Origin of the sequence: Methylobacter tundripaludum SV96, from assembly GCF_000190755.2 — a bacterium.
Classification (GTDB): Bacteria; Pseudomonadota; Gammaproteobacteria; order Methylococcales; family Methylomonadaceae; genus Methylobacter_A; species Methylobacter_A tundripaludum.
The window spans coordinates 1,376,504-1,434,174 of record NZ_JH109153.1 but is presented as its reverse complement, the minus strand read 5'-3'; the positions used below and the strand labels follow the sequence as shown (position 1 = coordinate 1,434,174).

Below are 57,671 nucleotides of genomic sequence, written 5' to 3'. Positions count from 1 at the left end.
TCGCTACCGGCAAAAGGCGACAAACCAATTTTCACGAAATCTTGATTGCCAATGAATACGTTGAACACGTCGCTACGGCGCATTTCGAGTTGACTGGAAAAATCTACTTCCTGCCAGTGGTGTCGTAGCCGCAATGCTCTTTTGTCCCCAAGCGTATTGTCGAGCTTAAAGCGGTTTTTTTCGGGTATTGCTCTGGCAATCGGATGCTCTTTTATACGCGTCAAAATATAGCGCGAACCATTTAAGGACTGTTCGATAAAGCCATTAAGCAAATGCCAATTAGGCTGATTCCAAAATCGTCCATCCAGAAAATGCAAATATCCGTAAGCAATCAAGCGATCATCGACTGTAATTTTGGTTTTGGTTTTGGCCAAAAATACTGCAATGTCCGGGTGATCTGGCGAGAGATACTGTTGCAACTTTTCCCGGCTACATTTGTTTATGGTTGTAGCTAAGTGATGCCGATCCTTATTTACAAAGCGGTCATACAATTCGCACCATTGTGCTAATAAATCTTTATCGAAATCGCCGTACATAAACAATCCGCATCTTCATCTAGGTTGAGTTGATTTTAAAGCATTCTTACACAGCGGGCCCTTGTTTCATACGCGGATATGGGAAATAGGAAAACAAGAATCACTCGGGACGCAGGATCAAACAAGCAGCTTTGCTTTCATTGCTAGCGCTAATCTGACATCTAGAAAATTCGCAATAAAGCCATAAAGGTCATAACAATAAAGACCGATACAGATTTTTTACTTATATTCGCGCTAGGAGACTGTCGGATTTAGCAGTGCAAAAAGTGTTAAAATAACCCTATCGAAACACCAAATCAAAAAACAAAAATGGCTACCCAATTCATCCTGATTGATCGCGATACCCCCTACATTCTGCCCCCGTGTGTTCAGGATTATTTGCCTGAAGATCATATGGCCCGTTTTGTTGTCGAGATTGTCGATCAACTGGATTTACGGACGCTATCAGCCGTCTATGCGGGCAAAGGAAAGCGCCCCTATCATCCGGCGATGCTGTTGGCGTTGCTGTTCTACGGTTACGCGACCGGCGTATTTTCCAGTCGCAAACTGGAGAAAGCCACTCATGACTCGATGGCCTTTAAATACATCTGCGCCAACGAAAACCCAGATCACGACACCATCAACAGCTTTCGCAAGCGCTTTGGCAAAGAGATCGAAAGCCTATTTGTCGAGATATTGGTACTTGCACAAACCTTGGGGCTGCTTAAGCTGGGTACGGTGAGCCTGGACGGCACCAAGATTAAAGCCAATGCCAGCAAGCATAAAGCCTTGAGCTGGGATTACGCCAATCAACTGGAAGCCCAGTTCAAACAGGAAGTTGAAACCTTGATGAAACTGGCTGAAGCCGCCGACAATTCCCCGCTTCCAGAAGACATGGATGTACCCAAGGAACTCAAACGCCGCCAAGACCGTTTAGCAGTGATTGCCAAAGCCAAACAGGAAATCCAGGGCCCCGTGCCAAGGCGCGTTACGCGCAAGAAAAGGGCCGAGTATGAACGAAAAGCAGGCTAAGCGTGAACAACACCTGAGTAGAAACCGGCAAAGAAAAGTGGGCGGACAAACGCCCCCCAAGCGCCTACCGATGCGCCTCAAGGTAAAGATCAAGTCAGCCTGACCGATGAAGAGTCCCGCATCATGCCGACCCCTAATGGTTTTGAACAAGCCTATAACGCCCAAGCCAGTGTTGATATTGCCACCCACCTGATCGTTGCTCATCACATCACCCAACACACCAACGACAAACAAGAAATCGAACCGGCCTTAGCCAAACTGGAACAGCTCCCGGAATGCTTGGGGAGTGTTGACAACCTGTTGGCCGACACCGGCTACTTCAGCCAAGCCAATGTAAAGGCGTGTGCTGATGCAAAGATAAAACCGTACATCGCCCAAAAGCGGCAAAGCCATAACCAAGCCCTTGACGCCCGGTTTCAGCATCAGCCGGAAATAGGCGAAAGCACCTTACCGCCGGTTGAGGCCATGACCCATCGCTTAACAACCAAAGCGGGCAAAGCACTCTACGGCAAGCGAAAATCTACTGTCGAAACCGTGTTTGGCATCATTAAACACGTCCAGGGATTCAGGCAATTCCAGCTTCGAGGCCTGGAATCCGTCCAAAGTGAATGGAATTTAGTCTGTATAGGCTGGAATTTAAAAAGAATGCATGTATTAAGAGGGTGAGAGAGGAAAAAGAGCATTGAGCTGCCCATAAAACAGAACTATGGGCATTAAAAATCCCAATAAACCACTTTTTTAAATTTTAATCGTGATTAAGTGGGGAGGCTCGCTCTATTAATCCGACAGCCTCCTAGTAACCGCCAACTCTCGTTTTGATCGCTATTTGCGGGGCAGCGAGGAAATCCTGACCGCCAATGAAACACAAGGCTATGAGTTGTTCAAGGAACATTGCGCGTCATGCCACTTTGGTCCTGCTTTAGGCGGTCTGTCCTTTGAAAAAATGGGCCGTGCGCAAAATTACTTCGAGCAGCGCGGTGGCGCATTAACCGAAGCTGATAATGGCCGCTTTAATGTTACCAAACTGGAAAAAGACCGCCATCAGTTCAAGGTACCTACATTGCGCAATGTCGAACTTACCTATCCCTATTTTCATGATGGCTCGGTCGCCACACTCGAAGACGCCGTTAAAATCATGGCTCGCGTTCAACGTGACAAGAATTTGAGCAAAGATGAAATTGATAAAATCGTAGCTTTCCTGAAAACACTGACGGGGGAATATCAGGGTAAATCGGTTAGCCTACTGCAAGAAAAGGATTTTCAGTAAGCTCAAGTTGAATTCAAGATCAATGGGGTACGGGCTGCCGAAAAATTTAGCCTAATGCAGAGAACGCCTAAACTAGATGCACTTTTATCCTAAAGCAGCCCCTATTGTTACGACAATCAGAGACGTTCTGACTTTGCCAAAGTACCCCAGTGAGCCTGTAAATAATCCTGGCGAGCATCGAAAATTCGTTTTAATTTGTCATGAATAACCATTGCATGTAATAGATCCCCCAGCCAACTCCAGCGCATGCTGTAAAACACAATGTCCTCCAACATAATTTTTTCGTCCTGTTGGGTAAAGCTGACTTCATGATTCCAAAAATGAAATGGGCCAACACATTGTTGATAAATGAAGCGTTTAGGCTTTTCGCAGTGACTGATTTCCGATAGCCATGCCATTGAAATACCAAATACCGCTTTCATGCGATAGCTAATCATTAAACCAGCATAAAGATCATCCGGCACTGGCGATGTGATATCGACGTGGAAAAAACTTGGCGTAATCTGATTCAAATTATGCGGTGATGAAAAAAATTGCCAAGCTTGTTCTATGCTCATCTTGAGTTCTTGCCGTCTGTAAAGACGATAAATTTTCATGATTCTTCTATCTCACTAAAAGGGTTAGCACTATTTCATGCCAATTTACCGCAAAATAAAAATTCTGTGGCATACTGAAAATTAAAAAATGTTGAACATCCCATTAAAACGTCACCTATTCAAAACTTCAGGGAGTCCGGTTGATGAACAACCCAATAGCACGCCTTACCAGTTTACTATGGACTGGTCTTACCGTAATGGGCATTAGAAGTAGCGAAGAACCAAGCTATCGGGTATTGTCTGAGGATGGCGATATTCAAATCCGTCTATACCAGCCGATGCTGATTGCTGAAACTGCGATTGAAGCTGGCTATAGCCAAGCAGGTAAAATAGGCTTTAATCGCTTGGCTCGATATATTTTTGGCGGGAACGTTCAGAACAAAGAGATGTCCATGACGACGCCTGTTTTTCGAGAGTCTATAGGACAACTCGAAACCAAGAATGAAGCAACCCAACATGCGCCAAACATTAACAAGTGGCTAATGTCATTTGTAATGCCGCCTAGCTTTGATCTGACGACATTGCCGGAACCCTCCGATCCGCTTGTCATTATCGAATCAATTACCGCCAAAAAAGTGGCGACCTTGAGATATGCGGGCAGCCTAAACCAAGAACGTATGACCGAATATAGCCAAATTCTATCAGCTTGGCTTGATGAACGACACATCAAGCCGTTATCAAGTCCACGGTCAGCAGCTTACGATCCACCCTGGACCATTCCAAGCTTAAGGCGCAACGAAATCCATATTGACATTGAATAATGACACATTTACTAGTGGTGGCCCACGGTAGTCGCCAGGATTCATCGAATGCCGAGATTCGGGAGTTAGTCGCTAGATTGCGTAAGAACTGTACTCTATTTGCCAGTATTGATTATGCCTTCTTGGAAATTGCTAAACCGTCTATCAAAGATGCTTTAAGGCAACAAATCGCGAATGGAGCCCTTGATATAGTGGTGTTGCCCTATTTCCTTTCTGCAGGGAGGCATGTGGTTACCGATATTCCCGAGCAAATCAGGCAAGTTAGCGTTGATGCTCCAAGCATCAAGATCAAAATCGCACCTTACTTGGGCGCATCAGAGAAAATTGACGATTTATTGATACATCTGGTGTTTTCCTCCTACTATTGAATGGTAAACATTTTTAAAATCAATTTATATGAGCGAATCTAAACATATCATTATTGTCGGTGCCGGGCCTGGTGGCTTATGTGCCGGAATGTTACTGAGCAATCGTGGCTTTAAAGTGTCGATTTACGATAAAAATCCGGAAGTCGGCGGCCGCAATCGAGCGATACATTTGGACGGTTTTTGTTTTGACACCGGCCCGACGTTTTTGCTAATGAAAGGCGTACTGGATGAGATGTTTGAGCTGTGTGGGCGGCGCAGTGAGGATTACCTTGAGTTTATACCGCTGAATCCGATGTATGATCTGGTTTACGATGACCAGACCTTGTCGGTTTTCTCGGATCGGGAACACATGCGCGCAGAATTGGAGCGGGTATTTGCCGAAGGCGCTGATGGATACGAACGATTTATGGACAATGAGCGCAGCCGCTTTAATCGTCTCTATCCCTGCATAACCCGAGATTACTCATCGCTATTAGCGTTTTTTTCGCTGGATTTACTTAGAGCCCTACCGTGGCTGGCGTTTCCGAAAAGTATTTTCAAAAATTTGGGTCAATATTTTGATCAGGAAAAAATGCGCCTGGCATTTTGCTTTCAATCCAAATATCTGGGTATGTCACCCTGGGATTGTCCTGCCTTATTTACGATGTTGCCCTATCTGGAACATGACTACGGCATTTTTCATGTACGCGGTGGCTTGAACCGCATCTCGGCAGCAATGGCCAACGTGATTCAGGAAGCAGGCGGGGAAATACATCTGAATGTAGAAATCCAGTCGTTAGTGATTGATCAGGGCTTCGTCAAAGGCGTCAAACTGCAGAGTGGCGAAGAAGTGCTTGGCGATGAAGTGATAGTTAATGCTGATTTTGCCCATGCGATGACTCACTTGGTCGCACCGGGTATCTTGCGAAAATACGAGCGTAGTCAATTGGATAAACGCGAATATTCTTGCTCGACTTTCATGATGTATTTGGGACTGAATCAGGTTTACGACCTGCCGCACCACACTATTGTCTTCGCCAAGGATTACCGAACCAATATAGGCAATATTTTCAGTAAAAAACTACTGTCCGAAGACTTTTCGTTTTATGTGCAAAACGCCACGGTCAGCGATGCCAGTTTGGCGCCTGCAGGTAAATCGGCGCTCTATGTACTGGTGCCTATGCCAAATAATGACAGCGGTATCGATTGGCAGGCACATTGCCAAAATGTTCGAGGACAGGTGCTGGATACGCTAGGTGCTCGCTTGGGTCTGAGCGATATCCGCGAGCATATCGAATGTGAAAAAATCATTACGCCGCAAACCTGGGAAACTGAAGAAAATGTCTATAAGGGTGCCACCTTTAGTCTGTCGCATAAATTCAGCCAAATGCTGTACTGGCGGCCACATAATCGCTTTGAAGAACTGGAGAACTGCTATCTGGTCGGCGGCGGCACCCATCCGGGCAGCGGCTTGCCGACCATCTATGAATCAGCGCGCATTTCCTCAAGGCTGATTTGCAAAAAGCACAAGGTGGTGTTCAACGATATCAAGCACAGCAACTGGCTGAAAAAGGCTAAAGCCTGACATGTCTATTATCCAGGCAAGTTCACCTGTCGATGGCAGAGTGCTGGGCGATTTTGAGGTCAGCGAGGCGCAAGCCATAGCCGAGAAAATGGTCGCCGGGCGCTTGGCGGGAGGCAGCTGGGGCAGGATGCCGATCAAAGTCCGCGCTAGCACCTTGTTGCCGTTCAGTCAGCTATTAATGGATAACCTGGACAGCATTTGCGAGCTAATAGGACTTTGCACAGGCAAAGTGCGTAGCGAAGCGCTGCTGGGGGAAATCTACCCTTTACTGGATCTGTTAAATTACTACCAAAAACACGCCGGGGAAATTTTGCGTTACCAGGGCGTACCCACTTCACCCTTTGCTTTTCCTGGCGCAACCGCAGGCATAGAGCGTCGCTCTTTTGGCGTGGTCGCAGTGATTTCGCCTTGGAACTATCCCTTTCAACTTTCCGTTGGGCCGATATTGACAGCGTTGTTTGCCGGCAACGCGGTGATTTTTAAAGTATCTGAATTATGCTTGCCGGTTGGCCAACTGATTGTTGATCTGTTTGGCAAACTGGATTTACCCAGCGGCTTGGTGCAGTGCATTGTCGGCGATGCAGAGACCGGCGAACAGCTGATCGACGCGGCACCCGATCTGGTATTTTTTACCGGTGGTCTGCATACCGGTCGTGCGGTGATGCAACGCGCCGCTCGCCATCCCGTTCCGGTGATACTGGAATTGGGTGGCAAAGATCCCATGCTGATATTTGCCGATGCTCAGCTGGATAGAGCCTGTTCGGCTGCACTCTATGGTGCCTTTTGCAATAGTGGTCAGGTGTGTGTGTCGGTGGAACGTTTATATGTACAGAAAAATATTTTCGATCAATTTTTGGCTATGCTACAAACCGGCGCTGCTCAACTCAAGGTTGGCGCTGATCCGCATGGCGACCTGGGCGCGATGACCTCTGCCGCGCAGATAGACGTTGTACAGGCACATTATCAGGACGCTATCAACAAAGGCGCCCAAGCGTCAGGGCCATTGGAAAAACAAGGCCATTTTCTCAAGCCTGTGGTGTTATGGAACGTGCATCATGGCATGCGAGTCATGCGCGAAGAAAGCTTTGGCCCGTTGTTGCCAGTGATGGCCTTTACCGATGAGTCAGAGGCCTTGCGGCTGGCTAACGATAGTGAGTTCGGGCTTAATGCCAGCATTTGGAGCAGCGATATTGGGTTGGCAAAACGGGTCGCCTCACACTTAAATGTGGGCAATTGGGCTATCAATGACGTAATCAAAAATATAGGTCATCCCGGACTGCCCTTCGGCGGTGTCAAACAGAGTGGTTTTGGCCGCTATCACGGTGCCGAGGGTTTGCGTAACTTTACTTACCCGGTTTCCGGCCTAAGCAATCGCAGCCGCTTGCCAAAAGAACCTAACTGGTTTCCTTACAATGAACAAGGCTATCAAAACTTCAAAGGGTATATGGATTTTGTTTACAGTACCGGCTCATTCATACAACGCTTCAAGCGTAACCGACAAGCTCTCGAGGCTTTTCGTGAATACTCAACTTTCGATTTAGCGCAACGCTGGCAAAATCTGAAATTAATGCTTACTTGGAAACGGGGTTATTGATGACTGCTAACAATAAAAACACGCGCATCCTAGTGATCGGCGCCGGACTGGGCGGCTTATCGGCAGCTATTTCACTGGCTTCCGAAGGCTTTAGCGTCCAGTTGCTGGAAAAAAACGACAAGGTGGGCGGCAAGCTGAATATTCTCACCAAAGATGGCTTTACCTTCGATCTCGGCCCATCGATATTGACCATGCCGCATATCTTTGCCGACTTATTCAGCCGAGTCGGCAAAGACATGGCCGATTATGTGCAGATAGAAAAAGTCGAGCCGCATTGGCGTAATTTTTTTGAGGACGGCACCACTGTTGATTTAACTGAAGATGCCGAAGCCCAACGCCGCGAACTGGATAAGCTTGGGCCCAATGCAGCCGATGAATTCACGCGCTTTATGGCGTATTCTAAAAAGCTATGTGTAGAAACCGAAGCCGGTTACTTCGCCAAGGGGCTGGACGGCTTTTGGGATTTGTTGCGCTTCTATGGCCCGATACGCAGCCTGCTGAGTTTCGATGTATTCAGAAGCATGGACCAGGGTGTACGTCGCTTTATTTCCGACCCCAAGCTGGTCGACATTCTGAATTATTTCATCAAATATGTAGGCTCTTCGCCCTACGATGCGCCGGCCTTGATGAATTTGCTGCCTTATATTCAATATCACTATGGCTTGTGGTATGTCAAAGGCGGCATGTATGGCCTTGCTTTGGCGATGGAGCGTTTGGCTATCGAACTGGGCGTGGAAATTCGTTTAAATACAGAAGTCGAAGAGATTCAAACTCAAGATGGGCGAGCGAGTGCCATACGCTTAAACAATGGTGAAGTAATACCTGCCGACATCGTAGTCTCCAATATGGAAGTCATTCCCGCCATGCAAAAACTGTTGCACAGCTCCAGCGCAGAGCTGAAAAAAATGCAACATTTCCAGCCCAGTTGCTCCGGCCTGGTGCTGCATCTCGGTGTGGATCGCATCTATCCGCAATTGGCGCATCACAATTTCTTTTATTCAGCGCACTCGCGTGGGCATTTCGATGCGGTATTTCATAGCGGACGCCTATCCGACGATCCAACCATTTACGTGGTCGCCCCAGTCAAAAGCGACCCGCAACTCGCCCCAGAGGGTTGTGAGATCATCAAGATTTTGCCGCACATACCGCATATCAACCCCGCTAAACCGCTCAGTCCCGAAGATTATCTAGCACTGCGCGAACGGGTGCTAATCAAGCTGGAACGCATGGGACTGACTGACTTACGCAAACACATCGTCACCGAAGAATATTGGACGCCGCAAGACATTCAAGCCCGCTACTACTCCAACCAAGGTTCTATTTATGGCGTGGTTGCCGATCGCTATAAAAACCTGGGCTTTAAAGCGCCACAGCGTAGCAGTGAATTAAAGAATGTGTATTTTGTCGGCGGCAGCGTCAATCCCGGTGGCGGCATGCCGATGGTGACACTTTCCGGGCAACTGGTCAGGGATAAAATCTTGGCGGATTTGGCTTGATGTTACGCAGCGGGTAGTCGGCTTACTACACACTGCTGCTATGCCGACATCAAGTCTTAATGTTGCAAACATTCCCTGACTGTCAATTTTGATGCCTTCCTTGCTGGCCAGTACGACGCTAGCCAAGTCAACAGCAACACTATCGCTAACCAATAAAAAACCGCCTTCGAGTCAAAGGCAAAATCCAGCTCGATCCCCAACATGGTTTTCCCCAGTTCCCTGGCTATGGGTTCTGCAGCCAGATAGGCTAACGGGATACTCAGCACCCAGGCAACAAGGCCATGCAGTAACCCTTCCAGCAAAAACAGCCTATAGACAGTATTGGCAGAGACGCCTATGGCCGAGAGTATGCCGATTTCACGCGTGCGTTGCAGCACGCTGATAGCCAATGCGCCGGATAGGCCAATGCCGCCAACGGCTGCAATCATGGACGCCAAGCCCGACAGAGTGCCCAGCACCGGATTGAATTGATTACGGGCGAATTGATTTTGCTCCAGCTTGGCTTGAGTGTTGTAGACATCCAGTTTGATATTGCTGTCCTGAAAGCGTTGCTTTAACTGATTTAGAAAATCCGCCTCCTCCTCACGATTGGCGATTGAGGCTTTTAGCAGCGCAAAAGAGGCCCTATTTTTACCTTTTGTGATGGCGCGAACTGTTTCCAAAGGGGCATATACCGGCTCGACTACATAATTTCCGGCTACCAGCCAGCGATAAATGCCGATGACCCGCCAGGCTTGTTTAACCGAGCCGATAGTAGTCTCCAGAGTAGTGCCGACCTGGATGTCATTGAGTTCGGCCGTATCTGCGCTGACGACCAAGTAGCGTTTTCCTGCATCTTCGACTTGCAACCAGCGTCCGGACTCGATCAAGGGCTGATACATTGATGATGCCGACGGCATAGCCACTAACTGCGCCCCCAGATTGCCTTTTTGCCGCAGCGCTTTGCCGTCTTTGACCAGTTCTACCGGCAGCCGCTGCCAGAATTCCACGTTTTCGATTGCGGGAACCGAGTTGGCGATTTCAAGTACCTGCTGTTCATTTTGATCCACGGTAAAGCCCAGGCGTATGGCAAACTGGCTGCGAGCCATTTCGTTGTCCAGGGTTAGATTTAGCGAGGTGATAAGGCTCATCAATACCAGAAACGTGGTTCCGGCAATGATCAGTACACTTTGGGTAAGCACTAAACTGCCCTTGCGCCGGAACAGGTTGCAAAACGCAGCGGCGTAAAGTGTAGGTAGAAATCTGGCTGCAAATCGTTCGATCAATACGTCGAAACGGCTGTAACCAAAATCTGCGCCCAAACCATGATCGGCAATGGCAACTCGCACCGTCATGGTTGCGCTGCGAAGTATCGGGCTTGTTGCTGCCAACACCGGCAGCAACAAGCCACCTAAAAGCATATACAGAACAGCGCGTGGCGAAAAATCGAACTCACCGCAATCAATATTAAACAGCCCCAGCAGTTGGCAGGAACTGAAATAAGCGGCGGCAAGGCCAAGCGGCATCGCAAGCAGGGTTGCCATCAGCGCCATCAGCAAGGTTTCGCTGAGATAAATTCCGGCGATAGTGAGAGTGCTCGCGCCCAAGGCTTTCATTATGCCGATTTGATTCCTTTGCAAGGCTAGCTGAGCGGAAACCGTATTTAAAATCAATACGCTAGCCAGCGCCAAAGCGGTCAGCGCCATCAGTTTCAACACGCCATTAACGCCGGACAGAAAAGGTCGCCCCCAATGCCGTTGCGGGTCTTGCAGCAGGGTTACATTAGCGGCGACATGGTGTTGAGCCAACAGAGCGCGGATCTTTCCAGCCATGGTTCGGGCTTGGTCCTCGCTATAGGGCGGGGCGATTTGTACCAAGAGTTGCCGAAAACTATTGGGCGCTACGCCGAATGGCAAGCCGCCGGGTGTGGCGGCAAAAAAATGTACTTGCCCGCCGAATTTGGGCGGTTTGACGAACGGATGCCGGACGATGCCCTTAATCGGCAGGATCAGGCTATATCCAGCGGTTTTGAATTCCAGGCTGTCGCCAAGGCTCAAGCCGGTGAACTGGGCGGAAAGGTTTTCGATAGCCAACTGACCTTCGGACGGCCATGCACCGGTTTCCAGCACCGTTTTGTCGAAACGTTGCCTGGCATAATCGGGACGGATAATCAAGGTAGCCATGGTCCACGCGAATTCCCGGGGCCTTCGGAAGTACACCGTTAACTGTGACAGGGTATCGACGCCAGCAACGCCGGGCAGGGCTTTAATTTCCTCGAGCACAGACAAGTCGACATCGCTGTTGAGTATCAGATTGATATGCGAGGGTTGTGAATCTCGATGCGCTGCGTCCATTTTGCTTAGCTGAAGATCGATCATTCCAAATATAGTGCCGACGCAGCAGATGCCTACGGCGATGCTGATGATAGCCAGCAGACTGCGAGACTTAGCCGCCCATAAATCGCCCCATACTTTATGTACGATCGCGCTCAAAAGTAAGGCTCCGGGCTACTATCGGCGTGTATGCGTCCGCTGCGAATTTCGATCTTGCAGCTGGCTGCATTGGCTAATGTTTCATTGTGAGTAACCATCACCAAGGTCTTGCCCTGGTCGCGCAAATGGGCAAACAATTCGAAGACTGCCTCGGCGGTTGTCGCATCCAGATTTCCGGTAGGTTCGTCGGCGACGATCAGCGGAGGATCGTTTGCCAGAGCACGGGCAATCGCCGCCCGCTGTTGCTGCCCACCGGATACATGACTGGGCAGTCTATGCATTTCATCGGCCAATCCCACCCGTTCCAGTAACTGCGTACCCCGTTCCTTACGCTGGCTTTTATTAAGTTTCCCAAGAAATTCCATCGGTAACACGATGTTTTGTAACAAACTCAGCGTGGGCAGCAATTGAAAAAATTGAAAAACGATACCCACATTAGCGCCGCGCCAGGCGGTTAATTTTTTATTGCTGAGATTTTGCAAGTGGGTGCCGTTGACGATAATGTCTCCCCGACTGGGATGGTCGATACCTGTCAAGAGATTCAACAAGGTTGATTTACCATTACCGGAGGGTCCCACAATAGCCACAAAATCGCCGGGGAAAATATCCAGGTTGATGTCGTGCAAAACAGTTTGTAAAGTGCCAGCCTGGGGGTAATCTTTGTAAACTTGCTTCAGTTCGATGATTTTGTTCATGCTGTTCCGGAATTGAAATACGCTAGTCCAACTCTATGTTATCGTAAAGCGACATAAGTCGCTAAATTTCACCGTCGGAGGTTGATAAATGACATCAGTGCGCATTATCTGGTTATTGATAGCCTTGCTTTGGGTGATAGGTGAGATCAGGCTTGTTCGCAAGGTTGCCTCTAACAATCAGCATGTTATCGATAGCGAACAGCGTTCACAAGGTTGGTTATGGCTGAGCGTAATTGGCAGTCTAAGTCTAGGGCTGTTTTATAAGCATTTGGCCTGGTTGCCTATCCCGATTGAGTATATGACTCGTCAATGGCTGGCCCTAGTGCTTTGCGCAACAGGACTAGGACTGCGTTACTGGGCAGTGGTTAGGCTAGGGCGCTTTTTCTCAACTCATGTGTTGATTCATAATCAGCATCAGCTAATTACCGATGGACCCTACAAATGGATACGTCACCCCGCCTACACAGGATTATTGCTTGCACTGGCTGGATCAGGATTGGCGATGGGGGATTTTTTGGCGTTGCTGCTACTGACTATAGTGCCATTTTTTTCTTTCAAATTACGCATTGCAATGGAAGAGAAGAGGCTGATAAAGAAATTTGGTCAGCAATATTTAGTTTATTTGAACAAGACGTATAGATTATTGCCTCTTTTGTATTGAGAGAGATAAATTGAGGGAGCGGTGGTACTTAATTGCACGGCAGTGAATGTTTACTTTAAGAATGCTGGCTGGTAGAAATGGGGCGTCAACCGTCTGTGATCTCCTTATAAATAATACCATTCTGAATGGCCGGTATCGGGAAGCGTAAACTCATAGCCGACAGGCAGGTATGGGTCGAACTGAGACAGTCAATGCCTGATGCAGCTTAGACTTATTTTAGAAGCTGTCAGATCAAGTCCAGAGTTTTACACTTAAATAAAGACGGGATGCAAATCCCGTCCCTGTCTTCACGGGCTATTGCGACGCCGTTTGTTGCATGTGGATCTGTAGGCTTAACGGACGCATATCGGTCCAGACTTCCTTGATGTGATCGAGGCATTCTTGTTTGTTGCCGGTTTTGCCGACGGTCCGCCAGCCGCCCGGTATTTCTTTGTAGTCGGGCCAGATTGAATATTGCTGTTCGTGATTGACCACAACCTGATAAATAGTCGTGTCTTCTTCGTCGTCCCAAGCCATTGTTATTCTCCGTTGATAGGTAATTGCCATAGTACCCCCGTCATTCGAACGATGGGAGCGGTTTCCGTAGTGTAGACGATAGAAACGCTAAAATACCTCAGCTGTCATACTGATCCAGTAAATGGGTTTTGAATTGGGCGCGACAGTGCAGCAGGGCTTTGGCCATGTGTTTTTCAACGGCGCTATCGGATATGCCGAGTTCCAGGGCTGTTTCGGCATAGGTCATGCCGTAAACTCTATTCAGGATAAATATCTCCTGGGTGCGCAACGGCAATTCGTCCAGTATCCGTTTGATCGCGGTCAACCTTTCATCGATGGATACGAGTTTCTCGGCAGAGGGAAATTCGCTGGGCGGGAGTAAGCTCTGGTCTTTTGTTTGTTGGTAATTTTCCGTTACTTTTCGATGTTTGATGTGGTCGTAAGCGAGATTTTTTGCGACCCTGAACAGAAAGCCGCGCGGATGATCGATGGTTTGCTTTTGCGCTTCGCGGAAAAAAATAATGAAGCTTTCTTGTGCAAGGTCCGCGGCTATATCCGGGCAGTTGACAATCCGGGTCAAATGAAACTGCAATTCGGACTGGTGATTCAAGTAAATGGCTTCTACGTTCAAGTTCAAATCCCTCTTCGTTGTGTTAAGAATGTTTACCTTGTTGCTGAACCGACGGCGTCGGAATAAGGGCGGTATGCGGTTTGCGGGGTCTAACAGCGTTAGTGATTTGCTTGGGCTGTTTGCCAAAGCGCCATAGTCTATTGGGTTGCATGAGCATATGTGGGTCCATGGTTTTTGCTTTGTTGGTTAGGCGGCTATCGGCATACGGATAAGCACTTTGTAACGAGTCGGGTAAGCCGGAGAATATTGCGGTCGTAGCATGCCGATGACTAGGCAGGCTTGGGACGCTCTCAAAGGCGGTCTGTTGTTCTGAACTCGTTGCGCTGGCTATAGGTATTAAGCAATGCGTGTGCCACTTTGTCAGCCTAGCGATTTCAATGAGTTGGCGTAAAACACAGGAAAGGTATTTGAAAAGTACGTCATATGACACACTTAAAATGCGTCATATGACATAGTTACTTGAAGGTGCGAGGTGGACGGTTTGCTTCGCGGCAATGTCGGGTTTCGTTGTTCAGCGGTATTTTTTTTAGCGGGGCGGATGAGGTTAAAAAGGCTTCAAGGCGTCCTATTATCAGGCCTGCTTCGGTTTTGAGGCCTGAGAAGCGTCTAACGCATCGAATAGTGTATACGCGAGCTGAAAGGAAAATATTTTATGTTAGTTTTTTTGTGCCGCTCTTCCTGGCTAACGGTTGTTGGCGTATTGCTTGCGGGCATCATCAGCGGATTAAGTAGCGCGGCTTTGGTGGCGCTGATTAATTCGACATTATCGAATACACTGGATGCCGAGCTTTTGCCGTGGCTGTTTGTCGGCTTGTCTATTGCGGTGTTGTCCAGCGGTTTTCTATCGAATTATCTGCTCAATCGGCTCAGCGCTCAAATTGTTTGCGATCTCCGCATCCAAATCAGCCGCTTGATTCTTGCCGCGCCTTATCCTTATCTGCAAAAGCTGGGCAAGTCGGCATTACTGGCTCACTTGACCGAGGACATATCGGTAATTGCCAATGCCAGTCAATTATTGCCGCTGGTTTGCATTAATTTTGCGGTCGTGGCCGGTTGTATGACTTATCTGAGCTGGTTATCCTGGCACTTGGCGCTGGTTTTGGCCGGGGTGATTGTATTCGGCGTCTTGAGCTCCAGTCTGTTTAGAGAGTGGCCGAAAAAAGCCGTACTCAAGGCGCGCGAGGAATATGATGTGCTCAACAGTGATTTTAGGGCGTTGACGGAAGGCGTCCGTGAGTTGAAATTGCATAGGCAGCGTAGCGATGCGTTTATGGCGCAGTCGCTGGCGGCCAGCGCCGAAGCTTATCGCCGCTATTCTTTTCGGGGTGCTGTGGCTTATTTATTGGTGAATCAGTGGGCGCAACTGCTGTATTTCCTGGTTATAGGCGTGATCCTCTATGTTTTTCCGGTTTGGCAGGTGATCGATCAGAAAGTGATCGGCGGTTATACGCTGGTGTTTTTGTTTATGATGTCGCCGTTGAGCATACTTACCACCAGCTTACCGGTCTTTAGCCGCGCTAAGGTGTCGTTACAAAAAGTCCGGCAACTCGGCGAGCAGCTCAAAAATCAGGCGATTCAGGCCGATGCGCCGGATAAGCGCGAGGTTTGCACAAACTTTTCCGGTCTGTCGCTGCAAGGCGTGACGCACAGTTTTCATCGGGAAAAGGAAAATCGCAACTTTACCCTGGGGCCTATCGACCTGGATTTTAAGTCCGGCGAGCTGGTGTTTTTAGTCGGCGGCAACGGTAGCGGGAAGACTACGCTGGCGATGTTGCTGATCGGGCTTTATACCCCGGAGCAGGGGGGTATTCGCTGGAACGGCGAGGCTGTCGATGACGGTAACAAGGAGGATTATCTGCAAAACTTTTCGGTGATTTTCTCGGATTTTTATTTGTTTGACGAGCTGTATGGGTTCGATAACGAGAAAAATCATGTCCTCATCGCCGATTATTTGCAGCGTCTGCATTTACATCATAAAGTGCGGGTCGAGAACGGCCGGTTCTCCTCGGTGAATTTGTCGCAAGGCCAGCGCAAACGTTTGGCGCTATTGGTCGCTTATCTGGAAGATCGGCCTTTTTACGTTTTCGACGAGTGGGCGGCAGACCAGGATCCTGAATTCAAGCATTTATTTTATACAGAGCTGCTACCGGCCTTGAAAGCCCGGGGCAAAACAGTATTGGTCATCAGTCATGACGACCGGTATTTTTACTTGGCCGATCGCTGTATTAAACTGGAAGAAGGGCAGATTGTGGCCATGGAAAAACCGGCAACGGCAGGCAAGCAGTCAATCCAGATAAGTTAAGATGTTGCCCCGTCCGAAGTGTTTTTGAGGTGATTATAACGTAGCTAGTTAGGTTAAAACGTTAGGGACGGGGTTGCAAACCCCGTCCCGCTCAGTAGGCCGGATTATCGCCACGGAAAAGCCGGTAGCAGTCGGCAACTAGGAAAGATTCACCACGAAGACACGAAGTTTTCACTCTGTTTTTTCTTCGTGTCCTTCGTGTCTTCGTGGTGATTATTTTTTCATAATATTGGATGGCAATGGTGAAGATTCGAAAAATCATTTTATATGGCGGCTTGACGCTGGCGAGCGTGGCGGCGATAGCCCTCGGCGGCGGTTTTTGGGTGATGCATCGGTCCATGCCGCAACTTGACGGCACGGTGCAGCTGGACCGGCTTACGGCAGAAGTTCGCGTACAGACCGATGCGCACGGCATGCCGGTCATCAATGCCGCTAACCGTGTCGATGCGGTTCGGGCATTGGGTTATGTTACCGCGCGCGACCGCTTGTTTCAGATGGAGCTGATGCGGCGCAAAAGCGCCGGGCGCTTGGCGGAAATTTTTGGCGACATGGCGCTGGACAGCGACATCAGGGCCCGAACCTACGGTTTTCATAGGGAGGCAAAAGCCATCCTGGCAAAACTGCCGCCAGCCCATCAACAGTATCTGCAAAGCTATGCCGACGGCGTCAACCGCTATATGGCGGAGTCCGGCAAACTGCCTTTCGAGTTTACCGTATTGGGTTATCAGCCGGGGCCTTGGACTCCCGAGGACAGTCTGCTGGTCGTATTGGGTATGTGCGAGAACTTGACTGCCGGTGAGGAACGCGGCGAGCGTATGCTGAGCGTGATGGAAAAAACCTTGCCGGACGCCGCGATGCGTTTTTTAACGCCGGACACCGATTTTTACACCGAACAGCTGCAAAAACAGGCCGAATCGTTGCGCCCGGCGCAAGCGATTCCTGTCGAGGCTTTGGCAACGGCACTCACCCATCAGTCGTCGGATACCCCCCCCTTGGCGCAACTGGTTCAGCAATCCGATTTAATGGTCGGTTCCAATGCCTGGGCGGTCGGCGGCAAGAAGACCTGGGACGGGCGGGCCATTTTGGCTAACGACATGCATTTGGGTATATCGGTGCCCAATACCTGGTATCGCATCGAGCTGAATTACGGCGCTGTGCATGCCGCAGGCTTGACCTTGCCCGGTACGCCGTTGTTAATTGCCGGCAGCAACCGGCATATCGCCTGGGGAGCGACCAATCTTTCCGGCGATTTTCTGGATTTGGTCCGGCTTGAGATCAATCCCGCCAATCCCGATCAATACCGGGTAGGCGAGCAATGGCAGCGCTTCGACGAGTATCCGGAAACCATAATCGTCAAAGGCAGTGCAGCCAAGCAGATTGTGGTTAAGCAGACCCGCTGGGGGCCTGTCGCCAACCAACCGCTGCTGGATCAGCCGGTGGCGATTCATTGGACGGCGCTGGATGCCGATGCGTTCAACCTCAATTTGTTTGATTTGGAGCAAGGCGAAACCCTGGAGGAGGCGGTAACAATCGTCAACGGCAGCGGCGGTCCGCAGTTGAATGTTTTGCTGGCCGACGACAAGGGCAGCATCGCCTGGACGGTGATGGGCAAAATTCCCAAGCGCTTCGGCAATGACGGTTTGGTCAGTCGCTCATGGGCGGACGGCCGCGTGGGCTGGAACGGTTATGTGGAACCTGAGGATTTGCCGCGTGTCATCGACCCGCCCGAGGGCATTTTGGCATCGGCCAACGACCGCCGTTTCGGCAAAAATTATCCGTATGTGATCGGCCACCAGTTCGGCAACGGCTACCGCGCTTACAGGATTACCCGACAACTGACGCAAATGCCCAGGATTGGCGAATGGGCCATGTTCGATTTGCAACTCGATACCGAAAGCGAGTTTTATGTGTTCTATCAGCAGTTGGCCTTGAATAGCCTGACCGCCGCAGTGATTGCGAGGCAACCGGATTTGGCCGAAGCGCGGGACTATTTGCTGGCCTGGAACGGCCGGGCCGATACCGGCAGCCTGGGTTTTGCCTTGCTGGTCGAGTTCCGCAAGCAATTGATCGAGGCGGTATTTACGCCGCTTTTGTCGGCCAGCCGGGACGCCGATAAAAATTTCAGCTATTCGTGGACTTATATCGATACGCCGTTGCAAGCCCTGTTGAACGAAAAGCCGCCGCGCGCATTGCCCGATGCGGCGCATTACCGGAACTGGGACGATTTTATTCTGGGACAATTGAAACACGGTTTGCAGCAGGTACAAGCCCAGCATCCGGGAGTGCCGTTAATGGAATTGAACTGGGGCGAACAGAATAAGGTCAAGCAGTCGCATCCGTTTTCCAAGGCCTTGCCGATACTGAGCGATTTACTGGATATGCCACGCGAGGCCTTGCCGGGTTGCGGTTTCTGCGTTCGCGCGGCGGGGCCGGGTTTCGGAGCCAGCGAGCGGCTGGTAGTTTCGCCGGGTCATTTTGAAGACGCCATTCTGCACATGCCCGGCGGCCAATCGGGCCAACCCTTGTCGCCTTATTACCGGGATCAGCAGGGCTATTGGCTCAAGGGTTTATCGATGCCATTGACAGCCGGAAAGCCGGAACACATGTTATTGTTACAACCGCATGGCAAGTGAAAAAAACGGGCGGAATACAATATTTAGGTAAAATAAAGGTAATTGCTCAAGGTTATTTTAAAAACAACGAAATGCAGATGATTAACCGATTTATGCCTGCTCAATCGAAGGCTTGCCTTGAACAACAGTTGGGGTTGTTGGAGCGGGTTCGATGGGTTCTTTGCGATAGCGTTTTTTCTTGAACACCAGGAACATCAATCATAAACCACTAAAAATCTTATTGAATCATGAGCATCAGCGTTATCCGCGTTCTATTCTTGGCAGCCAAGTCGTTACGGATGATAAACACAATTTCCATGGCTTGTGTTGCTTTCGGCTTACGGGGAGTTTTCTATGCATAAACTGAGTAGTGACCTATGAAACAGGAAAACGAGAAGAATAGTTTGGAATCCGGGCTTAATAACGATATTGACGAGCAAGCGGTGGCTTGGTTTATACGGCTACGGGCCGACAATGTCTCTGGCGAGGAAAAGGCGTCATTTCTTCTATGGCTGAATCAGGACGACTTGCACCGCGAAACTTTTAATGAAATCAGTAAGCTGTGGGGCGATGCCGGTTTGCTGCAAGCGCTTGGCGAAGCCGCCCAAAAACACCGCATCGCACCGCAAAAGAAAACAGCATCCATTTATTTCAAATTACCGCTGGCGATAGCGGCTTGTCTGGCCTTAACTTTTCTACTTAGAAACGAACTTGCTATCTTGATGCAAAGCGACTATTCGACCCGAGTGGGCGAACGCAAAACCGTCTATTTCGATGACGGTTCCACCGCGATGCTCAATACCGATAGTTCCATCGCAGTCAGCATGGAGGGTCCGCAACGCGGGGTCGAGCTGCTCAAAGGCGAGGTCTATTTCGAAGTCAAACCCGATCCCAACCGGCCGTTTATTGTCCAGGCCGATCATTCGACGACCCGCGTACTCGGAACCCGGTTTTTCGTGCATGAAAAGAGCGGTAGCGATGAAGTCAAAGTCGTGTCCGGCCGGGTTGAAGTGAGCGACCGGGGCGCGTTGAAACAGCCGCAGATTTTACATGATCGCGAAGCCGTATCGATTAGTGCCGCCGGGCTTGGCGAAACCCGGATATTGGATTCTGCGCTGGCCACCTCCTGGGTGAACGGTTTTCTGGTGTTTGAGAATGCCCCTCTGGAAAGCGTCATTAATCAGATCCGCCGCTATCGAACCGGTGTGGTGGTTTATAAGGACAATACCTTGCGAGAACTCAAAATCAATGGTCGTATCAATTTGCGTGAGTCGGACGACATGCTGAAAGTCTTGGGGAAAAATCTGTCGGTAAAAATGACTTATTTGACCGATTGGCTGGTGATTGTCGGGTAATGTTGTTTTTAAGTTGACCGCCGGCCTGATGATTGGGCTTAATAGGCGCTCCAAAACGACTTTTGGCTACTCAACTTATGACTTTACCGGGCAAAAAACCACTCATAATCATCATCGGCCTTGCGTTGATTATTGCCGTTTATTTTTTTACCAAACAGCCGAAATTTGTCGATGTTGAAATAGTCACCCTTGAACAAGGCGAGGTGAAGGCGACGGTATCCAATACCCGCGTCGGTACGGTTAAAGCGTGTAGACGCGCCTACCTTGCGCCGGCAACGGGCGGGCAGGTTGCCGAGTTGCATGTCAAGGAAGGCGACAACGTTAAACAGAATCAGTTGCTGCTGGAGATCTGGAATAAGGATCTGAAAGCGCAGGTCAAATTGCAGGACGCTCAAATAAGGGCTAACCGGGCATCTGCCGAACAAGCCTGTCAGCTTGGCGCGGGCGCCGAACGCGAGGCAGACCGTGCGTTGCGTTTGCAAAAATTCGATCATATTATTTCTGAAGAACAGGTCGATATTAAAGCGACCGGCGCCCGCGCCAAGCGGGCATCCTGCACCGCCGCTCTTGAGGCCATCGCGGTTAGCCAGGCCAACCGCGATGCGGTTCAGGCCGCTGTCGAACGCACTCTGGTTCTCGCGCCTTTCGACGGCACCGTGGCTGAAATCAATGCCGAGTTGGGGGAGTTTATAACGCCATCGCCGCCCGGCATTCCGACCTTGCCTGCCATCGATTTGCTGGATGTCAGTTGTTTGTATGTGTCCGCGCCGATTGATGAAGTGGATGCGCCGCAGATCAAAACCGGCATGAGCGCCTGTGTGTCGCTGGATGCCTTTACCGATAAACGCTGCTCCGGCACGGTAAGCCGTATCGCTCCCTATGTGCTGGAAAAGGAAAAGCAGGCGCGCACCGTCGAAGTTGAAGTTAAGCTAACCGATCCGAAAGACCTTAAAGGCTTGCTGCCTGGCTACAGTGCCGACATTGAAGTCCTGCTGTCCAGCAAACCCCAAGCGCTCCGAGTGCCTGCCGAGGCGGTGTTGGAAAATAACCGGGTCTTGGTGATGCGGGCGGACGGCTTGCTGGAAGAGCGCAGCTTTAAACCTGGGCTGGTCAACTGGAACGCCGTGGAAGTGTTGTCGGGCCTGAATGTCGGCGATAAAGTTGTGTTGTCGGTAGGCAAGGAAGGCGTGGTTGCAGGCGCTTATGCCCGCGTACAAAAATGATACGGCTGGAACATATTCATCGTTATTTTCAGGTAGGCGAGCAGACCGTTCATGCCTTGAATGACATTAACGTCACCATCGAAAAAGGCGAATATGTGTCGGTGATGGGACCGTCGGGTTCCGGAAAATCGACTTTGTTAAACGTCATCGCCCTGCTTGATCAGCCCAGTTCGGGCCGGTATCTGTTAAACGATCAGCCGGTTACCCAGCTTGACGATGATGAGCTCGCCAAGATTCGCCGCGAAAACATCGGTTTTGTGTTCCAGTTTTTTCATTTGATTCCGCGGTTGTCGGCGGCTGAAAACATCGAAATGCCGATGATACTGGCGGGCGTAGCGGTTAAGGAACGCAAGCAACGGGTACAGGAAGCGCTGGCGTCGGTCAGTCTGCAAGACCGGGCCGACCACAGGCCGGATCAGCTTTCCGGCGGACAGCTACAGCGTGTTGCGATTGCCAGGGCCATGATCATGCGCCCGGAGATTTTATTGGCGGACGAACCGACCGGCAATCTCGACAGCAAATCCGGCAAGGAAATTATCGAGTTGCTGGAAGGGCTTAACCGGCAGGGCGTAACGCTGATGATTATTACCCATGACCAGAATTTGGGCGACAGAGCGCGGCGTAAAATCCGTATTGTCGATGGGCAGATAGGATGATGAGAAATCAAAATATAAAAGATCACCACGAAGACACGAAGTTTTACCTCATTCCCACGCGCTGCGTGGGAATGCAGTCAAGGCGCGCTGCGCCGCGAGTCACGCACAATGTCTTGTATATACGGGACGCAGCGCGTCCAACACTGCGTTCCCACGCAACGCGTGGGAACGAGGAGTAATGACGCTGTTCCACAGACACTCGCGTATAACGATAAGAGCTGGAGCTTGGGAACTAGCCAACCCTGTCGCCGCATTGGCAAAGCGGTAAAACATGCGCTACGCCGATCTCCTCTCATTGTCATACCGGACGGTCATCAGTCACAAACTGCGTTCGTCGTTGACCGCATTGGGGTTGATTATCGGCATTGCGGCGGTGGTGATTTTGACCTCGATAGGGCGCGGCATTCATACCTTTGTACTGGCCGAATTCACCCAGTTCGGCACCAATCTGATCAGCGTTCATCCCGGAAAAACCACCACCTTTGGCGTGTCGGGCGCATCGATCAGCACGGTTAGACCGCTGGTCATAGCCGATGTTGTCAGCTTAAGCAAAGTGGAAAACATCATTGCCGCATCCCCCATGGTGCAAGGCAATGCGCGTATTGAAGCGGGAGAAAAACAACGGCGCACCAATGTGCTGGGGGTCGGTGCAGCCGTGCCGGAAATATGGAAAATCAAGGTCGTCAACGGGCGTTTTTTACCTAAAGAAGAAAGCAATCCGCGCGCCTTCGCGGTGCTGGGCAATAAACTGGCGACCGAGCTGTTCGGCACGGCCAGCCCGCTGGGCCGGCGCATCAGGATCGGCAGCGACCGTTTTCGGGTCGTCGGCGTGATGGAAAAGAAAGGCCAGATGATCGGCTTCGATATGGACGACACCATCTACATCCCGGCCGCCAAGGCCCTGGAGCTTTTCGACAGGGAAAGCCTGATGGAAATCCACCTACTCTATAAAAGCAATACGGCAGTTGAGCGCGTAGAAAAAGCCATCAAACGAAGCTTGATTGCCCGGCACGGCAGGGAAGACTTCACCCTCGTCACCCAGAACCAGATGCTCAAAAAGCTGGATTCCATCCTGAATATCCTGACGCTGGCGGTAGCGGCACTAGGCAGCATTTCCTTGCTGGTCGGTTCGGTCGGCATATTAACCATCATGACCATCGCCGTTTCCGAACGGATTTCAGAAATCGGCCTGCTGCGGGCGGTAGGCGCAGAACGCAGAACCATTTTCCAGCTGTTCCTGTGCGAGGCATTGGCGCTAAGCGCCGCAGGCGGACTGTGTGGCGTGTTGCTGGGCATAACCATTGTGCAAATCCTTGATGCCGCGCTGCCCGCCTTGCCGGTGGAGCTGGCTTGGACTTATATCGTTGCGGCCTTTATGGTTTCATTGCTGATCGGCATAGCCGCCGGAGTAGCTCCGGCCATGAAAGCCGCTAGGTTGGAGCCGTTGGAGGCCTTGCGGGCTGAGTGATTGTATCCGCGGCCAACATTTCTTAGTGACAAGCAGAGCCACTGGGCTTGTAAAATCATTGGGCTTATTGTTGAAAAATCATTACTAATTGTGATTGGAAAACAAAGGTAGCCGCCAGTTTGTAATTGTCTGTGTCCATGTTTTCACAAACGGCTTTAATTGTGCTTTCCAAGTCGGCGACTTCGGATAGATCTATGCGTTTTACTTGGGTCATCGTTTTTGCCTCTTAGAGTTTTAAGTTATTCACAATTCACATTTTCTCCTTGAGATTTAAGGATCTGACAAACAGCTTTAATTTTGTCAGGAGTTGCCTGGTCATCAGTAGCAAACTTACCGAACGTTAAATAGCCAGGATCAACAGCTTTTGCCGCGTTGTCATATTTTGCGATTGAGGATGCATCCTTGTTGTTTTTGTAATCATTGTATTTTTTAGACAGGGGCATTTTTTTCTTTTGCAAATCTTCTTTGACTTCAGGAATCGTTTTGACTGCCGCAAGCGCTTTTGCCGTTTCTGTGTCAATGCTACCGTCAGCATCTTTGGCAAACATGACTGATGCGCCGGGTTGTTTTACAGCCTCCGTACCCACGGCAAGCCGTTGGTAGATCCCGGAACTTTCACCCAAATCAAAAATCCCGCCATAGCGCAGTTCCATCAGGACATTGGCTGAATCCGCAGCACCACCGCCAACCGAGCCAGTCGAATTCTTGCCGCCGTTGCGATTAGTCGGAACAAACGCGAGTTCTGCGCGGTTGTAACCGAGCTTGCCCTGCGGCATTTGGGTTGCAGGATTCTGCGATACTTCTACGCCAATCATCGTAGCAGTAGATGCCAGAACCGAATAGCCTTGATCAGCACAGCCGGTGACTGCCATTGTGGCCGAAACAAGGCCTGCGCTTCTCAAGACAGTTGTAAATATTTTTTGTTTATCCATTATTTTATTCTCATGGTTGTTTTAGATGAGCTTTTGGCGAATCAACGATAATCGGCCCACCCGGCCGTTGGCTTATTTCTACGCGAACATCTTCGGCATGATCGGGTATCGCAACGGTGCTGCTTGTTGAATAGCCTAATCCCAGCTTCATGCCCGGCTGGTCGGAAATATGCAGCCCTAAAGCCTGGGATTGGGTCGCTAATATTGCCGTTTCGGTTCCCGGTTTTGGTATTGAGACTACGCCTATTCCCAGTATCACATAGTGCAGCGAGTCTTCGCCGTCCACAGACACCGTCATACAACAGCCGAATGAACTACAGCCGGGTAACGCGATCATTACTGTAACTATTGCTAGCAACGCAATAATCGTTGGGCGTCTGTTTGAGTTACCCCGCTGCATATCCGTGTACATGCACTTATCCAGAAAGAAAACTAGGCGGATTTCAATTTTAAAAAGTCCTGCGATACCCAGCCATCAATTGCACCATCACTTTGCAGGTCGATGGCTGCCCAACCGTCTTTTTCTTTGATGATAAAAACTTCGGTATCTATGGGAAGCACCTGCAAAATGTCGAAGCTCACACCGGCGCCGGAACGCATTCGGAGACCATCACGGGCAGCAACCTGGTAAGAAACGCGAGGATCGTCGGCATAAACGCGTTGCGGCATATCCGTACTGGTTAAAAACGGGTCGTCGCTATCGGTTTTTAGCCATAATTCACCTTCGGCTGCCCGGCGCTTTACCAGCCCCGCTAAAGAGACTTTATTGCCGGTCTTGGGGTCGGTTGCCTTAACCCATTTGGACAACTCACTCGGTACGCAATCGTAATCACCCGTGTTAAGGCGTTTCAGCAAGGTACTCGCCGTTAAATTTCCAATGCCCGCGTTGAACACAAAACTGCTCAAGGCGGCATATTGGTTGTCGTTTAACGTGACATTCATACATTGATCTACCTGCACACCCGATTCCGCTAAATCTTCAGCCAATAAGTGATTCGCTTGTTCTCCACTGATTGTTGCCTCTGGTTTTACGCCATGGGTATGCCCATAGCCGATGGTCCAGACACCGGCCGGACAGCGATAGGCTTCTAAACGCAAGCCCTCGAATTGTTTGACCAGATTTAAACCGTCGTTGTTAATTTGTCTCGACATAATATTCTCTCCATTTTGCTTGAATTAAGACACTGTAAAGCCTTCAGCCCACGCCGGGCGTTGGAGCTTTAACGTTGTCCGGTTGTTGCGGTTTGTTTTCTGTTTTGTTATCGCCGGCTTGCGGCTTGATGGCTGACCTGAAATTCATAAACTTGTTGAGGACATCGAACCAAAAGGGCGCTCCCAAACAAACAGCTATTGTCGTAATAAAAAGACCGATAATTTTTTCCAGCCAAGCCTCTGTGCTGTGAGGATTATTTCTCGGATCGTCCAAGTTGCGCCATCCTATCGGCAAGCCAAGTCGATTCAGTTCGGCTAATCGTGCCATTTGCAAGTTATAACATTGCTGAGGGTCAATGGCTTGAGTCTGGCAAAGAGCCTCTTTAGTAGACGCTGCCGCTTTAATTACGGCTATTTCGGTGCTGAGTTGGGTGATTTGTTGCTGGTTATTTGAGGATTGAGCGCCATCAAGCGCCTGTTGCCTGGTTTTCAATAAATCGACTTTGATAAACTGGTCAGCCGAGCTAACCATCTGGTCGCGTAGATTGTCATTGACCATCAGGCTTTTAGCGATGGTAAGCGTGTCGACATTACCGGCTATAACAATCGCTGCAGCAATAATGAAGGCTATAAGTTGCGCATGTTTTTTGTACCAGCCACTGACTCTTTCTCCCATTGCGGAATACCAGTCTTCAATATTTTTAAGTGCGTTATGGATGTCGCCATCAGCCGTATTAACAAATAGCGTCAGGGATTTTTTGAGATTGGCCGGGAGGTTATTAGAGGCATTGATCTGACTGATAAGTGTCGCCGTATCAAAGGGTTTATCATCCAGAATTTGACTAACAAACGCCAGCGCGAAAGTTTTTGGTGCGATATAAGAGGGTAGGTTAGCGGGTAACAGTAGCTTTTGCGGCGATGTATGACTGGGTTCTGTACCTGCTTGTTGAGGTTGTTGCTCCAGTTTCAAATCACCGTGGTACAAACCATAAATCAGCGGATTTTTGTAAAACTCCTTGAGCAGCGTAAAGCTTGTGTTACTGTAGGTATTACCGCCAAATAACTCATACAAACCCTCACAGAGTTTTTTTCCTCGGGAACGCGTAAACAGATTTTCGACGGCTTCCGTCAGTGCGGAACAGATAAGGCTTAATAGCAAGTAGACAAACACCAATCCTATGGCGACATCTACTATACCGGATGTATTTTGCATGACAATTACTCCACCAGAAATAAAAAAACGTGTATTAACTTGTTTTACCCATGACTCAAATAACGGCAGCGCGGCCAAAAAGAAAAACTGTGAATTTTTTGTTAGCGTCTAAAATCAGCGTCCATTTGGGCTGACGGATCATATCATGCTCGGTAAATAAAATACTATTACTGTAGAAGTCGATTGCTCACATTCTACGACGGTGAATTGGGTCAGTGATGCTGGAGTGTGGGAACGCTATATTATAGGCAATGGCTCCTTGCATTATTCTACCTGCTGTAGCGGTGCAGTCGATCTTGTCTTCGTGGCGATATGTTTTAACTTGATATCTGCTGTGCGGGAAACGCCGGTTTTCGCTGTTGCTCGAACCGGCGTATTTCTGTCTACGAATGATGTACCCAATCAGCCCCTAAAGTCCCTTGCAGCTGTTGCAGGTAAGCCGGATCGTTGATCTCGGCCAGCTTGAGTTCTGTCGCTTCGAGTTTTTGGATTAACTCGGCACGGCCGGCTGACTGTTCCGTTGCCGCCAATTGCTGTTGGATATAAGCCTTGTGCTGCTGCCAAAGTTCGCTCTCGCGTTGCTGTTTGATTTCAAGGCGCTGTTGATACCAGTCGCTTTGCAGCAAATAGTCGCGGGTGAACATCGCGCGAATAGCCGGGTCGCTGATGGTTTGCCCTGCATATTCGCCTTCGGCCATAATGTGCAGCAGTGCTTTTAACGGCGGGCAGGCGTCATCGATGGAACCGTCCTGGAAATACTGTTGCGCGACCCGCTGCTGCGCTTCGTACACGTTGTCGATGCCGTCAACATAGCTGGGCATATCCTGGGTTTCCGGTTTCAACATCGCGTCGTCAAATACCGCGGTCGGGTAATCGAACATCTTGCCGAAATTGGTATGCACAAACCGTTCGGTGATGCGATAGCCCAGTCGGCTTTGGAATACTGTGCGACCTTCGTATTCAAAATCCTCCAGTTTTTCCAGTTGTCCTTTTGCAATCAAATACTGCGGGTCGCGCTGGTCTACCGGCAAGCGTGACCAGATTTCAGGAATCAATAGGCTGATGTCATGATCGATTTGGCGTTTGGAACCTATGAAACCCGCCGCCGTGGAAAAGCCGTCATAGCCGCATAATATGAACGAAACCAAGGCGGTATTCAGGTCGGCGGTGGTGGATAAGGCATTGAACGGGCCTTTGGTCAGCGCGCCTTCGGAACCGGCTCCGGTTGTGGACGGCGATTTTCCGGTCAGGCTGCAAATAAAATCCATGAACAGCTCAGGCAATTCCTGATAATGGATCGGATTATAGATCGCCAGCGGTCGGATGCCTGCCTCAAGGTCGGCAGGGTTGTTGCGTCGTCCGGTCAATACTGCGTTAACCGGGAAATAAACGGTTTGATCGGTATCAAGACCCCGCGCCAAACGGGTGGACAGTTCCGCAATATAGCGCATTTTTGGGTTGGCTATATCGGGGCGAAGTTGCAGATAGCGGACGTTGAGGCTGGGTTTTCCATCAACCAGACGAGGATGCGCCGATGAGACGAAGTACTCGCCGTCTTTGCCCTGGGTGGCCTGGCGGATGACGTTTTGCATCGGTTCGCTGAATTCGTCGAAGTGTATGACGTCTTCGATGAATTCGCGCGCGTCTTGCGGGGTGAGCGGTTGGAAATTGGAGATGAAGTTGTCGGTACGCGAAAAATCCAGCTCGGTTTGCAAATCCGTGCCCCGGTGTATCGCATCGTCAGGACGCTGAAAGAAGCTTTGCTCGCAGTTATCGACCAGTTTGACGCTGGGGTTTTTATAATCCGGATTAAGCCCGGTAAGAAGGCGCGTCGGTACGACGGTGGACGCGGAAATATCGTCTTCCATCTGGACTTTGGCCGAGGCGATAAAATCCTGACGCAGTTTGAAAACGCGCCACGCGCCATTTTCGTCAAAGCCTACGCGCAGGTAACTGGCGATCAGTTTGCGGCCCTGAAATTTCAGTTCGTTACCGGGGTGGCTGTTGACCATGTCGACGGAAAAATATTTTCTCCAGTCGTGGCCCCATTCTTCCTTGTAAAAACGTTTGATCATCAGCGCCACTGCCAATATGTGCTGGGGTATTGTTGCCAGCCATTGGTTGTGGACGTCCGAAAATTCGGTTTCGGACGGCGTCAATAGTTTGATCACCGAGCCCAGGGTGCGTTCATTGCTGAGCAGGCGGCGTTGGTCGAGGCCATGCAGGGCCGGATCGCGAAACCGGGTGGAATAATCGTGTTCGAAGATGGCGGTGACGATGTCCATGTCTTTATCGAAGTTATCGACAAAAACCGGGCCGGAAATGATGGCTCCGGCAATCGATTTGGAAATTTCCGATTTGCCGCCCCCGGATACGGTGCTCGGTTTATGGCAGAAAGTGCCTTCCTGATGGGTGCCGATCAAGCGCCAGCTGGGCGCAGTAGGGTGGCGTTCCATGTGGATTTTAAAGCCGTTGGGATAGACATAGGTGTTGCCGAACAGCAATTTGAGCGTTTGCGTCTGCCGATTATGCGTCCAGCTGACTTGCTGCTGCGGAATGTTGAACTTCGCGGTATTGGGAATATAAAGGATGTCGGGATAGTTTTTGTCGACAGCATAGCCTTCGTCTTTAGGTTCTATGACCGACGCCAGTTGCTGACAGACTTTATCGAAAGAATAATGCTCGCCGATATAGGACGTATGCGGCAAAAATATTTCGCCCAGAATGACTCTCGGGAAGGCCAGCGCGCCGCCCGAATGCTCTTCTTCAGCGCCGCCGTACAGGTTGGCTGAATAGCTGATATGGGACTTGATTTCCTTTTTGCTGTAGCCGAAATAGTTATCGGCGATGATGGTGACAATCACCCCCTGCATGTTGCGGCACACCAGTTTAAAGGGCTGGCCGTTATTGTACAGTTCATCCGCATTTTTCCAGCACATGCCGTCTTTGCGCTGACGTTCGGTGGCATCGTCAAAATGCGGCAGACCCAGATCTTTTTTCCGGCAATGCACCAGGTGCGAGGCAAGAATGATGCAGCCGGTATGGCCGGTCCAGTGGTCGATATCCAGTGCGGCATCGTTCTCGGGCAGGAACGGGTCGCCCGCGTTGCCGAAAATGGATTCGACAAAATCCAGGTTGGCGACCAGTCCGCCGGGTGCAAAAAAGCGGATTTCCATGGTTTTGACCGGCATTGATGCGGAAACTTCCGGGCACACGATGGGTCTTATCAGCGATGATGCCCAGAGTTTGGCGGTGTTGGCTTGAGCGCTGGTAAAGGGCAGGGACAAAAGGTCGTCGGGAGGCGTCAGGGCGGCACGGAGCAGAGCCGCGTATGCCTGAACGGGCACTTCGTTTTTATCGGCCGGAACCGGGAGGCCTCCGGCGGCAATATGGAACACGCCTTTGGTGGTGCGCCGGTCGTTTTTCGGGTTATGCAGTACGCCTTGTTGAATCCGGTAGGAATCAATATAAGCCGAATGAAATTCGTTGTATTGAAAGGGCAGGGACAACTCCCTTGCCAATTCTTTTTGTTCCAGCACAAAGGTTTCGCCCGGTAAGCTGACGGGGCCTTCTATGCCGTTTTCAGTCAAGTAGCTGTTAAGGAAATCCTGAATACGTTGATCGGCCGGACAGCGGTACTTGGCCAGCGCCAGCAGGCGGCGTTGCTGAGTATAGTTTTTTAATAAACCGCCTGCAATTTTCAGGTATTGCGGGTCGTTTTCCACTTCGCAGGTTGGTTGCCCCAGCGCCGCAAGTTGCAGGTTGATGTGTTGTAATTGTTCCATCCGCTTCGGGCTGGATGAGTCGGGCTGGTGTTGATCGGTCAGTGAGTTCATGCGTGTCGGTTCCGGCGGTCTTTAAGATTGTAGTTATTATTCAGTGGCCAAAAATAGAACGTTGATGACGTTAATCATTATGATGACACAAGGCTAAAGGTAAAAAATGTGTTCATCCGTCATCTGTGTTCCATTGTACTTATATTTAAAACGTAAGCCTTTTACTCGCATTGTAACAGCTACTCACGAATAAAAATCCTCAAACTTTTTGATGAAAATACTCAGCTGATCGCCGGGCAAATGATTGATGCCTGCCGCCGCTTTGCGTCCGCCGCCGGTTGGAAAGGCGGAGCATAATTCGTCAGCGCCGGTTTTGTTGGATAGGGGCGCTCTGACGCCAACCTGGTAATCGTTGTCCTTGTTATGGGTGATGACCGCATGGGCTCTGCTGAGGTGAAGGTTGGCCAGGAAATTCCCGAATACGCCGTTAACGCGTCTTGCCCAGGCGGTATCGGGCAGGATGAATACGGCGACCGCGTCGCTTTGGTATTCGGGGACAAGGCGTTGGGCATTTGCCATGTCTTCTCGATAGCCCTGTTCCAGTTGCGTAAAGATGTCACGATTGCCGCCGATGAAGTCAAAAGGGGATTGGAACTCCGCCATTTCCCGATACAGTCTGTCAGGGGCAAAATGCAGATCGTCAATACAGCCGCCGTACCCGTTATAGTTGATGTAGATGCCCAGGTTTTTCAGGGTCTCAATTTCTGTTTGGCTTAAATTCAGGGTGGCAGCCAGTTGTTCGGCGCTGTGGTTTAAATTGTCGCCAAAGGCCGCGGTTATTGCCCATAACGGATATTTTCCATTCAGGTACTGATTGACCAGTAGACTGGTGCAGATCGCGCTGTCGGTATTAATCAGCGTTTTTAGATGGGGATGATTGGGAATATCGCCGGGCTGGTGGTGATCGACATAAAAAATATGCGCGCCCTGATTTAAAAACTCCTTAACCCGTACGCTGTTTGTTTGCAGGGAAATATCCAGTACTGTGATGCGGTCGCCTGAGGTGACGGTGAATTTATCCAGTAATTGTATATCGCGTTTAATGCCGGTAATGAGCCGCGATGCCAGCGGTCGATCCAGGCGTAGTTGAATCAGGGCGCAGATGCCGTCTGCATCGCCATTGAAGACATCGAAATGCATGGTTTATTCCAGGGCGGACAAGATGTTTCGATCGCGTAATAGCGATATGACCTGCTGCACGCTTTCTTCGAGCGTAAGCCGGTGAGTGTCGATTTTTAAATCCGGGTTTTCCGGTTCTTCGTAAGGCGAGGATATGCCGGTAAAGTCTTGTATTTCGCCTAGTCGCGCTTTTTTATACAGTCCTTTGACATCCCGTTGCTCGCAAACCGTTAACGGGCAAAAACAGTGAATTTCAATAAAGTCGCCGTCCAGCATCAGGCTTCTTGCCGTGGCGCGCTCCGCCTTGAACGGTGAGATAAATGCGGTCAATGTTATGACGCCCGCTTCAAGCAGCAGTTTGGTTGTTTCACCGATACGGCGGATGTTTTCCTTGCGGTCTGTATCGCTAAATCCCAGGTCGCTGCACAAGCCGTGACGCACATTATCGCCGTCCAGGACCAAGGTATTTAAGCCGATTTGATGCAATTGTTCTTCTACGGCATGGGCCAGCGTTGACTTGCCGGAGCCGGATAGGCCGGTAAACCAGAGAACTATCGATTTATGCGCATTTTTTTGTTCGCGGCGTTGCCGGGTGACGGTGGCGCGGTGCCATAGGGCATTGGCGCTTTTGTCCGATTGATGGGGCATATACGATCGAGCCTAGTTTGTCGAATGGCAAAGCCTTTATTCTGTCAGGGAAAAGCCGATTTTAACGGTGACCTGCCAGTGGGCGATTTTGCCGTTTTCTATGTGGCCGCGGGTTTCGACGACTTCGAACCAGCGCATGTCATGGATAGTTTTTGATGCCTTGCTGATGGCGTTTTCGATAGCTTGCTGCATGCCGACGGCTGATGAACCGGTCAGTTCTATTTTTTTGTAAACATGTTCAGTCATGGTCTTTACCTCTGTTGAGTGTAATAAAAATCCAGTTCTTGCAAACGCTCCGGTGTGCCTATGTCCATCCAGAAACCGTCCATTTTTTGTCCTGAAACCCGGCCGTTTGCTATGGCTTGGCGTAACAAAGGCCCCAGTTTGCTGGGTCCGGCGGGCATGTTGCTGAATAGTTCCGGGCGATACAGCCCTATGCCGCTAAAGGTGAAATGTTCGGTGCCGCTTGAAACAACCAAGCCGGACTTAGCCAAGCCAAAGTCGCCCTGTGCATTATGCGCCGGATTATCGACCAAAACCAGATGGGCCAAATCGACAGTCAGTTTTTTGAGTTCGGCAAAGGGAAAGTCTGTGGCGATATCGCCATTGACCACCAAAAACACCCCGTCGCCTAATAAATGCAGGGCGTTAATAATGCCGCCCGCCGTTTCCAGCGCTTGTTCGCCTTCCGGTGAATAGCTTATGTTTGCACCAAACCGATTGCCGTTACCCAGCCGGTTTTCTATTTGCAATCCCAGATGGGCATGATTAATGACTATATCATTAAAACCAGCCGCGACCAGTTGTTTGATCGTGTATTCGATCAGCGGTTTGCCTGCGGCTGTAAGCAAGGGTTTGGGGATGCGGTCGGTTAACGGGCGCATTCTTTCGCCGCGTCCTGCCGCTAAAATCATGGCTTTCATGCTTCAACTACGCTCAGTGCGGGTAGTACCTGTTCGCGCAGGAAGTCATTGAACCCGGCAAGTTCAGGGTAGGCCGCGCAACCGGCGGTGACATAGTTCAGGGTGCGCGGTATGTCGCCAAGGTAGTTGGATTTGCCGTCTCTCAAGTGCAAGCGGGAAAAAATGCCGATGGCTTTAAGGTGGCGTTGTAGCCCCATCAGGTCGAACCAGCGTTTAAACTGGGCCGGGCTGCAATCAATGAGGCCTGCTTGCTGGAGCCGCTCAAAATAATTAAATCGCCATTGTTCAACTTGTTGTTCAGGCCAGGCGATATAGCAATCGCGCAATAAAGACACCAGATCGTAGGTGATCGGGCCGATGACGGCATCCTGAAAATCGATGACGCCGGGTGAATCGTTGTCTAAAACCATCAGGTTGCGGGAATGGTAATCCCTGTGTACGCAGGTGCTGGGCTGCTCCAGAGCTGATGTGGTGAGAAGGGCGCGGACCGTCTCCCAAACAGCTGCGGGAATTTGAATGTCCAGTAATTGGCCTAAAAACCATTCGTCGAAAATAGCCAGTTCCCTGTGCAGGAGCGGCTCGTTATAGCTGGGCAATCCGGAGTTTTGTATCGATGTTTGGGTTTGCAGTTTGAATAAGCTGTCGAAAGCGGTTTGATATAAATCGGCGGCAGTGGCTTCATTCAGCTGGTCCAGAAAACACTGGCTACCGAAATCCTCCAGCAGTAAAAATCCGTCAGTCAGGTTTTGTTGAAAAATAGTCGGGACGTTGATTTGAGACTGTGTCAGCAGCTTGGCAATTCTGATGAAGGGTTCGATGTTTTCTTTGTCCGGCGGGGCGTCCATGACAATAAATTGTTGTTCCGGGGTACAGACTCTAAAGTAACGTCGAAAACTGGCATCGCTGGAAGCGGGGGCGCATGCGGTAATGGTGAGCAATAAATCGTTTTCAAGCCAGTCGAACATCGATATCGTTCTTAAGTCTTCAGGCATCATGATGTTTAGGATAGATTAGTATAATAGTGGGGTAGTGAGGTAAAATTAACGTCCGGCATTTTATTCGATTTACGATCCACTACGCTACTAAACTTCATATTACCTATGCGCCGCCGTTTATTACTGTTTTTTTTACCTTCTATTTATGCGCCTGCCAGCATTGCCAACGAAGCACTCTGGAATTGTGTACAAAACAAGGATAGCAAAGAGTGGGTTTGTGTAGGTGAAAAAGAACCTGCGGGGAAAACCAGTGCGGCAAAGGTTCCTGTCGACGTCGAACCCGTTAAAGGCGTGCAACCGATTAAAGACGCGCAGCCAATACCGACAAAGGCCGTTGAAAATACTCAGCCGGTTGTCGCGGAACCTGAGCGCGATGCCGTTGAGAATACCGAGCCCCCGTCCGTCCCTGCCGAGAAGGCCGAGACGAAGGTCGATGCGCCCAAACTCCCCGTCAACACCAGGGCTGATAAAGACACCCAACAAGTTAGCGTAGAGGCTAAGCCAATCGCTCAGCCTTCGGCCGATTCCAATTTGAAAAAAACGCTGCAAACTGAAGCTAATCGTCCAGGTTGGACCTGCGATGCCAAGGCCGCAGATAAAAACTGGGATTGCAAGTTGGTCGGCGCCGATCCTAAGGGGCAGGCGCGGGTTATTGAAACCCCTGAATCCGGCATGAGTTTTCTTACTCCGGCGTTTGACCATAACGAAGAGCTAACCTTCAGCAATCTTAAATCACAACTGAAATATGATCCCTGGCAAAACTGTGCTGCACCTGGCGGCGGAAAGCCCGGCTTTGTGCCTGAAAAGGATTTGAGAGAGGCGTCTCCTCTGGATATCGATTCCGATTATGCTGAAATATTCGAGAATGAAATTTACAGTTATACCGGTAATGTTGAAATGACTCGTGCAGATCAGCGTTCAGTCTCTAATAAAGCGACTTATGACACTGTGTCGGAAACATTGGATTTACAGGGCAGTGTCTATTACAGCGAAGATGAATTGGCGTTGCACAGTGAGTCGGCATCCCTTAACCTGGCTTCCGATCAGGCACGCCTCCGGGAAGCCCTGTTTATTTCTCCGGCTACGCCGCTCAGAGGCCGGGCGAAAACGATTTATCGGGAGAGCAGTACCCTGTCTCGATATAAAGGTGTTGCTTATACCAGCTGCCGTCCCGGCAACCAGGACTGGGTTGTGCATGCGACTGAGTTGAAGATGAATAAAATTAGCGGTCAAGGTGCTGCTAAAAATGCATGGATTGAGTTTAAAGGCACGCCTGTTTTTTATTCACCTTATATGTCTTTTCCGATAGATAACAGGCGACTTTCGGGGTTTCTTGCGCCTTCATTCGGCAATACGCAACGGGGCGGTTTAAGACTGGAAACGCCTTATTACTGGAATATAGCTCCCAATTACGATGTCACTTTACGGCCACGGTATCTTTCAAATAGGGGAGCCATATTGGGAGGCGACTTCCGTTATTTGACAGAGATGACACGCGGATCTACAGATCTGGAATTTATGCCGCATGACAGTCTCCGTGATAAGGCACGGTATTTGGGAGCGATTAAGAATAACACCCAATTTACGCCTCATATTAATTCAAATATGGATTTGAATTATGTGTCCGATAAAGATTATTTCTCCGACTTGGGCAACGCGCTGAGTACGTCAACTTACAGTAGTTATCTTTTAAGCCAAGCTAATCTTGGCTACGTAAATACCGGGGTTTCTTTAACAGGCCATGTTGATAATTATCAATCGATCGATAAAGCGATAACCAAAGCGGGGATACCGTATCGGAGGTTGCCGCAAGTTAACCTGAATTTGAACCATTCATTCAAATTTATGCCGTTGACAACCTTGCTGGATGCTGAGTATGTGCATTATCAGCATGATTCAGTAGTGGAAATGACGAATGGACAACAAAACGATCTTACGCCGGTGAATGCGCAACGAACCAATGTCAAACCGTCAATCAGTTTCCCATTGCAAACGGCCAGTGCTTTTTTAACGCCCAAGATTTCCTTGCAGTCCACCCAGTATGCGTTAAGCAATCCAAGCGGGGGCTTAATAAAATTGTCGACAGGCCAAGTCGTCTCCTCAAGTATGTCCAGAACCCTGCCTATTTTTTCTACGGATAGCGGTTTGTATCTGGAAAAGGACATGAATATTTTCAATAGATCTTATTTGCATACCCTTGAACCCAGATTGTTTTATTTGTATGTCCCCAATGCGGTTCAAGACGATATTCCTGTATTCGATACCGCACCGAATGATTTTTCTTTTAACAGCATGTTTTTGGAAAACCGCTTTAGCGGTTCGGATAGGGTAGGGGATGCTAATCAGCTTACGGCAGCCTTAACAACACGCTTGATCGATGCTAAATCCGGTAGGGAAAAATTAAAACTCAGTGTGGGGCAAATTTCTTATTTTCAGGATAGAAAGGTTATTTATCCCGGTTACCAGCAAACTTTGCCGGGCTATTTTCCGGATACCGATAAATTCTCAAATCTGGTGACTGAATTCGATGCCGGATTAACGGACCATATATCGTTTAGTTCAGGGGCGCAATGGAATCCTCATTTGAACCGGGTTGTCAGGCACAGCGCCATGCTGCATTATATTAACGAACCCGGTGAGATTATTAATATGGGTTATCGTTACAGGAAAAATACGATTTATCCTGAATTATCGGGGACCAGACCTTATGACATTATTCAAAGCGATGTTTCCGCTCACTGGCCGATTTATAACGATTGGTCTGTAGTTGGGCGTTGGACGTATTCATTGCTGAATAATTCAACTCAGGAAAGTTTTTTTGGCCTGGAAAAAGAAAATTGCTGCTGGCGTTTTCGTGTTATTGGGCGACGCTGGATTAATAGCTTAACGCTTAGTCAAAATCCGAATATTGTGAACAGTCCCACTATTGTCGATGCGACAGGGATAAGTCAGACCGGCGTATTTTTTCAGATAGAACTTAAAGGTTTGACCGGGATTGGGGAAAAATTGGATAAGTTCTTTGAACAGCAAATTTATGGTTATCGGGCACCGAAAGATGATTAAGCAAGAAAACATCAAAAGAACTATTGTCGTCGCGTTATTGTGTAACTTATTGTTCGGCAGCTTTTTAGTACACGCTGAAGTTCTTGATACCATTATCGCAGTGGTTGAAGAGGACGTTATCCTTGAGCGTGAATTGCAAAAAGAAGTGGCGGTTATTGAACAAAGAATACAGCAAAGTAACGCCGCGATTCCGCCTGCTTATGTGCTGCGCAAGCAGGTGCTGGAGAAAATGATTGTTGATAAACTCCAGCGGCAGTTGGCGGAAAAGGCCGGAATTACTGTCAGCGAAGAAATGCTCAACAGTTCGGCCGCCGATATAGCCCGAAGAAATAATATGGATATAGAGCAATTCAGGGCGGAGCTGGAAGGGCAGGGCATTAGCTATCAAAGCTTTTTGGATAATATGCGTAATGAAATTATTATTAATCAATTACGCGGCAGGGAGATAGGCGGACGCATTAAGGTGACCGACCGAGAGGTTGAGCACTACATGGAGACCCAGGATAAAATCGGCGAAGAGTCTACGCAGTATCATCTGGGACATATATTAATTGCGGTTAAAGAAGGCGCGTCATCGACAGAAATACAAAAAGCGATGAGCAAAGCCGAGGGTATTGTCGGGAGCCTGCGCGGTGGACAAGATTTTAGTCAAACAGCGATCAGCGATTCGGATGATGCCAATGCCCTCAAGGGCGGTGATCTGGGCTGGCGCACCCTAAGTGAAGTACCCACCTTGTTTGTTAATGAAATCAGACAAATGAAGCAGGGCGATGTGTCCGAGCCCATACGCAGCCCGAGCGGTTTTCATATTGTTAAAATGTTGGAACTAAAAGGCACGGATAATCACATGATTACCAAAACCAAAGTTCGGCATATTTTAATTAAAACCAATGAGTTGGTTGATGATGCCGAGGCAAATAAACGCTTGTTGGCATTAAAAGCCCGTATTGCTGACGGTGATGATTTTGCCGCGTTGGCACGGGCGCATTCAGATGATAAAGGTTCTGCATTAAAAGGCGGTTCACTTGACTGGGTAGGCCCCGGCGATCTGGTTAAGCCGTTTGAAGAGGCCATGGTAAAACTCGGTATTAATGAGGTGAGTGACCCCGTACAGACGCAGTTTGGCTGGCACATCATTCAGGTCTTGGGCCGGGAAAATAAGGACGATAGTAGCGAGTTTAAAAAGAACTTGGTAAGAGAGGCTATTCGTAAGCGGAAAATTGAAGAAGAAACAGAGCTTTGGGTGCGCAGATTGCGCGATGAGGCTTTTGTAGAAATTTATCAGGATAGACTTTGAAACAGTGCGGTGCGGCTAGTCCGTTGAAACCGGAATGAGCGGCAATAATAAACCCGACGGCATGGATGCGAGACTGGCGACAACAGCTATAGTTCAACTAGGCATTAAAATGGTTCGCTATCGCCTGGACGTGGGGAGTAAGCATCAGGTTACGTCGGAAGAGCTTAAAAAAATATTGATTGAAGAGTCCGGCGTCGACAAAAATAATATTAACAATATTAATATTCAAGGCGACTACACGCTCGTTGAGTTGCCCGATGAAATGCCGCAGGATATATTCCTGCATCTAAAATCGGTAGAAATCAAGCAACATAAACTGGATATAAAACGGGTAAAAGCACGTAATAAAAAACGTAGCAATAACTATGGCCGACGCGGAAGACAGCGTACTCCGCCATCTAACAATGGCGGATCCGATCAAGTCAACGGCAGCTAACCTGATCGAACAAGATATAAGGCTTAAATGCTGACGAAGGGATTGTTGCGCATTTCCTCTCCAAACGTGGACATTGGGCCGTGTCCGGGAATAAACGTAAACTGTTCACCCAAAGGCCATAGATTATTCTTGATTGAATGAATCAAGGTATTGAAATCTCCTTTTGGCAAATCGGTTCGGCCGATTGAACCTTTAAACAACACATCGCCGACTATGGCCAGTTTGGTGTTGCGGTGAACAAAAACCACATGTCCCGGTGTATGACCCGGGCAATGAAAAACATCCAGCACTTCTTCGCCAACCTTAACAATATCGCCCTGACTTAACCAGCGTGACGGTGTAAATGAATCGCAGGCCGGGAAACGAAAAGTCCGGCATTGTTCAGGAATGGCATCAATCCAGAATTGGTCGTCTTGATGAGGCCCTATAACAGGAATGGAAAGCAAGGCCGCCAGTTCAGCCGTGGCGCCGATATGATCGAGATGTCCGTGGGTGATGAGGATGGATTCGGGCGTTGCATTTTCCCTGTCGATGGCTTTAAGAATCGTGTCGATATCGCCGCCAGGGTCGACGATGGCGGCTTTGTTGGTATGCTCGCAAATGAGTAAGGAACAGTTCTGCTGATAAGCGGTAACGGGAGTAATACAAAATCGCATAGGTAAGTGAAGACAAAAAAATAAATTCTATCATTAAAATAAAAAACCACCATTAACCGTAAAATCCATGGATTTTACGGTGTGTTAATGACTGCTCGTTTAACAATATGACAAACAACATCCAATATATAAATACCCCAGATCAGCTGGTTAAATTGTGTGAACAGATCAAGAAAGAACCTTGGTTAGCTCTCGATACGGAGTTTTTACGGGAAAAAACGTATTACCCGAAGTTTTGCCTGCTGCAAATAGCAACACCGGAATGGGTGGCATGCATTGACCCCATCGCATTGCCTTCCTTGGATATCCTTTTTGAAGCGATATACAGCCCATCCATTGTAAAAGTATTTCATTCTTGCAGACAGGATTTGGAAATCTTTTATCAATTAACCGGGAAATTACCTGAGCCGCTTTTTGATACCCAAATCGCCGCACCGCTGCTGGGTTTTCAGGAGAATCCGGGTTATGCGATGCTGGTTTCCAGCTTGCTAAATGTGAATTTAAACAAGGCCCATACCCGAGCGGATTGGAGCAAGCGGCCGCTGATCGACGCAGAAATTCAATATGCTGCGGATGATGTGATTTATCTATGCAAGATTTATCAAATGATGTTGCAGAAATTAGCCGAACTCGGACGCGCTGAATGGTTGGAGCGTGACTTTGCCGAACTGGCAAATCCGGATCTTTATGAAGTAAAGCCTGAAAAAGCCTGGCTGAAAATTAAGGGTAAAAACAAACTGACCGGCAGGCAATTATCAATTGTTCAAGCCTTGGCCGAATGGCGGGAAAAGGCCGCGCAGACTGAAGATCGACCCAAGAGCTGGCTGTTACGTGATGAAATGCTGTTCGATTTAGCCAAGTTGCAACCGGAAACGGTGAGTGAATTAGCCAATGTTCGCGCCATTAATGAGCGTACGGTTAATCGTTATGGCGCAGAATTGTGCCAACTCATTACGGCGGCCAAAAATCGCGCGCCGATACCCTTGAATGAAAAAGGTCGGCCCGCTAAAAAAACTCAGCAGCAGGAAGCGATACTGGATATTTTGACGGCACTGGTCAGAATACGCGCCGAAGAAAACTCGTTAAATCCCATTATTCTTGCGACACGTAAGGATTTGGAAGTGTTGTTGTTCAATGACGACGATGAGTGTCCGCTATTGCATGGCTGGCGTTTTAAAATGGCCGGCAGGGAATTAGTTGGCTTGTTAAAAGGAGAGTTATTACTCGGGATTGAATCTGACAAGCTGGATATTCTTGAAAAGAAATTCTTGGCGTAATCAAAACCGCCCTGTGGTCTTTGTGAGACTACAGGGTAACTTACAGGTCACTTCGTTTTAATGAAAGCCTCACCGTTAATCATCACTCGCTGTAGCCGTCAGTCAGAGTAAAAGAAACCGCGCGATAATAAAAAGTGACAATTGTTGTTGCCGGGTTTGTTTTTCTAATACTTTAAGTTAGCTAAGCTGATGCTTGCAGCGCTTGGTTGTCATATAATGCGCGTTTTAGTTTTTATGTTCCCATAAGGAAAGTTAATATGAAGAAAATCATTTTGTTTGTTTCAGCCTTGCTGTTCTTTTTTACTTCACTAGCCAATGCTCACGGCCCTGTGCGTCAAAAAGCCGAAGAGAAAGTCACCATCAATGCACCTGCTGCAAAAGTTTGGGATATTATCAAGAACTACGGCGATATGTCTTGGCATCCCGGCATTATGAGTACCACAGTTAAAGGCGATAACACCAAAGGTGCGGTTCGCGTTTTGACCTTGAAAGATGGCGGCACAATTACCGAAGAATTAAAAAAGTATGACGAAGCTAAGATGTCTTATGGTTATAAAATCACTGAAATGAGTTCATCTAAAACCATCACTCATGCCGGTGCTGAAGAAAAAGTTCCTGCGTTACCTGTAAACGATTACGCAGCAAGCATTGAATTGGCCGATAAAGGCGGTAAGACTGAAGTTACCTGGAAAGCCGGTTACTACCGCGCTTACATGAACAACAATCCACCGGAAGAAATGAACGAAGAAGCCGCAAATACCGCAGTGAAAGCCGTTTTGGAAACAGGATTGATTAACCTGAAAAAATTGGCTGAAAAATAAGGTTTAGCGAGTGTTCTCATTGAACTGCCGCCGCGCCAGCTCCCGGCTGGTTTGCGGCATACGCACCATCCTTGGCGACAAGGCTGTAGCGATTTGCATCGCTACAGCCTTTTTATCTACACCGCTTGCGGCCCAGCCATTTGCCTACATCAGCAATCAATTGGCCGATAGCGTGTCTGTTATCGATACGGCAACGGGCAGCGTAGTCGATACCATTGCTGTTCCCGGCAAACCGGCCGGGGTTGCGGTCGCGCCTGACGGCAATAAAGTTTATGTCAGTACGCCGGAGGCCAAAGGCTTTGCGGTTGTCGATACAAAAAAACGCGAAGTTATCGGCAGCGTTGCTGTCAATGACGGCACGCTGGGTATCGCTGTGGGGCCTGACGGCAAGCGGATTTATGTGGCAGACTGGTATAAAAACAATGTTTCGGTTATCGATGCGGACAGTCTACAGATCATTAAAACGATTAGTGTCGGCGAATCGCCGTCCGGTCTGGTTGTCAGTCCCGATAATCGCTGGTTATACGTCGCCAACCGGATCAGTAATTCAGTTTCCCAGATCGATTTGAAGACACTGACCGTTAAGAAAACCGCTCAGGTTGGTACGCACCCGTTTGGACTTACCATTGATGCCAGAGGCGAACGCATTTATGTCGCCAATGTAAAAAGCGATGATGTAACGGTTGTGGAAACGGCAAGGATGAAGCCTATCGCTACGGTAAAGGTCAATATGTTGCCTTACGCAACGGCACTGGCGCTTAACGACAGCCGCCTGTTGGTGACTAATCAGGACGACGGTTCGGTTTCAGTTGTCGATACGGAGACGCTAAAGGAAATCGCCCTGATTACTGTAGGTACCAAACCCGAAGGTATCAGCACTCATCCGGATGACCGGCATGTCTACGTGGCTAATTGGTTTGACGGCAATGTTTCGGTGATCGATGCCAGAACCCTGAAAGTGATCGATACCATTCAAACCGGTGAAGGCAGTCGTGCATTTGGGCAGTTTATGGGCAAATAGTCATAAATAATTAATAGAGTGGGCAGGTTTTTTGCCCACTCTACTGAATAATCCCGATTTATTTCGCATTGTTAATGCAAAACGCATCACAAGTCCCCAATATAAATGCCGTCACCAAATCAACTTATCGCTCCCCTACCTTACTTTCCCGATAGTGCAGAACTGTTTTCCGCCTGCGTAGATGAAGCTTGGGCCGTTTTTCTGGATAGCGGTTTTCCCCACAGCAATCAGGGGCGATACGATATTATTGCGGCTGAGCCGGTGTGTACCTTGGTCACGCATGGCGAGATTACCGAGATTACCCGTAACGGCGCGACACTCAAATCAACTGAAAATCCGTTTGATTTAGTCAAGCAACAGCTTCGTTTCTCCCCATCCTTTAAGCTGGAAGCCGGTTTTGATGATTTACCGTTCAACGGTGGAGCCATCGGCTATTTTGCCTATGATTTAGCCCGTCGACTGGAAGCGCTACCGACGATAGCCGAAGATGCCGAACATATTGCCGAGATGGCGGTAGGAATTTACGAGTGGGCGGTCATCGTCGATCATCACCGGCAAAAAAGCTACTTGGTAGGAAATTGCGATCGGCAAAAATGGCAAGATTTAATCAACCAGTTCAGCCAATTACCGGTAAGGCCGGATTGTCCTGCATTTAAGGTCGTCGGCGAGATTAAGTCCAATATGGACAAAGATTCCTACGTCCATGCCTTTAACCGGATCAAGCATTACCTCAAGGAAGGCGATTGTTATCAGGTGAATCTGGCGCAGCGGTTTGTAGCCGATTGCGAGGGCGATCCGTGGACCGCCTATCAAACCTTGCGCAAATTGAATGCCGCGCCGTTCAGCTGCTATCTTAATCTGCCCGAAGTGCAGGTTTTAAGCTCATCCCCGGAGCGTTTTTTAAAGCTGACCGATGGTGTGGTCGAGACCAAACCCATTAAAGGGACGCGGCCGAGAAAACCCGATTACGCGGAAGACCAGCAGCAAATAAAAAACCTGGAAGCCAGCAACAAAGACCGAGCGGAAAACCTGATGATCGTCGATTTGCTCCGCAACGACATCAGTAAAACCTGCAAGAACGGCTCAGTCAAAGTGCCGGTGCTATTCGATGTGGAAAGTTACGCCACCGTGCATCATCTGGTCAGTACCGTAACCGGCGTTCTGGCGGATAACCAGCACGCGCTGGATTTGTTAAAAAGCTGTTTTCCGGGCGGATCGATTACCGGCGCACCCAAGATCAGGTCCATGGAAATCATAGAAGAACTCGAACCCAACCGGCGCGGCGTTTATTGCGGGGCTATCGGATATATTGGGTTCAACGGCAATATGGATACCAATATCGCTATCAGAACGCTGGTGCATTCCGAAAACACCATTCGTTTCTGGGCCGGTGGCGGTATTGTCAATGATTCCGTAGCCGAAGAAGAATATCAGGAAAGTTTTGACAAGGCGGCGGCCATGCTCGATTTATTGCGGCAATTTACGGCAAGGTAATGAGCAACCTAACCGCCACGGACGGCATAATTATTATCAAACTGGGCGGTAGCCTGTCCCGCTCGGATACCCTTGTTAACTGCCTGAATGCGGTGGAAAAAAACTATCAGGGCAGGGCGGTGGTTGTCGTTCCCGGCGGCGGTGGGTTTGCCGATCAGGTTAGATTAGCGCAACAACAGTGGCAATTTGACGATACCACCGCGCATCACATGGCTCTCTTAGCCATGCAGCAAATGGCCTTGATGTTTAAAGGGCTTAAACCGGATTTTGCTATCGCCGATACTGTCGCGGCGATTCATGATCAATTAAACCGGAAAAAAACCGTCATTTGGTCGCCGGATATTATCGAACTTGATAACGCAGGCATTGAGGCAAGCTGGGATATAACTTCGGACAGCCTCGCGGCATGGTTGGCCAAGACAGTTTCAGCAACCGAACTTATCCTGATAAAGTCAGCTGCTATTGATACCAGCCTTAGCCTGCAACAACTCGCCGAACAAAACATAGTCGATAAAGCCTTTTGTGATTTTGTCGCGAAGGCCGCGTTTAAAACACAGGTTATTAATGCACAAAGCTGGGCTGGAGGGTAACTTCAATGCAAGCCGCTGTAGGGTATACATTACGTACCTTTTCAAAGTGTTTAGGGTAAATTAAGCTTCCAAAAGGTATGCAATGCACACTCTGTCTGACAGGAACGTCTAAAAATAAACCAATATAGTACGTTAGAATATGTTGAATGAGGGGAGCCGTTCTTAAGGCAAGCATCGTTCGCGATTGATGCAACTTGGGTAATCATCGAATTCCACGACATCCGAAATAAGCACGCAGGAGTATAAGTATGGTTAATCCACCTTTAAAACCCGACGGACGCACACTGGCTTATTTTGGGCAGCTCAAACCTGCCGAGAAAAAGCTACTGGATGCCTGTCGAAGTGGCGAGATCGCACACATCTCAGAACGAGAACGGCGACCCGAGGGACCAAGTGAGCAAAATATTGTACGCGCATCTTTTCTGCGGTTTCTCGCATTGGGCGGTGATGAATACGCTCCGGTACATGAAAAGGGCGTACAGCTTTATGAGGCCTGGGTGGATGGTAAGTTGGATATTGAGGGGGCAATCTCGCCAAATAGCCTAAGGCTGACTTATTGTCATTTAAATACTACACCTAACTTACGAGATAGCGTTGTTCACGGTTGTTTGCTGTTTCAGGTTTGCCATATTGAGGGCTTGGAAGCTGACCGCATGGTGTGCAGTGGCACTATTTTTCTGAACAATGTTATTTCCACCAGCGAAGTTAGCTTTGCTGGTGCGCAGATTGGCGGCGATCTGGTATGCGATGGGGGTAAGTTTGATGGAAAAGAGGGCAATGCATTGATATGTGACCGAGCGAGGATTAAAGGTTGCGTTTTTTTGAGGAATGAATTCTCCTCCACTGGTGAAGTTGCCATGATAGGTGCGCAGATTGGCGGTGATTTAGTTTGCGAAAACGGCCAGTTCGTCGTCAAGGACGGAAATGCTTTGTCTTGTGATGGTGCGGTGATTAAAGGCTGTGTTGTACTGAAGAATGGCTTCACCGCTACAGGCACAGTTCGATTGCAAGGAGCAAAAATTGGCGGTGATTTGGAGTGTAGCGACTCAACGCTCGACGGCAATAATGGTTTTGCATTGCTGGCGGAAAATATGACGGTGGCTGGCGTGTTCTTTTTTCTTAATCTTAGAGTTAAGGGCACTGTATTTCTGGTATCTGCCAAAGTGGGTAGCCTAGTTGATGACCTCAAGTCTTGGCCGGAAGGAAAACTGGATTTGGACGGTTTTGTTTATGGCAGGCTGTCTGGTACAGCTCCCACAGATACAGAGACCCGGTTGAAATGGCTGAAAAAGCAGCCAACTTTACACTTGGGGCAGATTGGAGATGGAAAAGACTTCAAGCCACAACCCTGGTGGCAATTACAAAAAGTGCTTCGTGACATGGGCCATTTAGAGTATGCGCGACAGGTGGCAATTGCCTTTGAAGATCAACTACGTACCGCGAAATTGATTGGACAAACGCCAGAGGATTGGTGCAAACCGATAGCAAGGATTTATCGGTTTTTTAGTCGTGGCTTTCATTGGCTGTTTGGGTGGCTCATCGGATATGGTTATCGCCCACTTGGGTTATTTTTCAAAATGGTTGTTGTCTGGCTGTTTTGCGGGGCGGTTTATTGGGGCGCAGCAGTTTACGGCAATAATGGCAATGGTGTTTTTGCACCCAGTAATCCGCTGGTGTTTCAAAATACTAAGTATGCCGCTTGTGTACCTGATAGCTGTGCAGCTAAAGAGGAAAAGATAAAATTAGTCTATGCGACACTTCAGAAATTAATTAAACCAAACAATCTGTTGATGTTTCAAAATACTGAATGTGTCGCGTGTATGTCTGATAGCGAAGTAGCTAAGGCAGAGTTAGCCAAATCTGCTTGTGCGGTGCTGCCTCCTATCCAAGGTGCGGGTAACTGGTATTTGTGTTCAAAACTGCCTGAGGAATACACGGGGTTCAGCCCTTTCGCCTATTCGTTGGATTTGATTTTGCCGCTGGTCGATTTACAACAAGAACACGACTGGGCTCCAATGATTTCAACACCTACAAAGACAAGTGCGTTTTGGACATGGAGTTCTAACTATGAATATTGCATACGATTTCTGATCTGGTTCGAAATCCTGTTTGGCTGGATGTCCAGCTTGTTGCTGGTGGCCGTGGTTTCCGGTTTGACCAAGCGGCGGGAAGAATAATGAAGGAAGAGAAAGGGTGTGATTTTGCAATAATGCATTCAAGATTGCACAAATACGTCTTTGACGTATAATGAAATTATGTATACAGTCATTGAAACCCCGCTGTTCAGCAAGTTGTGGCCGCATTATTGGCATGAAGAAGAGCGTGGTGCATTTGCTGCTTACTTGGCTGAAAATCCGTCCGTCGGAGATGTGATTCCCGGTGCAGAAGGGCTGCGTAAAGTGCGCTGGAGCCGCGCCGGATCGGGCAAGTCTGGTGGCGTGAGGGTGATTTACTTTATGCGCAACGCTGCCGAGGAAATTATACAGTTGATACTGTACGCCAAAGCCGAGCGTGACTCGATGACCGCCAAACAACTACTGGAGATTAAACATGCCCTCGACAACTAAACCAATGACCGATGAAAAACTGGAAATTTTCGAAGATGGACGTGATTTTCACGCCGACTTGTTGCAATCCATTCATGAAATGAAGGCCGGGCGCGGCACGGTGATTCACTCCCAAGCGATTACGGCACGCACAGCCTCAGGCCTGTCGCAGGCTCAATTTGCCGCGCTGTTGGGCGTTTCGGTGCGCACCCTGCAAGAGTGGGAACAGGGCCGCCGCAAACCCACCGGAGCGGCGCAGACATTATTGCGTGTGGCGGTGGCTCATCCGGAAATGTTGCGTGAGTTGGTGACGGGATAGAGAAGGACTGCACCTAACTTCTTTGCAAATCCCCATCACTCAAAAAACCGCTTCAAATACACCCCAGTATGCGAAGCCTCATTCTCAGAAACCTGCTTAGGCGTACCCTCAGCAACCAGCGTACCGCCGCCGTCGCCGCCTTCCGGCCCCATATCGATAATCCAGTCTGCGGTTTTAATCACATCCAGGTTGTGCTCGATGACGATGACGGTATTGCCGTGATCGCGCAGGGTATGCAACACGGTCAACAATTGTTTGATGTCGTGGAAGTGCAGGCCGGTGGTCGGCTCGTCCAGTATGTACAAGGTTTTGCCGGTATCGCGTTTGGACAGTTCTTTAGCGAGTTTTACCCGCTGCGCTTCGCCGCCGGATAGGGTGGTCGCATTCTGTCCCAGGGTGATATAGCTTAAGCCCACTTCGACCAGGGTCTGTAGTTTACGGGCCAGCACCGGCACGGGGCTGAAAAACTCGGCCGCATCTTCTACCGTCATATCCAGCACTTGGTTGATGGTTTTGCCTTTGTAGCGTATTTCCAGCGTCTCCCGGTTATAACGTTTGCCGGCGCAACTGTCGCAATGGACAAAAATATCCGGCAGGAAATGCATTTCGACTTTAATCACGCCGTCGCCTCTGCAGGCTTCGCAGCGACCGCCTTTGACGTTAAAGCTGAAACGGCCCGGGGAATAACCGCGCGATCTTGCTTCAGGCGTTGCGGAAAATAATTCGCGTATCGGCGTGAACAGGCCGGTGTAGGTGGCCGGATTAGAGCGTGGCGTGCGGCCGATCGGGCTTTGGTCTATATCGACGACTTTGTCGAAATGCTCCAAACCTTCGATGGCGTCGCAGGGAGCGGGAATGACTCCGGCACGGTTGATTAGACGTGCCGCATGACAGTACAAGGTATCGTTTACCAGCGTCGATTTGCCGGAACCGGAGACGCCGGTGATGCAGGTCAGCAAGCCGATCGGGAATGAAATATCGACATTTTTCAGGTTGTTGCCGTGCGCATTGCGGATGACGATCTGTTTGTCTTGATCGACAGGCGTTAGTTTTTCAGGCACGGTAATGCCGATTTTTCCCGATAAATACTGCCCGGTTAACGAGTCCGGGGTGTTGATAATGTCTTCCAGCGTGCCTTGCGCAATGATGCGCCCGCCATGCACTCCGGCGCCGGGGCCTATATCGACAATATGCTGCGCCGAACGGATCGCATCCTCATCATGCTCAACCACGATCACGGTATTGCCGAGGTCGCGCAGGCGGAACAAGGTGTTCAGCAGGCGCTGGTTGTCGCGCTGGTGCAGGCCTATCGACGGCTCATCCAGCACGTACATCACGCCGACCAAACCTGCGCCGATTTGACTGGCAAGGCGAATGCGTTGCGCTTCGCCGCCGGAAAGGGTGTCCGCGCTGCGATCCAGCGTCAAATAGTCTAGGCCGACATTGACCAGGAATTCCAGCCGTTCCTGAATTTCCTTGACGATTTTTGCGGCAACTTCGCCGCGCTTGCCGGTCAGGTTCAGGTGCTTGAAGAAGTCCAGTGATTTGCGGATCGGGAAGCGGGTCAGATGATGCAGCGGCAAATCTTCAACAAACACATTTCTGGCCGACACGTTAAGCCTTGCGCCCTCGCAAACGTTACAGGGTTTTTGGGATAAATATTTAGCCAGTTCATCGCGCACCAGTTGCGAATCGGTTTCATGGTAACGCCGATCCATATTGGCGATGATGCCTTCAAAGCTATGATGCTTCTTTTTGACCGAGCCGGTACCGGCCATGAACTTGAATTCGATAACTTCATGGCCGCTGCCGTAAAGAATGATGTTCTGGGTTTCTTTGGACAGCTCGGAAAATGGCGCTTCCGGGTCGAAGTTATAGTGTTTGGCCAGCGAACAGATGATCTGATAATAATAGGCGTTGCGCCGGTCCCAGCCGCGAATCGCGCCACCGGCAAGACTGATGTCGGGGTTGTGGATAATCAGTTCGGGGTCGAAATGCTGGCGCACGCCCAGTCCGTCGCAACTGCCGCATGCGCCTTTGGGATTGTTGAACGAGAAGATACGCGGTTCCAATTCGGTCAGACTGTAGCCGCAATGAGGGCAGGCATAGCGCTCGGAAAACAGCAGTTCGGTCGCGTCATCGATGCAGGCGGCGATAGCGATACCGTCGGCAATGCGCAAAGCGGTCTCGAAGGATTCAGACAACCGCAAGGCGATGTCGTCGCGAACCTTGAAACGGTCGACGATGACTTCAATGGTATGTTTCTTTTTTAAATCCAGTACCGGCGGCTCGTCCAGGTCGTACACGGTGCCGTCGATCCGGGCGCGGATGAAACCCTGCGCGCGCAGGTCGTCAAGCAGTTGGATATGCTCGCCCTTGCGGTCGTTGACCACCGGAGCCAGCAGCATCCAACGCTGGTCGGGCGCTTGCGAGAGCACATGGTCAACCATCTGGCTGACGGTTTGCGCTTCCAGCGAAACCTGGTGTTCAGGACAACGCGGCGTACCGGCGCGGGCATAGAGCAGCCGTAAATAATCGTAGATTTCGGTGATGGTGCCGACGGTGGAACGCGGGTTGTGCGAAGTGGATTTTTGTTCGATGGAGATAGCCGGGGACAGACCTTCGATATGGTCGACATCGGGTTTTTCCATCATCGACAGGAACTGGCGGGCGTAGGTAGAAAGGGATTCTACATAGCGTCGTTGCCCCTCGGCATAAATAGTGTCGAAGGCGAGCGATGATTTACCCGACCCGGAAAGCCCGGTGATGATGATGAGTTGATCCCTGGGCAGGTCAAGATCTATATTTTTCAGGTTATGTGTTCTGGCGCCACGAATGCTGATCGTATCCATTAAATAAATCCGGCAATTTAAACAACCGTATAATATACGAGCAAAGCCGTATTAACACAAACGGCATACACACTGCTTAGGTTTAAATAATGCTCATCAACACCTTAAATTCATTCGTTTTTAAATATATCCGGTTTATCGAAATGCTCGGCGTGCTGATGCGCATTTTCAGTTTTTCACTGGTTAGTTGGATGGGGCCGGAAAGTCCGTTTTTGTTCGTCTGGGCTTTTAATACCACAGATGCGGTGATACTTTCCTGGTGCTCGATACTCAAGAAAGACAGTGCCTATACCTTGCTGAATGTGTTCTGGATTATGGTCGGCATTGTCGGGATGCTCAGGGCCAGTCAGATTTCGTTGACTGATTTTAAATCCGTCGGGTTGCATTTAATAACGCAGGTCATGGCGCTGGTTAGTTAAACGGCGGCTCAAGCACAAATGAGCGAGTTCGATAAATAAAGCTTGTTATAATGGACGCCATTAAAATAACGAGATAAACCACTGAGTTAGTCCGGCATTTGCAGCTGATTGTAAAGCCTGTACTCAACTGATTTTATTTTTCTTGATAATTCTGGTTCAAAAGGAGACGTTGGTTTTGGCAACAACACAGCAGGACATTACGAGTTCGATGACTTCATCGGAAAAACGCGCTACATGGTCTTTGGCAGGCATTTATGCTTTGCGGATGCTGGGACTGTTTATGATTTTGCCGGTGTTATCCTTATTTGCCGAACAGCTTGAAGGCTCAACGCCTGCGCTGATCGGCCTGGCGATGAGCATTTACGGCTTGCCCCAGGTTCTTTTGCAAATTCCTTTCGGTTTGCTATCCGACCGCTTCGGCCGCAAAAAAATCATTATTATCGGTTTGGTGATGTTTTTTATCGGCAGCGTGATTGCGGCACTGTCAACGACCATTTACGGGGTCTTGATAGGCAGGGCTTTTCAAGGCGCCGGTGCGGTTTCGGCCGTCATCATGGCCCTGGTGGCCGATCTGACTCAGGAAGTTCATCGCACCAAAGCCATGGCTATTATCGGAATCAGCATCGGCGGATCGTTTGGCGTAGGCATTATAGCCGGGCCTGTTATTTCTGGCTTAGGCGGTGTACAGAGTGTTTTTGGGGTAACCGCGGTGCTTACCCTGCTGGCTATTTTAGCGATTATTTATATCGTTCCCGATCCCCAGCAATCCAAATTGCATCGGGATGCGGAGTTCGTTCCCGAAGAAACGATGCAGGTGCTGAAAAATCCGGATCTGTTGCGCCTGAATTACGGCATTTTTACCTTGCACCTGATTTTAATGGCTATCTTTGTAGTGGTGCCTTCATTAATGCGGAAGGCGGGATTAATAGCCGGGCATGAATGGCAGGTTTATTTACCGGTTTTCGTTATTTCGATGGCGTTCGCCGTGCCGTTCGTGATTCTGGCCGAAAAGAAACGCAAAATGAAGCAGGTGTTTCTGGGCGCGATCGCGGTCCTGATAATGGCTGAATTGGGCTTGTCGGCAGTTCATCAAAATCTGGTCGGAATTATAGGCTTCTTGTGGCTGTTTTTTTGCGGCTTTAATCTGCTGGAAGCGACACTGCCTTCTTTAATATCGAAGACGGCACCGGCTGACTTGAAAGGCACGGCCATGGGCGCTTATTCAAGTTCGCAGTTCATGGGGCTTTTTATGGGCGGACTGGTGGGCGGCTGGTTTAACGGCGCGTTCGGAGTCACGGCGGTGTTTTTATTTTGCGCCGCTGCCGCATTCAGCTGGTTGGTGGTGTCCTTATGGATGAAGCCCCCCCGGTATGTGGCAAACCTGCTTATATCGCTGGAACAACTCAGCGAACAGGGCGCCAATGAATTTATTGCCGAAATGTTTAAAATCAGCGGTGTAGAGGAAATTACCCTGCATTATGAGGAAGCCTTGGTTTATCTTAAGGTTGATAATCAGAAACTGGATAAAGACCAGTTACAACGATTGATCACGCAATACGTCAATGCATAATCCGGTAGGGGCGGAGCTATCCGCTCAAAGGCGAGCATTCACAGGGCGAGCTCTACAAATGCTCAAGAAGAAAACAATGGGAGAAATAGATGCTTAATAAAGTGATGTTAATAGGAAGGCTTGGCGCCGATCCTGAGGTTCGTTATATGCCGAGCGGCGGTGCCGTTACGACAATTCGTCTGGCAACGTCCAGACGCTGGAAAGATAAGCAATCGGGTGAGCGCCGGGAAGAAACCGAATGGCATAGGGTGGTGTTTTATAATCGTTTAGCTGAAATCGCCGGTGAATATTTAAAGAAGGGCAGTCAAGCGTATATTGAGGGGCGTATCCGCACTCAGAAATGGCAAGGTCAAGACGGTCAGGATCGCTACACCACTGAAATCATTGCCGACACCATGAATATGCTGGATAGCCGTAGCGGCGGCACTTCCGAATTTGGCGGCGAGCAGCCGCAGGGCGGCTATTCCGCTCCTTCATCAAGACCGGCCAATCAGCCGCAGCAATCGGCGCCGCAAAGCAGTTCCGGTTCCATGCCGCCGCCACCGCCAAATTATGACGACTTCGATGATGACATTCCGTTTTAGGAGTCACCTGAGACATAATTTGTAAAGTATATCCAAGAAAGCCCCATTTACTGGGGCTTTCTTGTTATTAGAGATGTTAAGTTTTAATTGATCTTATTTTGTTAATAAGCCGCCATTAAAAAACGTAAAGAATGGCGATTATTATGTCTCATCAGTCAGCGGCTAAGCACATTGTGAATATAGGCGTTCGCGCCGGGCTAACGTACCCTCTTCTGAGGAACACTATTGTCAATAAGCGCCCAGTATTTATCAGTAAACTGCGTCATGATTGATAATGTAAAAATTATTATCATATTGTTTTCAAAGGTTTATTTTTTAATCGCTGGTAGAGGCTGGTACTGAAAGTGGTAACTTCTGCGCGCTGATTTACAATCCAGCCCAACGTGAATCATCCTATCTTCATCTAATCTTAATCAAACCAACAGGTTTCCTCTCATCTTGTTCATGTAAGCTTTACCCAGTCGTTGCGATTTGTGCGTAACGCTGGTCGCGATGATTGTGGGGATGAACGGTTTTCACCGTTCATCATTGAATACAAACAACGCCTCTTAATGTGTGGCACCGTACAGATGCCCGATAATTTTGCAGATAAAGTGTCGTTAAATAATTGGCATAAGGCCTGTAAACCGTTGTTGGGACAGCACCAGATTTTTAAGCGAATCCTTAGCCCGTTTGGATTTTGTATTTTGAACCTATCTCAGTAGGCCTTTCGTCCAGAAGTGTTGAAGGATTTTTTAGTCAACTGGAATAAGCCCTTAAATAAAGATTAAGTTATTAAACACCTTATTGGATATTTATCCGCATTTTTTGTGGTTTTGGCGTTAATGACTGCTGCAGGTTGTGCATCGACTCAAATGCGAAGGAACCGGCGAGTATGTTGACGATAGTGTCACACCAAGGTTAATGCGGCCATATTGGAAGAGCCCTACTTAAGGGTTCGCCGAGATCAACGTTCAAGCTTTTAAGAGTATTGTTCAATTGAGCGGATTTGTGTCTTCCAGTACCCATATTAAAAAGCAACTGAGATTGCCCATAGTGTCAATGGTGTGAAACCGGTCAAGGATGACATGCGGCTCAAATAAGCGAGAAAACTATCATGGAAACTATAGACAAAGCAGCTAAATTCGCAGATGAGCCTGTCGATAGCGTCGCCAGTGCGACTAATCGGACGGCGGAAGCATTTGACGAAAATGAAGAGCAACCGAAAAATGCCGAACAACAAACGATGAGCAATTATCGTGGTTATATACACGACAACCCAGCCCACCTAGCTTGAAAGCTAGATTGGCCGGCTTAGTATTGAGATGGTTTAGGGCTATTAAAGCTGTGTATACAACAAATAAGAAGGGTTGAGTGAGTTTGAAAAACAGATATTTTCAGTTCTTATGTAAGTATGTATTTTTTACTCATATGGGGAGCAGGTTTTCAATATTTAAGGAAATACACCATGTTCAATGATTTTAATGTATTACTTTTCAATAATAAGAACAATGGCTTTATTAGGCAACACAAGAGTGCGCTGGTCGCACTTGTCAAGACTTCTGATATATTAATTATAATTTGCTTGTTTAGTGCTTTTTTACGTTCGTCTTATTATTTTTTGGAGAGTAAACAGAATTTAATTTTACTTGTTGCAATTTTAGTTTTTGAGTTTTTTGCAACACTAAATAATCTTTATCTCATTCCACGAGGAGTGCGATTTTTATTTGTAATAAAAAACACAATAACGGCATGGATTTGCTCAGCATTTGTTGTAATGGTGACTATTAGTTTTTTTCCTGTTTTTGACGACACCCAAAAATACCATATATTCTTGTGGTTATTGACAACCCCGTTCGTTATCATTTTCTGGCATTTAATTATTAGGCTTGCGTTAAGTGCCCTAAGACTTAATAAAAAAAACATACGCCGAGTAGCGATTTTGGGCGCCACTACATTGGGTCTTGATTTGGAGAATATTTTAATAAAACAACCTTGGATGGGTTTTTCTTTTACCGGTTTTTTTGATGACAGAGCACCATTTTCTGATAAACGATTGGCTTCTGTTGATGTTATTGGAAATATTAAAGAGTTGATTGAAAAAGCTAAAAACAAGGAATTTGAAGATATATTCATTACGTTGCCCATGCAATCTGAAAAAAGAATTAAATCTATTCTTTCTGAGCTACGAGATACTTCTGTTGTTGTTCATTTTGTGCCTAATCTTGTGGCTTTTGATCTTGTTGGGGGAAAATTCGAAAACTTCAATGGAATACCTGTAATTAAAATATTCGATACGCCTCATGATGGCGGTGTCGATGGATTATCTAAAAGATTATTCGACTTAATTATATCCTCTTCAATTTTATTGGTTATTTTTATTCCAATGCTGGTGATTGCTTTAATGATTAAGCTTTCTGCGCCCGGTCCTGTTTTATTTATTCAGCGTAGATATGGTTTTCGTGGCGAAGAAATTAATGTTTGGAAATTTCGAAGCATGCGAGTTTGCGAAGATGGCCAAGATGTGACCCAGGCAACTCAAAACGATCCGCGTATCACAAAGTTCGGTCAATTTCTTAGAAAGTCATCTTTGGATGAACTGCCTCAGTTTATTAATGTATTGCAGGGTAGAATGTCAATTGTTGGTCCACGCCCACATGCTGTTGCTCATAACGAGGAATATCGCAGTCAAATTAGCGGGTATATGTTGCGACATAATGTTAAGCCCGGTATTACTGGTTTGGCTCAAATCAGAGGATTTAGAGGCGAAACGGATACGCTAGATAAAATGGAAGGGCGAATAAAGTCTGATTTGGAATATATTCACACATGGTCAATTTGGCTGGATATAGAGATTTTTATTATGACTATATTTAAGGGGTTCTTACATGAAAATGCCTATTAGGCTTTTACCCACGGATTTCTCATAATAAATTTACTTATTCGGGTATTGATTCCTGGGTAAGAAATAGAATCGGCGAAATTCTCTATTGGACTTCCAGTTATTTTAATAAAAAAACCGAAAGCCTGACGGCGTGGAGTATATGTGACAGATAAAAATTATTTATTTTTGGCTGGTTTTCCCGTTCTAAATACAACTGATGATGTATTGACCGACTATATATCTAGACGAATGGATGCATCGAAAAAAAGTGTGCTTTTTTTTGCCAATACTAATTTTATTGTTCAATGCAGACCTATATTGAAGCGCATGTGCAATGAGGACGTGGTCATTGTAAATGATGGCGTTGGGATGGATATAGCATCTTTGCTATTACATCAGCGGAAATTCAAGTCAAACCTCAACGGCACAGACTTTACGCCACATTTGCTGGAACAATCAGGTAAGGCTTTGCGCGTTTTTTTGTTAGGTTGTCAACATGAAGTGCTAAACAAAGCGGCTTATTTCCTTGTGCATCAGTTGGGTCAAGTTGTTGTCGGTAGTTGTGATGGATATGATGGTATAAGAAAAATGGATAATCTCGTCGATGTGATTAATGAATCACGGGCAGATATTGTACTGGTTGCTATGGGGAATCCAAAGCAAGAGGAATGGATCCTTGATCATTACAAACAACTGAACGCAAAATTTATTTCTGGAGTAGGAGCCTTATTTGATTTCTGGGCCGGAGATAAACCTCGAGCGCCAGATTATATAAGAAAAATTCGGATGGAGTGGTTTTACCGATTATGTATTGAGCCTAAAAGATTATTTAAGCGATATACGTACGATATTATTATTTTTTTAATATTTTGTATTAAATATAGAAATAAGAATGCATGATAAGCAGAAGCTATATAAGTCAAGTTTCTGGGTATCGTCTATTTCTCTGTGAGCGATTAAATGTAGATTTAATGCATAGCTATGATTAATATACAAATGTTTTTTAATTTTAAAATTAAACCTATTACCATTAATTTGTTCTCTATGGTGTCATATTAATAAAGCCGTCTGTCGTTTTGACTCACAGAAATCGGAAATAACCAAGTTTCTGATGCGATTTGTTATGTGTTATTTTTTTTCATACGTATTTACATGTCAGGCTTTAGCGGATAGCAATGATGTGTTTAATATGGTGTTAGGATCAACTTATAAGCATGACAGTAATGTATTTCGCCTATCTTCCGGACTCCAGCCGGCAGGTGCTGGTGCTCAGCGTTGGGATA

At 48.5% G+C, this 57,671-nt stretch carries 51 protein-coding genes and 1 pseudogene (2 of these 52 running past the window's edge); 33 read left to right on the top strand and 19 right to left on the bottom strand.

The window, feature by feature from the left end; all coding sequences use genetic code 11:
• On the bottom strand, window positions 1-536 hold the beginning of the coding sequence (locus METTU_RS19180; protein ID WP_006893619.1) for a hypothetical protein. It extends 760 nt beyond the left edge of the window; only the first 536 of its 1,296 coding nucleotides appear in the window; the start codon lies at window positions 534-536; its stop codon lies off the left edge, out of view.
• A 309-nt stretch (window positions 537-845) separates the two neighbouring features.
• Between METTU_RS19180 and METTU_RS19175 the strand changes: the two are divergent.
• Window positions 846-2,213 (top strand): annotated as a pseudogene (locus tag METTU_RS19175) (IS1182 family transposase).
• A gap of 160 nt (window positions 2,214-2,373) precedes the next feature.
• Window positions 2,374-2,814 carry a cytochrome-c peroxidase gene (locus tag METTU_RS19170; RefSeq protein WP_050897803.1) on the top strand — a complete coding sequence of 147 codons (441 nt, stop codon included), beginning with the start codon at window positions 2,374-2,376 and terminating at the stop codon, window positions 2,812-2,814.
• A gap of 116 nt (window positions 2,815-2,930) precedes the next feature.
• Here METTU_RS19170 and METTU_RS19165 read toward each other — a convergent pair whose 3' ends face one another.
• Window positions 2,931-3,410 (bottom strand): SRPBCC family protein, encoded by a 480-nt coding sequence (locus METTU_RS19165; protein WP_006893618.1) that lies wholly within the window; start codon window positions 3,408-3,410, stop codon window positions 2,931-2,933.
• A gap of 143 nt (window positions 3,411-3,553) precedes the next feature.
• Between METTU_RS19165 and METTU_RS19160 the strand changes: the two genes are divergently transcribed.
• From METTU_RS19160 to METTU_RS19140, 5 genes are read left to right on the top strand one after another with little or no spacing between them, the layout of a single operon-like run.
• Complete coding sequence (locus METTU_RS19160; protein WP_006893617.1) at window positions 3,554-4,171, top strand: SOUL family heme-binding protein; 618 nt, start codon at window positions 3,554-3,556, stop codon at window positions 4,169-4,171.
• Window positions 4,171-4,539, top strand: a complete 369-nt coding sequence (locus METTU_RS19155) for a sirohydrochlorin chelatase (RefSeq protein ID WP_006893616.1) — start codon at window positions 4,171-4,173, stop codon at window positions 4,537-4,539. Before METTU_RS19160 ends, METTU_RS19155 begins: the two co-directional genes overlap by 1 nt.
• 28 nt (window positions 4,540-4,567) lie before the next feature.
• The gene (locus METTU_RS19150) at window positions 4,568-6,103 is read left to right on the top strand and encodes a phytoene desaturase family protein (protein WP_006893615.1); all 1,536 of its coding nucleotides are present in this window, start codon (window positions 4,568-4,570) and stop codon (window positions 6,101-6,103) included.
• A 1-nt stretch (window position 6,104) separates the two neighbouring features.
• Entirely contained in the window at window positions 6,105-7,697 is a 1,593-nt protein-coding gene (locus METTU_RS19145) for an aldehyde dehydrogenase family protein (RefSeq protein ID WP_006893614.1), read from the top strand.
• Window positions 7,697-9,193 carry a phytoene desaturase family protein gene (locus tag METTU_RS19140; protein WP_006893612.1) on the top strand — a complete coding sequence of 499 codons (1,497 nt, stop codon included), beginning with the start codon at window positions 7,697-7,699 and terminating at the stop codon, window positions 9,191-9,193. The genes METTU_RS19145 and METTU_RS19140 overlap by 1 nt, the downstream gene beginning before the upstream one ends.
• 56 nt (window positions 9,194-9,249) lie before the next feature.
• On the opposite strand, the gene METTU_RS19135 is transcribed toward METTU_RS19140, so the two are convergent.
• Complete coding sequence (locus METTU_RS19135; protein ID WP_006893611.1) at window positions 9,250-11,664, bottom strand: ABC transporter permease; 2,415 nt, start codon at window positions 11,662-11,664, stop codon at window positions 9,250-9,252.
• The gene (locus METTU_RS19130) at window positions 11,661-12,359 is read right to left on the bottom strand and encodes an ABC transporter ATP-binding protein (protein WP_006893610.1); all 699 of its coding nucleotides are present in this window, start codon (window positions 12,357-12,359) and stop codon (window positions 11,661-11,663) included. The genes METTU_RS19135 and METTU_RS19130 overlap by 4 nt, the downstream gene beginning before the upstream one ends.
• An 88-nt stretch (window positions 12,360-12,447) precedes the next feature.
• Between METTU_RS19130 and METTU_RS19125 the strand changes: the two genes are divergently transcribed.
• Window positions 12,448-13,020, top strand: a complete 573-nt coding sequence (locus METTU_RS19125; RefSeq protein ID WP_006893609.1) for a methyltransferase family protein — start codon at window positions 12,448-12,450, stop codon at window positions 13,018-13,020.
• Window positions 13,021-13,314: 294 nt separating this feature from the next.
• Here the strand turns inward: METTU_RS19125 and METTU_RS19120 are convergent, their stop codons facing one another.
• The gene (locus METTU_RS19120; protein WP_006893608.1) at window positions 13,315-13,536 is read right to left on the bottom strand and encodes an MbtH family protein; all 222 of its coding nucleotides are present in this window, start codon (window positions 13,534-13,536) and stop codon (window positions 13,315-13,317) included.
• Between the two features lie 97 nt (window positions 13,537-13,633).
• On the bottom strand, window positions 13,634-14,146 hold the full coding sequence (locus METTU_RS19115; RefSeq protein ID WP_006893607.1) for an RNA polymerase sigma factor: 513 nt from the start codon (window positions 14,144-14,146) through the stop codon (window positions 13,634-13,636).
• 652 nt (window positions 14,147-14,798) lie between these two features.
• Here METTU_RS19115 and METTU_RS19110 point away from each other — a divergent pair.
• The 7 genes from METTU_RS19110 to METTU_RS19080 all read left to right on the top strand — a co-directional run bounded on the left by METTU_RS19110 (window position 14,799) and on the right by METTU_RS19080 (window position 23,762).
• Window positions 14,799-16,448, top strand: coding sequence for a cyclic peptide export ABC transporter (locus tag METTU_RS19110; RefSeq protein ID WP_006893606.1), 1,650 nt, complete (start codon window positions 14,799-14,801; stop codon window positions 16,446-16,448).
• A gap of 239 nt (window positions 16,449-16,687) precedes the next feature.
• Window positions 16,688-19,081, top strand: coding sequence for a penicillin acylase family protein (locus METTU_RS19105; protein WP_006893605.1), 2,394 nt, complete (start codon window positions 16,688-16,690; stop codon window positions 19,079-19,081).
• Complete coding sequence (locus tag METTU_RS24145; protein ID WP_040581046.1) at window positions 19,078-19,263, top strand: hypothetical protein; 186 nt, start codon at window positions 19,078-19,080, stop codon at window positions 19,261-19,263. The genes METTU_RS19105 and METTU_RS24145 overlap by 4 nt, the downstream gene beginning before the upstream one ends.
• Window positions 19,264-19,437: 174 nt before the next feature.
• Entirely contained in the window at window positions 19,438-20,415 is a 978-nt protein-coding gene (locus tag METTU_RS19095) for a FecR family protein (RefSeq protein ID WP_006893604.1), read from the top strand.
• 77 nt (window positions 20,416-20,492) lie between these two features.
• Window positions 20,493-21,638, top strand: coding sequence for an efflux RND transporter periplasmic adaptor subunit (locus METTU_RS19090; protein ID WP_006893603.1), 1,146 nt, complete (start codon window positions 20,493-20,495; stop codon window positions 21,636-21,638).
• Entirely contained in the window at window positions 21,635-22,294 is a 660-nt protein-coding gene (locus METTU_RS19085; protein WP_006893602.1) for an ABC transporter ATP-binding protein, read from the top strand. Before METTU_RS19090 ends, METTU_RS19085 begins: the two co-directional genes overlap by 4 nt.
• Window positions 22,295-22,565: 271 nt before the next feature.
• On the top strand, window positions 22,566-23,762 hold the full coding sequence (locus tag METTU_RS19080) for an ABC transporter permease (RefSeq protein ID WP_006893601.1): 1,197 nt from the start codon (window positions 22,566-22,568) through the stop codon (window positions 23,760-23,762).
• A gap of 64 nt (window positions 23,763-23,826) precedes the next feature.
• On the opposite strand, the gene METTU_RS24140 is transcribed toward METTU_RS19080, so the two are convergent.
• The 11 genes from METTU_RS24140 to METTU_RS19030 form a co-directional block, all read right to left on the bottom strand.
• On the bottom strand, window positions 23,827-23,976 hold the full coding sequence (locus METTU_RS24140; RefSeq protein ID WP_006893600.1) for a hypothetical protein: 150 nt from the start codon (window positions 23,974-23,976) through the stop codon (window positions 23,827-23,829).
• Window positions 23,977-24,001: 25 nt separating this feature from the next.
• Window positions 24,002-24,694 carry a hypothetical protein gene (locus tag METTU_RS19075; protein WP_006893599.1) on the bottom strand — a complete coding sequence of 231 codons (693 nt, stop codon included), beginning with the start codon at window positions 24,692-24,694 and terminating at the stop codon, window positions 24,002-24,004.
• Between the two features lie 10 nt (window positions 24,695-24,704).
• Window positions 24,705-25,031: a hypothetical protein gene (locus METTU_RS19070; protein ID WP_254258056.1), complete on the bottom strand. Its 327-nt coding sequence runs from the start codon at window positions 25,029-25,031 to the stop codon at window positions 24,705-24,707.
• 95 nt (window positions 25,032-25,126) lie between these two features.
• On the bottom strand, window positions 25,127-25,846 hold the full coding sequence (locus tag METTU_RS19065; protein ID WP_006893597.1) for a lysozyme: 720 nt from the start codon (window positions 25,844-25,846) through the stop codon (window positions 25,127-25,129).
• Window positions 25,847-25,889: 43 nt separating this feature from the next.
• Window positions 25,890-27,059 carry a hypothetical protein gene (locus METTU_RS19060; protein WP_006893596.1) on the bottom strand — a complete coding sequence of 390 codons (1,170 nt, stop codon included), beginning with the start codon at window positions 27,057-27,059 and terminating at the stop codon, window positions 25,890-25,892.
• A gap of 383 nt (window positions 27,060-27,442) precedes the next feature.
• Window positions 27,443-30,895: a PPi-type phosphoenolpyruvate carboxykinase family protein gene (locus tag METTU_RS19055; RefSeq protein WP_006893595.1), complete on the bottom strand. Its 3,453-nt coding sequence runs from the start codon at window positions 30,893-30,895 to the stop codon at window positions 27,443-27,445.
• A 183-nt stretch (window positions 30,896-31,078) separates the two neighbouring features.
• Window positions 31,079-32,035 carry a hypothetical protein gene (locus METTU_RS19050; protein ID WP_006893594.1) on the bottom strand — a complete coding sequence of 319 codons (957 nt, stop codon included), beginning with the start codon at window positions 32,033-32,035 and terminating at the stop codon, window positions 31,079-31,081.
• A gap of 3 nt (window positions 32,036-32,038) precedes the next feature.
• Window positions 32,039-32,662, bottom strand: a complete 624-nt coding sequence (gene cysC, locus METTU_RS19045; protein WP_006893593.1) for an adenylyl-sulfate kinase — start codon at window positions 32,660-32,662, stop codon at window positions 32,039-32,041.
• Between the two features lie 36 nt (window positions 32,663-32,698).
• Window positions 32,699-32,908 carry a dodecin gene (locus tag METTU_RS19040; protein WP_006893592.1) on the bottom strand — a complete coding sequence of 70 codons (210 nt, stop codon included), beginning with the start codon at window positions 32,906-32,908 and terminating at the stop codon, window positions 32,699-32,701.
• Window positions 32,909-32,913: 5 nt separating this feature from the next.
• A complete protein-coding gene (gene murU / locus METTU_RS19035; protein WP_006893591.1) occupies window positions 32,914-33,585 on the bottom strand; it encodes an N-acetylmuramate alpha-1-phosphate uridylyltransferase MurU in 672 nt (223 codons plus the stop codon).
• Window positions 33,582-34,580, bottom strand: coding sequence for an aminoglycoside phosphotransferase family protein (locus METTU_RS19030; protein WP_006893590.1), 999 nt, complete (start codon window positions 34,578-34,580; stop codon window positions 33,582-33,584). The genes murU and METTU_RS19030 overlap by 4 nt, the downstream gene beginning before the upstream one ends.
• Before the next feature lie 105 nt (window positions 34,581-34,685).
• On the opposite strand from METTU_RS19030, the gene METTU_RS19025 reads away from it, so the two are divergent.
• Genes METTU_RS19025 through METTU_RS19015 form a run of 3 tightly spaced genes read left to right on the top strand, consistent with a single transcriptional unit; the run spans window position 34,686 to window position 39,376 of the window.
• Window positions 34,686-37,643, top strand: coding sequence for an LPS-assembly protein LptD (locus METTU_RS19025; RefSeq protein WP_006893589.1), 2,958 nt, complete (start codon window positions 34,686-34,688; stop codon window positions 37,641-37,643).
• Entirely contained in the window at window positions 37,636-38,940 is a 1,305-nt protein-coding gene (locus METTU_RS19020; protein WP_006893588.1) for a peptidylprolyl isomerase, read from the top strand. The genes METTU_RS19025 and METTU_RS19020 overlap by 8 nt, the downstream gene beginning before the upstream one ends.
• A 34-nt stretch (window positions 38,941-38,974) precedes the next feature.
• Window positions 38,975-39,376, top strand: coding sequence for a DbpA RNA binding domain-containing protein (locus METTU_RS19015; RefSeq protein WP_040581041.1), 402 nt, complete (start codon window positions 38,975-38,977; stop codon window positions 39,374-39,376).
• Window positions 39,377-39,399: 23 nt separating this feature from the next.
• Here the strand turns inward: METTU_RS19015 and METTU_RS19010 are convergent, their stop codons facing one another.
• Complete coding sequence (locus tag METTU_RS19010) at window positions 39,400-40,032, bottom strand: MBL fold metallo-hydrolase (protein ID WP_006893587.1); 633 nt, start codon at window positions 40,030-40,032, stop codon at window positions 39,400-39,402.
• A 107-nt stretch (window positions 40,033-40,139) separates the two neighbouring features.
• Here METTU_RS19010 and rnd point away from each other — a divergent pair, with 107 nt between their 5' ends.
• The 8 genes from rnd (at window position 40,140) to METTU_RS18970 (ending at window position 48,100) form a co-directional block, all read left to right on the top strand.
• Window positions 40,140-41,309, top strand: coding sequence for a ribonuclease D (rnd, locus tag METTU_RS19005; RefSeq protein ID WP_006893586.1), 1,170 nt, complete (start codon window positions 40,140-40,142; stop codon window positions 41,307-41,309).
• Between the two features lie 257 nt (window positions 41,310-41,566).
• Window positions 41,567-42,130 (top strand): SRPBCC family protein, encoded by a 564-nt coding sequence (locus METTU_RS19000; protein WP_006893585.1) that lies wholly within the window; start codon window positions 41,567-41,569, stop codon window positions 42,128-42,130.
• A gap of 10 nt (window positions 42,131-42,140) precedes the next feature.
• Entirely contained in the window at window positions 42,141-43,151 is a 1,011-nt protein-coding gene (locus METTU_RS18995; protein ID WP_006893584.1) for a YVTN family beta-propeller repeat protein, read from the top strand.
• Between the two features lie 105 nt (window positions 43,152-43,256).
• Complete coding sequence (gene pabB, locus METTU_RS18990) at window positions 43,257-44,645, top strand: aminodeoxychorismate synthase component I (protein WP_006893583.1); 1,389 nt, start codon at window positions 43,257-43,259, stop codon at window positions 44,643-44,645.
• On the top strand, window positions 44,645-45,235 hold the full coding sequence (locus METTU_RS18985) for an amino acid kinase family protein (RefSeq protein WP_006893582.1): 591 nt from the start codon (window positions 44,645-44,647) through the stop codon (window positions 45,233-45,235). The genes pabB and METTU_RS18985 overlap by 1 nt, the downstream gene beginning before the upstream one ends.
• Before the next feature lie 248 nt (window positions 45,236-45,483).
• Window positions 45,484-47,412 carry a hypothetical protein gene (locus METTU_RS21945; protein ID WP_006893581.1) on the top strand — a complete coding sequence of 643 codons (1,929 nt, stop codon included), beginning with the start codon at window positions 45,484-45,486 and terminating at the stop codon, window positions 47,410-47,412.
• Between the two features lie 78 nt (window positions 47,413-47,490).
• The gene (locus tag METTU_RS18975) at window positions 47,491-47,802 is read left to right on the top strand and encodes a type II toxin-antitoxin system RelE/ParE family toxin (RefSeq protein WP_006893580.1); all 312 of its coding nucleotides are present in this window, start codon (window positions 47,491-47,493) and stop codon (window positions 47,800-47,802) included.
• Complete coding sequence (locus tag METTU_RS18970; protein ID WP_006893579.1) at window positions 47,786-48,100, top strand: helix-turn-helix domain-containing protein; 315 nt, start codon at window positions 47,786-47,788, stop codon at window positions 48,098-48,100. The genes METTU_RS18975 and METTU_RS18970 overlap by 17 nt, the downstream gene beginning before the upstream one ends.
• A 35-nt stretch (window positions 48,101-48,135) precedes the next feature.
• Here METTU_RS18970 and uvrA read toward each other — a convergent pair whose 3' ends face one another.
• Window positions 48,136-50,952 (bottom strand): excinuclease ABC subunit UvrA, encoded by a 2,817-nt coding sequence (gene uvrA / locus METTU_RS18965; protein WP_006893578.1) that lies wholly within the window; start codon window positions 50,950-50,952, stop codon window positions 48,136-48,138.
• An 89-nt stretch (window positions 50,953-51,041) separates the two neighbouring features.
• Between uvrA and METTU_RS24135 the strand changes: the two genes are divergently transcribed.
• The 7 genes from METTU_RS24135 to epsL all read left to right on the top strand — a co-directional run.
• Window positions 51,042-51,371, top strand: coding sequence for a hypothetical protein (locus tag METTU_RS24135; RefSeq protein WP_006893577.1), 330 nt, complete (start codon window positions 51,042-51,044; stop codon window positions 51,369-51,371).
• Window positions 51,372-51,579: 208 nt separating this feature from the next.
• Complete coding sequence (locus tag METTU_RS18955) at window positions 51,580-52,941, top strand: MFS transporter (protein ID WP_040581036.1); 1,362 nt, start codon at window positions 51,580-51,582, stop codon at window positions 52,939-52,941.
• 89 nt (window positions 52,942-53,030) lie between these two features.
• Window positions 53,031-53,525, top strand: a complete 495-nt coding sequence (locus METTU_RS18950) for a single-stranded DNA-binding protein (RefSeq protein WP_006893575.1) — start codon at window positions 53,031-53,033, stop codon at window positions 53,523-53,525.
• Between the two features lie 1,096 nt (window positions 53,526-54,621).
• Entirely contained in the window at window positions 54,622-54,801 is a 180-nt protein-coding gene (locus METTU_RS18945) for a hypothetical protein (protein WP_006893574.1), read from the top strand.
• A 171-nt stretch (window positions 54,802-54,972) separates the two neighbouring features.
• A complete protein-coding gene (locus METTU_RS18940) occupies window positions 54,973-56,409 on the top strand; it encodes an undecaprenyl-phosphate glucose phosphotransferase (protein WP_006893573.1) in 1,437 nt (478 codons plus the stop codon).
• A gap of 141 nt (window positions 56,410-56,550) precedes the next feature.
• Complete coding sequence (locus METTU_RS18935) at window positions 56,551-57,288, top strand: WecB/TagA/CpsF family glycosyltransferase (protein ID WP_006893572.1); 738 nt, start codon at window positions 56,551-56,553, stop codon at window positions 57,286-57,288.
• 223 nt (window positions 57,289-57,511) lie between these two features.
• Window positions 57,512-57,671 carry the beginning of an XrtB/PEP-CTERM-associated polysaccharide biosynthesis outer membrane protein EpsL gene (gene epsL, locus METTU_RS18930; protein WP_006893571.1) on the top strand. The gene runs 1,007 nt beyond the window's last position, so 160 of the gene's 1,167 nt are visible here — the first part of the coding sequence; its start codon is at window positions 57,512-57,514; its stop codon lies beyond the right edge, outside the window.

What these genes read in the sequence shown, in the direction of transcription:
- pabB (WP_006893583.1), top strand. Translation starts at nt 43,257, where the DNA reads ATGCCGTCACCAAATCAACTTATCGCTCCCCTACCTTACTTTCCCGAT.
- murU (WP_006893591.1), bottom strand. Translation starts at nt 33,585, where the DNA reads ATGAAAGCCATGATTTTAGCGGCAGGACGCGGCGAAAGAATGCGCCCG.
- METTU_RS19065 (WP_006893597.1), bottom strand. Translation starts at nt 25,846, where the DNA reads ATGTCGAGACAAATTAACAACGACGGTTTAAATCTGGTCAAACAATTC.
- METTU_RS19140 (WP_006893612.1), top strand. Translation starts at nt 7,697, where the DNA reads ATGACTGCTAACAATAAAAACACGCGCATCCTAGTGATCGGCGCCGGA.
- METTU_RS19040 (WP_006893592.1), bottom strand. Translation starts at nt 32,908, where the DNA reads ATGACTGAACATGTTTACAAAAAAATAGAACTGACCGGTTCATCAGCC.
- METTU_RS19055 (WP_006893595.1), bottom strand. Translation starts at nt 30,895, where the DNA reads ATGAACTCACTGACCGATCAACACCAGCCCGACTCATCCAGCCCGAAG.
- METTU_RS19150 (WP_006893615.1), top strand. Translation starts at nt 4,568, where the DNA reads ATGAGCGAATCTAAACATATCATTATTGTCGGTGCCGGGCCTGGTGGC.
- METTU_RS19130 (WP_006893610.1), bottom strand. Translation starts at nt 12,359, where the DNA reads ATGAACAAAATCATCGAACTGAAGCAAGTTTACAAAGATTACCCCCAG.
- METTU_RS18955 (WP_040581036.1), top strand. Translation starts at nt 51,580, where the DNA reads ATGACTTCATCGGAAAAACGCGCTACATGGTCTTTGGCAGGCATTTAT.
- METTU_RS19105 (WP_006893605.1), top strand. Translation starts at nt 16,688, where the DNA reads ATGGTGAAGATTCGAAAAATCATTTTATATGGCGGCTTGACGCTGGCG.
- METTU_RS18945 (WP_006893574.1), top strand. Translation starts at nt 54,622, where the DNA reads ATGGAAACTATAGACAAAGCAGCTAAATTCGCAGATGAGCCTGTCGAT.
- METTU_RS19095 (WP_006893604.1), top strand. Translation starts at nt 19,438, where the DNA reads ATGAAACAGGAAAACGAGAAGAATAGTTTGGAATCCGGGCTTAATAAC.
- METTU_RS18975 (WP_006893580.1), top strand. Translation starts at nt 47,491, where the DNA reads ATGTATACAGTCATTGAAACCCCGCTGTTCAGCAAGTTGTGGCCGCAT.
- METTU_RS19075 (WP_006893599.1), bottom strand. Translation starts at nt 24,694, where the DNA reads ATGGATAAACAAAAAATATTTACAACTGTCTTGAGAAGCGCAGGCCTT.
- METTU_RS19015 (WP_040581041.1), top strand. Translation starts at nt 38,975, where the DNA reads ATGAGCGGCAATAATAAACCCGACGGCATGGATGCGAGACTGGCGACA.
- METTU_RS19085 (WP_006893602.1), top strand. Translation starts at nt 21,635, where the DNA reads ATGATACGGCTGGAACATATTCATCGTTATTTTCAGGTAGGCGAGCAG.
- METTU_RS19160 (WP_006893617.1), top strand. Translation starts at nt 3,554, where the DNA reads ATGAACAACCCAATAGCACGCCTTACCAGTTTACTATGGACTGGTCTT.
- METTU_RS19145 (WP_006893614.1), top strand. Translation starts at nt 6,105, where the DNA reads ATGTCTATTATCCAGGCAAGTTCACCTGTCGATGGCAGAGTGCTGGGC.
- rnd (WP_006893586.1), top strand. Translation starts at nt 40,140, where the DNA reads ATGACAAACAACATCCAATATATAAATACCCCAGATCAGCTGGTTAAA.
- METTU_RS19120 (WP_006893608.1), bottom strand. Translation starts at nt 13,536, where the DNA reads ATGGCTTGGGACGACGAAGAAGACACGACTATTTATCAGGTTGTGGTC.
- METTU_RS18985 (WP_006893582.1), top strand. Translation starts at nt 44,645, where the DNA reads ATGAGCAACCTAACCGCCACGGACGGCATAATTATTATCAAACTGGGC.
- METTU_RS19050 (WP_006893594.1), bottom strand. Translation starts at nt 32,035, where the DNA reads ATGCATTTCGATGTCTTCAATGGCGATGCAGACGGCATCTGCGCCCTG.
- METTU_RS19155 (WP_006893616.1), top strand. Translation starts at nt 4,171, where the DNA reads ATGACACATTTACTAGTGGTGGCCCACGGTAGTCGCCAGGATTCATCG.
- METTU_RS19010 (WP_006893587.1), bottom strand. Translation starts at nt 40,032, where the DNA reads ATGCGATTTTGTATTACTCCCGTTACCGCTTATCAGCAGAACTGTTCC.
- METTU_RS19125 (WP_006893609.1), top strand. Translation starts at nt 12,448, where the DNA reads ATGACATCAGTGCGCATTATCTGGTTATTGATAGCCTTGCTTTGGGTG.
- METTU_RS18940 (WP_006893573.1), top strand. Translation starts at nt 54,973, where the DNA reads ATGTTCAATGATTTTAATGTATTACTTTTCAATAATAAGAACAATGGC.
- METTU_RS19090 (WP_006893603.1), top strand. Translation starts at nt 20,493, where the DNA reads ATGACTTTACCGGGCAAAAAACCACTCATAATCATCATCGGCCTTGCG.
- METTU_RS19060 (WP_006893596.1), bottom strand. Translation starts at nt 27,059, where the DNA reads ATGCAAAATACATCCGGTATAGTAGATGTCGCCATAGGATTGGTGTTT.
- METTU_RS19070 (WP_254258056.1), bottom strand. Translation starts at nt 25,031, where the DNA reads ATGATCGCGTTACCCGGCTGTAGTTCATTCGGCTGTTGTATGACGGTG.
- METTU_RS19000 (WP_006893585.1), top strand. Translation starts at nt 41,567, where the DNA reads ATGAAGAAAATCATTTTGTTTGTTTCAGCCTTGCTGTTCTTTTTTACT.
- METTU_RS19020 (WP_006893588.1), top strand. Translation starts at nt 37,636, where the DNA reads ATGATTAAGCAAGAAAACATCAAAAGAACTATTGTCGTCGCGTTATTG.
- METTU_RS24135 (WP_006893577.1), top strand. Translation starts at nt 51,042, where the DNA reads ATGCTCATCAACACCTTAAATTCATTCGTTTTTAAATATATCCGGTTT.
- cysC (WP_006893593.1), bottom strand. Translation starts at nt 32,662, where the DNA reads ATGCCCCATCAATCGGACAAAAGCGCCAATGCCCTATGGCACCGCGCC.
- METTU_RS21945 (WP_006893581.1), top strand. Translation starts at nt 45,484, where the DNA reads ATGGTTAATCCACCTTTAAAACCCGACGGACGCACACTGGCTTATTTT.
- METTU_RS19030 (WP_006893590.1), bottom strand. Translation starts at nt 34,580, where the DNA reads ATGATGCCTGAAGACTTAAGAACGATATCGATGTTCGACTGGCTTGAA.
- METTU_RS19080 (WP_006893601.1), top strand. Translation starts at nt 22,566, where the DNA reads ATGCGCTACGCCGATCTCCTCTCATTGTCATACCGGACGGTCATCAGT.
- METTU_RS19165 (WP_006893618.1), bottom strand. Translation starts at nt 3,410, where the DNA reads ATGAAAATTTATCGTCTTTACAGACGGCAAGAACTCAAGATGAGCATA.
- METTU_RS24140 (WP_006893600.1), bottom strand. Translation starts at nt 23,976, where the DNA reads ATGACCCAAGTAAAACGCATAGATCTATCCGAAGTCGCCGACTTGGAA.
- METTU_RS19110 (WP_006893606.1), top strand. Translation starts at nt 14,799, where the DNA reads ATGTTAGTTTTTTTGTGCCGCTCTTCCTGGCTAACGGTTGTTGGCGTA.
- uvrA (WP_006893578.1), bottom strand. Translation starts at nt 50,952, where the DNA reads ATGGATACGATCAGCATTCGTGGCGCCAGAACACATAACCTGAAAAAT.
- METTU_RS18970 (WP_006893579.1), top strand. Translation starts at nt 47,786, where the DNA reads ATGCCCTCGACAACTAAACCAATGACCGATGAAAAACTGGAAATTTTC.
- METTU_RS18950 (WP_006893575.1), top strand. Translation starts at nt 53,031, where the DNA reads ATGCTTAATAAAGTGATGTTAATAGGAAGGCTTGGCGCCGATCCTGAG.
- METTU_RS19025 (WP_006893589.1), top strand. Translation starts at nt 34,686, where the DNA reads ATGCGCCGCCGTTTATTACTGTTTTTTTTACCTTCTATTTATGCGCCT.